General features: G+C 40.8%; 35 protein-coding genes. 16 read left to right on the forward strand and 19 right to left on the reverse strand.

Annotated elements, in window-relative coordinates:
* The coding region (locus E0D70_RS16770; protein ID WP_133013425.1) for a transposase domain-containing protein at positions 1 to 277 on the forward strand (277 nt) is incomplete at its 5' end.
* Positions 278 to 715: 438 nt separating this feature from the next.
* Here the strand turns inward: E0D70_RS16770 and E0D70_RS16775 are convergent.
* A complete protein-coding gene (locus E0D70_RS16775) occupies positions 716 to 1,861 on the reverse strand; it encodes a mandelate racemase/muconate lactonizing enzyme family protein (protein ID WP_133013426.1) in 1,146 nt (381 codons plus the stop codon).
* A gap of 431 nt (positions 1,862 to 2,292) precedes the next feature.
* Positions 2,293 to 3,024 (reverse strand): FadR/GntR family transcriptional regulator, encoded by a 732-nt coding sequence (locus E0D70_RS16780; RefSeq protein WP_133013427.1) that lies wholly within the window; start codon positions 3,022 to 3,024, stop codon positions 2,293 to 2,295.
* A 319-nt stretch (positions 3,025 to 3,343) separates the two neighbouring features.
* Between E0D70_RS16780 and E0D70_RS16785 the strand changes: the two genes are divergently transcribed.
* Positions 3,344 to 5,068 carry a SulP family inorganic anion transporter gene (locus tag E0D70_RS16785; protein WP_133013428.1) on the forward strand — a complete coding sequence of 575 codons (1,725 nt, stop codon included), beginning with the start codon at positions 3,344 to 3,346 and terminating at the stop codon, positions 5,066 to 5,068.
* Between the two features lie 130 nt (positions 5,069 to 5,198).
* Here the strand turns inward: E0D70_RS16785 and E0D70_RS16790 are convergent, their stop codons facing one another.
* The 3 genes from E0D70_RS16790 to E0D70_RS16800 form a co-directional block, all read right to left on the reverse strand.
* A complete protein-coding gene (locus E0D70_RS16790; RefSeq protein WP_133013429.1) occupies positions 5,199 to 6,056 on the reverse strand; it encodes a nuclear transport factor 2 family protein in 858 nt (285 codons plus the stop codon).
* Positions 6,057 to 6,189: 133 nt separating this feature from the next.
* The gene (locus tag E0D70_RS16795) at positions 6,190 to 7,065 is read right to left on the reverse strand and encodes a helix-turn-helix transcriptional regulator (protein ID WP_133013430.1); all 876 of its coding nucleotides are present in this window, start codon (positions 7,063 to 7,065) and stop codon (positions 6,190 to 6,192) included.
* Between the two features lie 55 nt (positions 7,066 to 7,120).
* Entirely contained in the window at positions 7,121 to 8,035 is a 915-nt protein-coding gene (locus tag E0D70_RS16800) for a LysR family transcriptional regulator (RefSeq protein WP_133013431.1), read from the reverse strand.
* 195 nt (positions 8,036 to 8,230) lie between these two features.
* Between E0D70_RS16800 and E0D70_RS16805 the strand changes: the two genes are divergently transcribed.
* Complete coding sequence (locus tag E0D70_RS16805; RefSeq protein WP_133013432.1) at positions 8,231 to 9,244, forward strand: zinc-binding alcohol dehydrogenase family protein; 1,014 nt, start codon at positions 8,231 to 8,233, stop codon at positions 9,242 to 9,244.
* A 61-nt stretch (positions 9,245 to 9,305) separates the two neighbouring features.
* Positions 9,306 to 9,932 (forward strand): putative quinol monooxygenase, encoded by a 627-nt coding sequence (locus E0D70_RS16810; RefSeq protein ID WP_133013433.1) that lies wholly within the window; start codon positions 9,306 to 9,308, stop codon positions 9,930 to 9,932.
* 99 nt (positions 9,933 to 10,031) lie between these two features.
* On the opposite strand, the gene E0D70_RS16815 is transcribed toward E0D70_RS16810, so the two are convergent.
* Positions 10,032 to 11,597 carry a sensor domain-containing diguanylate cyclase gene (locus tag E0D70_RS16815; protein ID WP_133013434.1) on the reverse strand — a complete coding sequence of 522 codons (1,566 nt, stop codon included), beginning with the start codon at positions 11,595 to 11,597 and terminating at the stop codon, positions 10,032 to 10,034.
* A 275-nt stretch (positions 11,598 to 11,872) separates the two neighbouring features.
* Here E0D70_RS16815 and E0D70_RS16820 point away from each other — a divergent pair, with 275 nt between their 5' ends.
* The 3 genes from E0D70_RS16820 to E0D70_RS16830 are packed head-to-tail and all read left to right on the forward strand — an operon-like array spanning position 11,873 to position 14,906.
* Positions 11,873 to 13,048 carry an ABC transporter substrate-binding protein gene (locus tag E0D70_RS16820; protein ID WP_133013435.1) on the forward strand — a complete coding sequence of 392 codons (1,176 nt, stop codon included), beginning with the start codon at positions 11,873 to 11,875 and terminating at the stop codon, positions 13,046 to 13,048.
* Complete coding sequence (locus E0D70_RS16825) at positions 13,048 to 14,160, forward strand: FecCD family ABC transporter permease (RefSeq protein ID WP_133013436.1); 1,113 nt, start codon at positions 13,048 to 13,050, stop codon at positions 14,158 to 14,160. The genes E0D70_RS16820 and E0D70_RS16825 overlap by 1 nt, the downstream gene beginning before the upstream one ends.
* Positions 14,160 to 14,906 (forward strand): ABC transporter ATP-binding protein, encoded by a 747-nt coding sequence (locus tag E0D70_RS16830; protein WP_133013437.1) that lies wholly within the window; start codon positions 14,160 to 14,162, stop codon positions 14,904 to 14,906. Before E0D70_RS16825 ends, E0D70_RS16830 begins: the two co-directional genes overlap by 1 nt.
* A gap of 139 nt (positions 14,907 to 15,045) precedes the next feature.
* On the opposite strand, the gene E0D70_RS16835 is transcribed toward E0D70_RS16830, so the two are convergent.
* The 3 genes from E0D70_RS16835 to E0D70_RS16845 all read right to left on the reverse strand — a co-directional run bounded on the left by E0D70_RS16835 (position 15,046) and on the right by E0D70_RS16845 (position 19,271).
* Entirely contained in the window at positions 15,046 to 16,536 is a 1,491-nt protein-coding gene (locus tag E0D70_RS16835) for a carbon starvation CstA family protein (RefSeq protein ID WP_133013438.1), read from the reverse strand.
* Positions 16,537 to 16,845: 309 nt separating this feature from the next.
* Entirely contained in the window at positions 16,846 to 17,580 is a 735-nt protein-coding gene (gene btsR / locus E0D70_RS16840; protein WP_133013439.1) for a two-component system response regulator BtsR, read from the reverse strand.
* A 20-nt stretch (positions 17,581 to 17,600) separates the two neighbouring features.
* The gene (locus E0D70_RS16845; protein WP_133013440.1) at positions 17,601 to 19,271 is read right to left on the reverse strand and encodes a sensor histidine kinase; all 1,671 of its coding nucleotides are present in this window, start codon (positions 19,269 to 19,271) and stop codon (positions 17,601 to 17,603) included.
* Positions 19,272 to 19,566: 295 nt separating this feature from the next.
* On the opposite strand from E0D70_RS16845, the gene E0D70_RS16850 reads away from it, so the two are divergent.
* From E0D70_RS16850 to E0D70_RS16865, 4 genes are all read left to right on the forward strand, one after another.
* On the forward strand, positions 19,567 to 20,574 hold the full coding sequence (locus tag E0D70_RS16850) for a TRAP transporter substrate-binding protein (RefSeq protein ID WP_133013441.1): 1,008 nt from the start codon (positions 19,567 to 19,569) through the stop codon (positions 20,572 to 20,574).
* Between the two features lie 56 nt (positions 20,575 to 20,630).
* The gene (locus E0D70_RS16855; RefSeq protein ID WP_133013442.1) at positions 20,631 to 21,152 is read left to right on the forward strand and encodes a TRAP transporter small permease; all 522 of its coding nucleotides are present in this window, start codon (positions 20,631 to 20,633) and stop codon (positions 21,150 to 21,152) included.
* A 35-nt stretch (positions 21,153 to 21,187) separates the two neighbouring features.
* Complete coding sequence (locus E0D70_RS16860; protein WP_133013443.1) at positions 21,188 to 22,477, forward strand: TRAP transporter large permease; 1,290 nt, start codon at positions 21,188 to 21,190, stop codon at positions 22,475 to 22,477.
* Between the two features lie 521 nt (positions 22,478 to 22,998).
* Entirely contained in the window at positions 22,999 to 24,573 is a 1,575-nt protein-coding gene (locus tag E0D70_RS16865) for an L-lactate permease (RefSeq protein WP_133013444.1), read from the forward strand.
* 171 nt (positions 24,574 to 24,744) lie between these two features.
* On the opposite strand, the gene E0D70_RS16870 is transcribed toward E0D70_RS16865, so the two are convergent.
* The 5 genes from E0D70_RS16870 to E0D70_RS16890 form a co-directional block, all read right to left on the reverse strand.
* On the reverse strand, positions 24,745 to 25,647 hold the full coding sequence (locus E0D70_RS16870) for a LysR family transcriptional regulator (RefSeq protein WP_133013445.1): 903 nt from the start codon (positions 25,645 to 25,647) through the stop codon (positions 24,745 to 24,747).
* 162 nt (positions 25,648 to 25,809) lie between these two features.
* Entirely contained in the window at positions 25,810 to 26,562 is a 753-nt protein-coding gene (locus tag E0D70_RS16875; RefSeq protein ID WP_133013446.1) for a helix-turn-helix domain-containing protein, read from the reverse strand.
* Between the two features lie 88 nt (positions 26,563 to 26,650).
* Positions 26,651 to 28,360 (reverse strand): SulP family inorganic anion transporter, encoded by a 1,710-nt coding sequence (locus E0D70_RS16880; protein ID WP_133013447.1) that lies wholly within the window; start codon positions 28,358 to 28,360, stop codon positions 26,651 to 26,653.
* A 13-nt stretch (positions 28,361 to 28,373) separates the two neighbouring features.
* Positions 28,374 to 29,951 (reverse strand): bifunctional protein tyrosine phosphatase family protein/NAD(P)/FAD-dependent oxidoreductase, encoded by a 1,578-nt coding sequence (locus tag E0D70_RS16885; protein ID WP_133013448.1) that lies wholly within the window; start codon positions 29,949 to 29,951, stop codon positions 28,374 to 28,376.
* Between the two features lie 59 nt (positions 29,952 to 30,010).
* The gene (locus E0D70_RS16890) at positions 30,011 to 30,889 is read right to left on the reverse strand and encodes an MBL fold metallo-hydrolase (protein ID WP_133013449.1); all 879 of its coding nucleotides are present in this window, start codon (positions 30,887 to 30,889) and stop codon (positions 30,011 to 30,013) included.
* A gap of 208 nt (positions 30,890 to 31,097) precedes the next feature.
* On the opposite strand from E0D70_RS16890, the gene E0D70_RS16895 reads away from it, so the two are divergent.
* Both E0D70_RS16895 and E0D70_RS16900 read left to right on the forward strand, forming a co-directional pair.
* Positions 31,098 to 32,441 carry a sigma-54 interaction domain-containing protein gene (locus E0D70_RS16895; RefSeq protein WP_133013450.1) on the forward strand — a complete coding sequence of 448 codons (1,344 nt, stop codon included), beginning with the start codon at positions 31,098 to 31,100 and terminating at the stop codon, positions 32,439 to 32,441.
* 131 nt (positions 32,442 to 32,572) lie between these two features.
* Positions 32,573 to 33,226 (forward strand): peroxiredoxin, encoded by a 654-nt coding sequence (locus E0D70_RS16900; protein ID WP_133013451.1) that lies wholly within the window; start codon positions 32,573 to 32,575, stop codon positions 33,224 to 33,226.
* A gap of 110 nt (positions 33,227 to 33,336) precedes the next feature.
* Here E0D70_RS16900 and E0D70_RS16905 read toward each other — a convergent pair whose 3' ends face one another.
* The 4 genes from E0D70_RS16905 to E0D70_RS16920 are packed head-to-tail and all read right to left on the reverse strand — an operon-like array spanning position 33,337 to position 35,750.
* Entirely contained in the window at positions 33,337 to 34,236 is a 900-nt protein-coding gene (locus E0D70_RS16905; RefSeq protein WP_133013452.1) for an energy transducer TonB, read from the reverse strand.
* Positions 34,233 to 34,664, reverse strand: coding sequence for an ExbD/TolR family protein (locus E0D70_RS16910; RefSeq protein WP_133013453.1), 432 nt, complete (start codon positions 34,662 to 34,664; stop codon positions 34,233 to 34,235). The genes E0D70_RS16905 and E0D70_RS16910 overlap by 4 nt, the downstream gene beginning before the upstream one ends.
* Complete coding sequence (locus E0D70_RS16915) at positions 34,661 to 35,083, reverse strand: ExbD/TolR family protein (RefSeq protein ID WP_133013454.1); 423 nt, start codon at positions 35,081 to 35,083, stop codon at positions 34,661 to 34,663. The genes E0D70_RS16910 and E0D70_RS16915 overlap by 4 nt, the downstream gene beginning before the upstream one ends.
* The gene (locus tag E0D70_RS16920; protein WP_207923295.1) at positions 35,073 to 35,750 is read right to left on the reverse strand and encodes a MotA/TolQ/ExbB proton channel family protein; all 678 of its coding nucleotides are present in this window, start codon (positions 35,748 to 35,750) and stop codon (positions 35,073 to 35,075) included. The genes E0D70_RS16915 and E0D70_RS16920 overlap by 11 nt, the downstream gene beginning before the upstream one ends.
* A gap of 379 nt (positions 35,751 to 36,129) precedes the next feature.
* Here E0D70_RS16920 and E0D70_RS16925 point away from each other — a divergent pair, with 379 nt between their 5' ends.
* Both E0D70_RS16925 and E0D70_RS16930 read left to right on the forward strand, forming a co-directional pair.
* Complete coding sequence (locus tag E0D70_RS16925) at positions 36,130 to 36,471, forward strand: DUF2946 domain-containing protein (RefSeq protein ID WP_165942923.1); 342 nt, start codon at positions 36,130 to 36,132, stop codon at positions 36,469 to 36,471.
* 50 nt (positions 36,472 to 36,521) lie between these two features.
* Positions 36,522 to 38,591, forward strand: a complete 2,070-nt coding sequence (locus E0D70_RS16930) for a TonB-dependent copper receptor (protein WP_133013456.1) — start codon at positions 36,522 to 36,524, stop codon at positions 38,589 to 38,591.
* A 253-nt stretch (positions 38,592 to 38,844) separates the two neighbouring features.
* On the opposite strand, the gene E0D70_RS16935 is transcribed toward E0D70_RS16930, so the two are convergent.
* Positions 38,845 to 40,299: an aldehyde dehydrogenase family protein gene (locus tag E0D70_RS16935; protein WP_133013457.1), complete on the reverse strand. Its 1,455-nt coding sequence runs from the start codon at positions 40,297 to 40,299 to the stop codon at positions 38,845 to 38,847.
* A 464-nt stretch (positions 40,300 to 40,763) separates the two neighbouring features.
* Here E0D70_RS16935 and E0D70_RS16940 point away from each other — a divergent pair, with 464 nt between their 5' ends.
* A complete protein-coding gene (locus E0D70_RS16940) occupies positions 40,764 to 41,858 on the forward strand; it encodes a GGDEF domain-containing protein (RefSeq protein ID WP_165942924.1) in 1,095 nt (364 codons plus the stop codon).
* Positions 41,859 to 42,126 lie beyond the last annotated feature (268 nt).

Here is a 42,126-nt window from a genome sequence, read left to right on the forward strand (position 1 = left end):
CGCCATGGACACTAATCACCTAGAGCGAGAGATAAGACCTATCCCAATGGGTAAGAAAAACTGGCTCTTCTGTTGGACAGAACTGGGCGCCGAACACGTTGGCATCATCCAAAGCCTAATCTGCACCTGCAAGCTGCACGACATCGACCCTAACGACTACCTGACAGATATCTTGCAACGAGTCAGCCAACATCCAGCAAAAAAAACCGCTGACTTGATCCCAAGACGATGGAAGCAGCTGTTCGCAGACAACCCGTTGAAATCGTCATTGCTCTGAGAGTCAATGACTCCCTAGAATGAACGCTTACAATAAAGCGATGGTTTGGTTTTAGGAAAGTCATCTATCGCGGCTTAGAGAAAAATGATAATAAGCTGGCATGCTGTTTGCTTTAGCCAATGTGTTTAAAATTGATCAGATGATACGCGCCGCAAGGGGTTAATCCGTTCAAAAGCCCCTAAACAAAGCTGAATGAGCTTATTTAGGGGCTAAAAGTACTGAAGTGAGTAACATTTTGTGCTTTTAAACAAATTAGGCATTCTGGTCACAATGCGAATTCTTAATCGCAGTTTCCTTAGCCTTGAAGCAAAGATTGTCCACTGCTAATTAAAAAACAATTAGGCATTCTATTTTAGAAATATGAATTTCATTTATTTCCATAGTAAATACATAAATCAACCTTCCCTAATCAATAATTAGTCAATTAATATCCTTCAGTTAATTTACTTTATATTCGTCAATAATTGATCTATTTACGTCAATGCCAATACCTGGTTTGGTAGGAATCTGGACCTTACCATTCACCATGCTAATGCCATCAAAGATCAAATCCTTACGAAATGGGTGGGAAGACTGATCAAATTCCAACATTGGATGCGTTGGATTCAAGGAGAGAGGTGAAGAAGGGATAGAGGCGATAAACTGCAAAGATGCGGCGATACCAATCCCTGACCCCCACACATGCGGAATCATCATCGTTTGATTCGCTTGGGCCATAGCTGCAATTTTCTTACACTCTGTAATACCACCAGATGAACACAAATCAGGCTGAATAATATCTAAAGCACGAGCCTCCAGCCAAGGTTGAAAACCCATTTTTCCAAATACCTGCTCACCTGCGGTAATATACGCTCCCGAAAGATTTTTAATTTGCTGGTAACCCTTAATATCTTCAGGCGACAATAGCTCTTCAAGAAAATAAAGATTCAAATCTTCCGTAGCCTTGATAAGACGACGAGCCTGAGCGGCATTATAGGCACCATTTGCATCAGCCATAATTTTTACTTTATCGCCAACTGCATTTCTAATTGCTTTAATAATCGCAACGTCTTCTTCGATGCCAAAACCAATCTTAAGCTTGAATGCTTCAAAACCCGCATTGACATATCGATGCGCTTCTTTAATAGAATCTTCAGGATAGATACCGCTTTCTGTGCGGTAAAAACCAGTAGCGTAAGGCGTTACTTCAGTACGAAAAGCACCACCAATTAAAGAGTGAATAGGCTTATTAAGCACCCTCCCCATCACATCCCAAAGAGCAATATCAACACCACTAATAGCATTAACCGCTGAGCCACCCTGGCCATAAGGGCGCGTCGTGTTATACATTTCTTCCCATAGCACCTCAACATCGAATGGGCTACGACCAAGCAGAATAGGTTTAAATACCTGCTCAATAAAAGCCGCAGCGATGTGTGGTGGCTGCAAACCGTGACAAAGAGACTCACCCCAACCTGTGACACCTTCATCGGTGATAATTTCAACAATAAGCGAGCTTCGCTGTTTTACCCAGCCTTGAGAAAAATAAAAAGGTTCATCTAAAGGAACCGAAATAGCATGGGGGATCACATCAATAATTTTCATAAAATCTAACCTTGACCAAGGAGCTAGCTAAAAAAAAACAACTCAAGATTTTGTATCGAGATACAATACAGAAGTAGCGGTATATTTAAATATTAAAACATCATATGTTTATAACATATGATGTTTTAATATGGCAATTTATATGTCTAAAATACAGCGGAATTAAACGATTTGAGAGTTATTTGTAAGCAGAGACTTAGCGGAAAGGTGGCAACAACCTAATTTTATATAAATGAGAATCCATACTGAAAAGGCTATGCACAAGAAAAGAAAATGTGGCTAAGAAAAAATCTAATAAGTTCAACCCTAGAAAAATTCGCCTAAAAAGAAACTATAATCATGCAAGCAGGCATCTCATGAGAAATACAGCTGCTAAACATGACGTTAAGCATAAAGACTTACAGGCTATTCGGAGTGAAACGAAAGACACTTTAAGTAACTTTTTCTGACAATCGATGCTTTGCATCACTTAATAATTCTTGGGTAAGGCTTTCAGCCAAATCCCCATCACGTGAAGCAATGGCATTATAGACAGCTCGATGAAACGGGATAGAGTCTGCATTATTTCTAGGATCTCTATTGGTAATACGAATACTAACCAATAAAGCAGAATAAATAACACCTTCCATCGCCTTTAAAAACTCATTACGAGCAGCAAGTAAGACGGTACGATGAAACAAAGCATCAGCAACAATATAATCCTCTACTGATCCTTTTTCATTTTCCATACGAAAACAAGCTTTGTCGATTTCAACAATGTCTTCGTCTGTCGCTCTCTCGGCTGCCCAACGAGCTGCTTTTGGCTCAAACGCCAAACGAACATCCATTAATTGACGAAGAAAATCTTTATTTGGTGGCGCAGACAGATGCCATGCCAATACATCATCATCCCAGATTACCCAATGATTCCGAGATCGTACTTTCGTGCCTATACCGCGACGCACATCCAACAATCCTTTGCTGACCAAAATTTTGACCGCGTCTCGAATGACAACCTTACTCACCTGGTAACGCTTCGTTAGCGCTGTCTCATCATCAATCAAACTACCAGGAACATAAGTACCAGCAACAATACGGCGACCTAACTCTCGAGCCACCTGAGTAGATAAACTCGGGGCCATGCCTGCTGCTTGCTTTAAATCGTAATATATTAATTCGCTCATAATTCACATTCAAACATATGATGTTTATACCGTCAATAAATAACTTATTTTACCATTAAACGCCATGAATTTTTTATGAAAACACAGCCCTAGAGTCAGTATTTAGTCAAAAAATATGAATTTTAAAGGAGGTAAAAAGAATCCTTTTAACTCTCATAATAGACTAATTAGGTCATCAGTGCTTACGTGGACCTTTACTCACCAAAACAACAATTATATCATTAGGTAATAAGCTTATTACCAATCTAAGCGCAACATCAATACCCTTTCTAACGAAGCAATATTAATTTTAACAAACCAACCTACTAATGAGTTTTTGATGAATAAAATGACAGTTGAACGCATCATCCCCGCATGGAAGTGGCTCAAAACATATTCTTTGGGTGATTTACAAAACGACACTGCAGCCAGCTTAATTTTCACCATTATGGTAATACCACAAAGTCTTGCTTATGCAATGTTAGCCGGCTTACCTGCTATTACTGGCCTATACGCGAGCATCTTGCCTTCAATTTTATATTCTATTTTTGGTACTAGCCGAACACTGGCTGTTGGACCCGTCGCTCTCACGTCCGTTATGACCGCCTCTGCGATATTGCCTTTTGCAGCTTCAGGCTCTGAGCATTACGCAACTATCGCCATCTTACTGGCACTCATGTCTGGCGTGCTTTTATTAGTATTAAGCTTGTTTCGATTAGGCTTTCTCACAAACCTAATGAGCCACCCCGTTATTTCTGGTTTCATTAGTGCCACCGCTTTAATTGTAATAATAGGACAATTTAAATATTTGTTAGGCATTGAATCAGAAGGAGATACCCTTATCCCTCTAGTCACTAGCCTATATAGACACTTAAGTGAGACAAACTCACCAACACTCATACTTAGCATTATCTCTATTGGATCTTTGCTTATCATGCGCAGCCATTTTTCATCATTTTTAATCAAAATTGGTTGTTCAAAACATACGGTTAAACTAATAGGCAAATCAGGCCCTGTCTTTGTTGTCGTCTTTGCAACCCTTGCTGTTGCCATTTTGTCATTAGATAAAATGGGGGTGAGTATTATAGGCGCAGTGCCTACGACACTCCCTAAAATTCAACTGGGCAACGTCACCCTAGCAATGGTAAAAGAATTAATACCGAGTACTATTTTAATCAGCATTGTTGGTTTTGTTGGCTCAGTCTCCGTCGCACAAACCTATGCCGCTAAACATCGACAAGACATTGATCCTAACCAAGAACTAACAGGCCTAGGACTTGCCAATATAGGCTCTGCCTTAAGTGGCGCATTCCCTGTTACTGGAGGATTTTCGCGGACGGTTCTTAATGCTGAATCTGGCGCGACAAGTCCGATGACGGGCATTATTACCGCGGTGCTTATCTTTCTGACGTTGTTATTTTTAACACCATTATTCTTCTATCTACCTAAAGCCATTTTAGCGTCGATTATTTCTATTTCTATGATGAAATTAATCAGCGTCCAAGATTTACGTCATCTTTGGCGTTTTTCTAAAAAAGAAGCGATTCTATTATTGATTACATTTTTTGCTGTGTTAATTGAAGGTATGGAAACTGGCTTAATCGTAGGTGTGTGTTTGTCTTTGCTGTTTTTCCTTTGGCATACCAGTCACCCGCACATTGCCATTGTTGGTCGTGTTCCGGGGACTGAGCACTTTCGTAACGTACAACGCTTTACCGTCGAAACCCATCAAAGCGTGTTGACGGTTCGAATCGATGAGAACTTGTTTTTTGCCAATGCCCGCATTCTTGAAGAGCGTTTACAGCAAGTGGTGTCTGAAAACAAAGAGGTGAAACACTTAATTTTGATGTGCACCGCGGTCAACATGATTGACGCCAGTGCATTACAAAGCTTAGAGAAGATCTTTACCCGTTTGGCGGATGCCGGCGTGCAGTTGCACTTATCTGAGGTAAAAGGGCCGGTAATGGACAAACTAAAAGACACTCAGTTACTTAAAGAGTTAAACGGAGAAGTCTTTTTGACTCAGCATCAGGCGATTAAGGCCTTAGAGGGTTGCCAAGTATAGAAAAGGCCTAACAAAAACACCGCTGAGTCATTACCGCCACAAGACTAACTTTGCGTTAGCTTGCAGCAAATAATAATCAGCGGTGTTCATTAAATCAGCGCGTTATACGTCTATTTAATGAATAATCGGCTTATAGATTACCAAACTTACCATTGGTGTTTTTCCATTCGCTTTTCGGCAAAATCGTTTCCATGACATCCCAATGTTCGGCGATCTTGCCATTTTCTACACGGAATAAATCATAGTAAGAGGTCTCTTTACCCGCAAACTTCCCTTCACTGATGGCCAATACAAAGTTCCCTTCACCCAGTACCTTATGTACTTTTGTAAACGTCATTTTAATGCCATGTTTCGCCATTTGATCCATCGCTTGACCTAGGCCGGACAAACCATCTGCAATCGCGGTATTGTGTTGAATGTAATGGTCGCCGTCAAAAAACTGTGACATTTTTTGGTATTCACCTTTCACCAATACCGTATTCACAAAATCGCTTACTAGGGCTTTATTAGCGGCGGTTTTATCCAGATCCTTAACCCTCAATGCGCCATCTAATTGAGTATGTCCACTCGGATTTGGTTTATCTGCTTTAACGGTTAAATTGTCCCAATGCTCGACAATCAGACCTTTGTCGAAACGAAATACATCAAAACCGACCTTTGGACCAAAAAAATTGTAATCTGTTTGAGTAAACACGTAATTACCGTCTTCAAATGATCGAACCACCTGTACTTTTGCACTGCCTTTTGGCAGAGCTTGCAACACTTCACCAAAACCTGCTAAACCATCGCCAATAGCCAAATTATGCTGTGTGTAATGACGAGCATTGATGTAACCAATCGCTTTCGTATCACCCGTTTCAATGGCATTCAATACGGCTACTGCTTTGTCTTTGTTAGAAACAGTCGCTGGGGTAGAAACACTCGTACTGGTACATGCGCTCAATAATGCACTACTGGCGACAAGTGTGGCTAAAAGTGTTGTTTTCATGTTTTTTTCCTCACAGTTGAATATGCCGCTATTGTAAGGAGAATTGAAAAATCGCAGAGGTCAAAACAAGCCACAAAATGGTAAATATTGAACCGTTTGAAAAACACTTAATACATTACATAAGGAATATGAACTAAGTCTTTTTCTTAAATTGACTTGGTGTCATTAAGGTGTGCTTTTTAAAGTATTTAACGAAATTGGTGACCTCGTCAAAACCGAGACTACTGGCAATTTGTTGAACTTGGGCATTCTCTATCGACAAACGCCGCTTGGCTTCTAACACCACATGAGCGTCAATAAGCTGTTTGGCGGTAAGGTTAGTTGCAATTTTGCAGATTTTATTCAGGGTTTTATAACTGGTACCAATCAAGTGCGCGTATTCATTGGCGTCACGAATGCTTGCATAATCACGCGCCAAGCAAGCCACAAAACGCTCAAAGCACTTAATCTGTGACGCGTTTATTTGGCAATGATAAATGTCTGGCCTTAATTCACTCACCTTGGTCAATACGGCAGCAAAAAGAACTTTGACATATTGTATGTTTACCGGCGTATTGGTAAATTCGGCCGCTATTAACATCAAAATACTCTGTAATGACAGGGCTTGTTTCTCAGCCATCAACAAACTTGGGCGATAAGAGGACAAGAACTGAGTCGGCGCAAAAATTCGAGCGTCGATGGCGGCCGTTACCTCATCCAAATAGCGATCCGTGAATATCACCACGGTGGCGGCGGGTTTGTTCACTAAATCAAAGGCGTGTATTTGCCCCTTATTCACCAACACCAAGGCATTTTTTTCCACCGGGAAAGCGTGAAAATCGACAAAGTGCTCGCCTTCATTCCCCGTATAAATAATAAGGTTATGAAAGTTCACCCGATGCGGCTGGTCAATATACGCCAGCTCACCGCTTTCTGCTCGACGATAAAGTTGATCAATATCAAATACTTGAAAACCAACTTTTAACAAGCTCGATTCTTTAAATTCAATTTGTCGTATTTCATTACTCATAAGGAATTCTTCATATAACGCACTTACATAAAGAGGGGGAGTAAAATCGCCTCGGCTAGAGAAAATCACCGTAACGCTGAAGATTAACCTCTTTGATGCGTTGCTCCATAAAATCCAAAAATACTTTCACACGCACAGGGGTAAGGCGCCCTGGGGGTCTAACCGCCCAAATTTTTCTTTGTGGCCACACGGTAAAATCCGGCAAAACCTGCACTACCCTACCTTCTCTCAAGGCGGGACCCACATGCCACAACGCCGCCAAGCCAATACCAACGCCGGCTTCGACCAATTCGCCAATGGCATCACCCCAATTAATGCTCACTGGGCCGGATACCGCTACATCATGCAAATCACCTTGGCTGTCTTTAAATTGCCACACATTCGATCGCTCAAAAGGAATGCACGCATGCTGCGCTAAGCTCTCGACACTCTCCGGCTGCCCAGCTCGCGCAATGTATTCAGGCGAAGCGACCAATACCATCGGACTGTCATCTATGCTTCGAGCCAACAAACTAGAGGACTCTAGCTGACCGATCCGAAACGCCACATCAAAACCTTGCTCGACAATATCAACGCGCTTATCGCTGAAATCAATGTCTAACTGCAACTTGGGATAAAGGCGTAACAACTCAGGCACAAAAGGCACCACATACAAGCGACCAAACGATGCCGCGACGGCAATTCTTAATGTGCCTTGGACTTTTTCAGCGTCCCCTTTAAAGACATTACGGGTTTCTTCGATGTCATCTAAAATACGTTTTGCGTGCTCAATAAACACCTGACCATCGTGGGTTAAACTCACCGCCCGTGTCGTTCGATGAAACAGCTTAACGCCCAATTCTACCTCCAACGCCTGAATCCGCTGACTGGCATTGGTTGGCGATAAATCAAACTCGACGCCCGCTCGGCCAATGGCGCCTAAGGTGGCGACACGCATAAACAACGCCACACTTTTTAAATCTAAATTCATCACGCCCCCAAGATTTCAACGTTTTATGTAAATCTATACTATCCCAAAATACGGGATAATTATTGTTGTTTTAGCCCGATGATCTATTAAAAAATTAATAATACTATAGATACCATTGAAACAGCAGGCAGAACGCACGCTAGGTTTCCCCCCTTTATCGTAAATTATCAACGCTAAGCGAACAGGAGCATCAAGATGAAAGCCATTGGATACCAAACACCTTCAAGTATTGATCTAGAAACCTCATTAGTCGACATCACACTAGACAAGCCCAGCGCAACAGGAAAAGACTTGCTCGTTAAAATCCATGCCGTGTCCGTTAACCCAGCAGACACAAAAATACGCGCCATGGTTCCGCCACCAGCCGACAGCTGGGGCGTGTTAGGCTTTGACGCTTCTGGTGTTGTAGAAGCGGTTGGGCCTGATGTCAGTCACTTTAGCGTCGGTGATGAAGTATATTATTCTGGCTCAGTAGCTCGCCCTGGCACCAACAGTGAATTCCACCTTGTGGATGAGCGTATTGTGGGTAACAAACCATCTAGCTTGACTCACCCCGAAGCCGCCGCATTGCCACTGACAACCCTCACCGCTTGGGAAGCATTATTTGATCGTTTGGATGTTAACCGCCCAACCGTACAAGGCAGTAAACTTATTCTGATTATTGGTGGCGCAGGTGGTGTTGGTTCTATCGCCATTCAGTTACTTCGTGCTATGACGGATATGACGATTATTGCGACTGCATCGCGACCAGAAACTGAAGCCTGGGTCCGTGAACTTGGCGCTCACCATGTGATCAATCATCGTCAACCTCTTGCGCCACAAATAGAAGCATTAGGATTGGGCGCACCAGGATTTGTTTTTTCAACCAATCAAACTCACAAACACTTGCCTGATATTGCTGAATTAATTGCCCCACAAGGACGCTTTAGTGTTACCGATGAACTGGAACCGTTTGAAAGCCGCCCTTTTGTCATGAAAGCCGTGTCCATCCACTTTGAGTTGATGTTCACCCGTGCCTTATTTGAAACAGCTGACATGGATGAGCAAGGCAAACTATTAAACCAGGTCGCTGCCCTAGTAGATGCGGGCAAAATCCGCACTACTTTGACGGAGATCGCAGGCAAAATAAACGCTCAAAACTTACGCAAGGTACACGCTCAGATTGAAACCGGTCAAGCACGTGGTAAGACGGTGTTAGCGGGCTTCTAAGCCCCTTTCTTCAAATCATATCTCGTTATTATTTCTCTTTATGACAGCAAGGAACAAGATCATGGCTATCACTAAAATCATTAAATTCAACGTTAAACCCGATCATTCTGATGCATTTAAAAATGCCTTATTAGACAACAAAAAAGGCACAGAAAGCGAAGCCGGTTGTCTTGAAATGCGCCTTTATGTGGACAATACAAACCCTAATCTATTCTTTGTTTATGAGCGTTGGTTAGACGATGCGGCGTTCGCCTCTCACGCAACGCAAGTTTATACTCAGCGTATGCTGGCACTCTTTGACAGCGCCCTTGCAGAGCCTGCTGAGTTTATTGATTTAAGCGATACGCAACCTGCGCCTATTGCCCTAAAACCGGCCGATAAAGACGACCCTTTGTTTAACATTATCTTCATCTTTAAAATCAAAGCCGGTATGCAAGATCGTTTTGTTGCACAATTTAAAGAGCACATCACCCACACGCGCCAAGAAGATGGCAACTTGTTATTTGATTTGTATACCATAGATAACGACGATCAAACCTTGGTAGTGTACGAACATTGGCGTAAAGAGTCCGACGTTTGGGACATTCACTTCCATCAGCCTTACGCCAAAATCACCGGCGCATTAATGGAAGAAGGTGTCATCGGTGACATGGAACAGTATATGAACTTCGTCACTCAAATTGCATAACGACGGCGCGGCCGAATGCGCTAAGCTGCCATTCGCTAAGCAAAAAAAGGGTGTGAACCTCTCAGGTCACACCCTTTTTAATCGTCTTTCAATGACTCGTTATTTTCCCATTACGCAACGGTTACGGCCTTGTTTTTTGGCTTCGTAAAGCGCGTCATCTACTGACAACAACACTTTTTTAACCGGTGTAGAATGATCCAACCATGACGCAACCCCAATCGATACAGTGATATGACCAACCACATCAAATACTTCTTCGGCAATCGCTGTTCTTAGGCGTTCTGCCACTAGTAAGGCATCGTCTTGCGAGGTTTCTTTGAGCAGTAAAACAAACTCCTCTCCGCCTGTTCTGGCCACCATATCTTGTTCTCGTGAGAAGCGGTTCATGATTTGGATTTGCTGCTTAAGCACTTCGTCACCCACATTATGGCCGAAGGTGTCATTCACTTTTTTGAAAAAATCAATATCTAAGGATAATAAAGAAAACGTTGTACCCTGTGCCGCCAACTCTTCAAGCCTCATTTGAAAACCACGGCGATTATTCGCGCCAGTAAGAGGGTCGGTATCTGCATCAAGTCTAAGTTGTCCTATTTGATTTTGCAGCAATTTAACCCCGCTTAATATCGCCTTTTTGAGGCTTAAACTCTCAACATACCAAGAGTTAATGTGCTCAATTTCGTCACTTACGGTAGGGCTATCGAGTGATTTGGCCTTGTCCGCAAGCTGTTTAAGAGGACGTGAAATTGCACGAGCAAACCACCATATAAAAAGAAAAACAATAATAGCCAGTGGTAATGTTTTTAAAATGACTTTTTCCATAATGCCTTTAAGAGGGAGCAAAGTAGATTGCAAAGGACTTTGAGTAATAATAATCCAATCGGTGCTAGGAACAATGGCGTACCCGGCTAACATATCGATACCTTTACTATTTCGTAACGATATCCCACCTTCATTATTGGCGATAATTTCATCAATACCGTTATTATTCTGAATAAAGGTACCAATTCTGGATTTATCAGGATGATATAAAATTTCTTTTTGTTTATCTATTACATAAATATAAGAACCGTTTTTGTAATAATGTTCACCTAAAATTTGGCTCAAAATATTCGGCCTTCTAAGGTAAATGGTTCCCCCTAAAAAGCCTCGGTAATTATTCTGATCATCAACAATAGGAGCAGAGATAAAAACCAATAAATTATTGATTGTAGAGAGATAAGGCTTACTAATAAGAGCTTTTCTCTTTTTGAGCGCCTCTAAACTGCCTACTGATTTTAAACGTTTTCCAAGCAAATTAACTGTTTCTGGTGACACAGCTTGAGCCAATCCTGTCGAATCACTAATAACAACGGAGTTAAAACTGTTTGTTTGATATTTCAGTCGATTCGCAGCATGTTTCAGCACAGCGGTATTATCCATTTTATTACGAACTTCATTTGCGGCATAGGTTAACTGCTGACGCGATGCTGCGAGAAATACTTCTGTCGTGTCTGCCAATTTATTTGCATAAGCTCTATTTACTTCTATTGCCTGAGAGATGAGCTGTTCTTTTTGTACTTCATAGTTTGAATAGAAGCTGTTTAAAAAAGTAAGTATTGTGGCGGTGATGGCTAAAAATAAAATCAAACGATTTAATTTCAAAAAATTGCTTTTTAAAGTACTCAATCGCTTTTTCCTATTTTCTCTATGGCGGTGTGTGTTCAAAAATACCGCAAATATTCATCCATATCGCAATAAAATGACTCAATGAACGGCTTTATCGATCAACGCTCACTAAAGGGCGAAATATATCATACCTCTATAGTGCATGTACCTCATAAGTTTTAACCACAATATGAACAAACCCTTCAAAAAACTTACAATTAATTACATTGATAACACAATTGAAAATCATTATCATTAGCGAAACTGACAACAATTCTCAACAAGGTTATTCACTCATGACTACACGAATCCCCTCTCGTTTTTTTCTCAACATAATAGTGTTAAATTTTTTAGCCCTTTTCTCTTACTCGGTACTAGCAGACACCTTCCCCGTTACTGTTAGAGATGTGGCAGGTCGCACTATTACTATTGATAAACAGCCAGAAAAAATCGCATTATCAACAGGGCGTCTACTTCCATTACTTGAAATCATGTACCAAAAAGATGCGGTAAAACACCTAGTCGCTTGGCGAGATGATATGCGTGTCTCTGCACCAAGCATGTATGCTAGCTATATCAAAGACTATCCAGAGCTTAAAAACCTCCTAAAAATAGGTAAAATTAAATCCGGTGAGTTTGACGCTGAACGTTTTATCGACATGCAAAACAAGCCAGATTTATTTGTTGTCGATCTATCGAACATAAAATTAGCGGAAGACAAAGGTCTCATCGCAAAATTAGATAAAGCGGGCATTAAAGTATTGGCCGTAGATTTTCGTGAACATCCTATTAAAAATACACTACAGTCGATAACCAGCTTAGCAACCGCTTTAGGTCGAAAAGAACAAGGTCAGCACTTTGCTGATTATTATCAACAACATATCAAAGCAATCACAAATACTGTTGCATCACTTCCTGAAGCAGAAAAACACAAAAAAGTATTCATTGAACGTGCTGCCGGCTATAACACATCCTGTTGTCGCACTTTCTCTGCAGGCAACATGGGTGCTTATATCCCTTTCTTAGGCGCTATCAATATTGCTGATAAACCTTTAAAAGGGGCTGTTTCTGGCCAAATGTCACCAGAGAGCGTCATTGTCGCGCAACCGAATGTATACATAATGCAGACGACTGGATGGATTGATAAAGAAGGAAATGCCACTGCGGGCATTCCATTGGGTTACGCTCCAATCAATAACGCCGCCATTAAAAAATCGACTCAATCTTTAATGGACCGCCCATGGCTAAAAGCAGTAAATGCTTACCAGCATCATAATGTTTATTCGATTTACATGCCTTTTTATAACTCCCCTTATAATCTAGTCGCCATCGAATACTTTGCTAAATGGATTCATCCTGAAGAATTTAAAAACCTTGATCCAGAACGCACTTTTGAAGAAATGAACTCACGTTTCGGAAATCGCAAAGCAACAGGGATATTTGGTCAAAATAACACTGAGGCCATGAAATAATGAGTGATATGAGTTACGTTCCAAGCGCTTCAGAACATGCAGATGAGTTTATAAAAAAGACACACGATGCTGAGCTTAGTCATGCTTTAACAAGGCATCACTTACGTATTAAGAGGAAAAAACTGGCTCTTTTCGGGTTTTTCCTCTTAAGCATTATGGGTCTTATTGCCGACATTCTTATTGGTTCTCATGGCCTCACGTTAACTCAGGTACTTGGCGCTATTTTTCACCCCGCCTCTAGTGATATCGCCAGTCGAACCATTGTTTGGGACATTCGTATGCCGATGTCCCTTATGGCGCCCTTTGTCGGAGGCGCATTAGCCATTGCTGGCGCCCAGATGCAAACAACGTTAAACAACCCATTGGCTGATCCCTACACTTTTGGCGTCTCTGCAGCGGCAGGATTTGGCGCGTCACTTGTTATTACAAACATCGTTGCCATTCCTTTTATTCCTCAGCAATACCAAGTGGCAGCAATGGCATTTGTAATGTGCTTGTTAACCACTTTTATGATTGCTGGTATTTCTTCAATTAAGCGTATTTCTATTGAAGGTGTAATGTTGTTTGGGGTGGCTATCATGTTTGCTTACAACGGTATGTTGACCATGATGCAATACATTGCGACTGAAACTCAGCTGCAAACGTTAGTCTTTTGGCAAATGGGATCTCTTGACCGAGGAAGCTGGGACAAAATCATCATCCTCGCTATTTTGTTACCCATTGTGTTAGCCATAATGATGAAGGATGCGTGGAAACTTTCGTCGTTAAAAGTCGGTCTTGAGCGTGCTGAATCTATGGGAATAAACGTTAAACGCCTGCGTATTAAAACGCTGTTACTCGTGTCATTAATCACCTCGCTGTCCGTCGCTTTTGTTGGGGCCATCGGCTTTGTCGGTTTAGTCGCTCCGCATATTGCTCGCATGGTTTTAGGGGAAGATCAGCGCTTTTTCTTACCCGCTTCTTTTTTACTAGGCGCCGTATTACTTGAATTCGCTTCCATCGCCAGTAAATCGATTATGCCGGGTATCATATTGCCATTAACCGTTATGATGTCGATGGTGGGTATTCCATTCTTTATCTTCTTGATCATCAAAAAGGGCGGAAAATTCTGATGACACTAAAAATAAACAAACTTTGTGTCTCCTTTGGAAAAAACCTAATTTTAGACAATATGAGTATTCCAGACATTCACCCTGGGGAAATGGTGTCGCTCATCGGTAAAAATGGTGCAGGTAAATCGACCGTACTCAAGCAAATCACTAAACGTATACGCTTAGACCATAAATCGGTTCTACTAGCAGGTAAACCACTGGTACTTGATGACATCGGTTATCTGCCACAAGATCACCGTATATCCGCTAACATCACCGTACTTGAACTGCTGATTACCACCATGCATATCGGTTCAAATTCACTGTTCACTAAAGCCAATAGCGCCGAGAAGGCACTCACTTTATTGAAAAGTATTGGGATTATGGCTCTAGCAAATAAAGTCTGTACTGAATTATCCGGTGGTGAAAGCCAGATGGTTGGGCTGGCGCAAGCCGTGATAAACACGCCAAAAGTGCTCGTATTAGACGAACCCACCGCCGCCCTCGACATGCACAACCAGTTCAAGCTGCTAGAGTTCGTTAAATTCTACACAAAACACAATAACGCCTGCGCCATCATGGTCATGCACGACCTAAACTTAGCCATTCAGTATTCTCACAAGGTGGCGGCCTTACACAACGGAAAACTGTTTGCCTACGGGGAACCAAGAAAAATCATTGATGAGCAGCTCATACAGGACATATTCAACGTCAACTCACAAATTATCCAATTGGATGACTACCCCATGATCGCCGCTCGCTTATAAAGAATTAATGCATTTACGCGTGATTTAGACTAATCGATAAAGCCTGCTCTACGACACAATGTATTATTGAAAAATACAAAAAAGCCAATTAAGAACCACCTTAATTGGCTTTTTTGATTTTCTTTATTAAAACTCTTTTTTACAAGGTTTTAGGTTTCAAATTAAGTTTCTCTTCCTCAACCTGATCAAGTAATGGATCACCTTTACCTTTGGATATTTTAATCACATAACCGGTAATAAAGAGCATTGCGACCACACCGATAATGGTCGATAACTGCATAGGTAAACCGAAACCTAACGTACTGTTGTTTAAGATGAAAGTAATGCATACCGTCGTCATAAACATCGCAGGGATCGTCGTAATCCAATGCAACTTATTAAAGCGAAGCAAGTACGCTGAAGCCGTCCACAACATCATTACGGCCGTCACTTGATTTGCAAAACCAAAATAGCGCCAAATAATACCAAAATTCACTTGCGTTAATATTGCCCCTACGATGAACAAAGGCATCGCCATAAATAGACGGCTTTTAAGCGTTTTTTGTTCCATATTGAAGTATTCAGCTAAGATTAAGCGACTTGAACGGAACGCGGTATCACCAGAAGTAATCGGTAAAATGACAACGCCTAAAAAGGCGAGAACACCACCAAAGGTACCAAGTAAGCCAAACGATGAAGTATAAACCACATTGCCTGGACCACCATTTGATACGGCATCACCTAATGATCCCATAGTGCCAAAGAAGGACAAGGCAATGGCACACCATATTAACGCGATAACACCCTCACCTATCATGGCGCCAAAAAACACAAAGCGTCCATTTTTTTCATTTTCCAAACAGCGAGCCATCAATGGTGATTGAGTCGCATGAAAACCAGAAATAGCACCACAAGCAATGGTGATGAATAGCGCTGGCCATAAAGGTAAATGATGTGGGTTCATATTAGTAAACATGTCACTAAATGAATAATTTGCTAACAGCGTATGATCACTAGAAAAACCAATAGCACCAATTAAACCAACAGACATGAAAATTAATAAGGCCCCAAAGAATGGGTATAGACGGCCAATAATTTTATCGATTGGGACAATTGTTGCTAGCACATAGTAAGCAAAAATAATGGCAACCATGGTGCCCATGGAGAGATTTACACTTGTTTTTTCATTGACTAAATGCGTGATCATACTAGCAGGAGCCGATACAAATACCACGCCAACAAGCAGTAGCAATACGATGGCGAACACATTCATAAAGTGTTTAGCGCCCTTACCTAAGTAGCGGCCAGTGATGGTTGGCACCGATGCGCCACCATTGCGTATTGAGAGCATACCTGAAAAATAATCGTGTACGGCCCCAGCAAAGATAGAACCCAGTACAATCCATAGCATGGCAGCCGGTCCGTAGAGCGCCCCCATGATAGGACCAAAAATGGGACCGACTCCAGCAATATTCAAAAGCTGCACTAGGTAAACTTTCTTATTCGACATTGGTACGTAATCAACCCCATCTTGCTTAGAATAAGCTGGAGTGGTTCGATTTTCTTTAATACCAAAAACCTTCTCTACAAAGGCACCATAGATAAAATAGCCCGCCACTAGCGCGACGACACAAAACAGAAACATCATCATAATTATTTTTATCCTATTCAAGATAGTTTCATAAATTCCAGCGTTACAATAAATCCACGCAAGACAATAATCATGTAACCTTTTCTTAAGTGGTAAAATATTGAATTTAACGGCGACACAAAGCAGTAAGTGGATTCTGACGAGCTTTCAAAACCGATTTATTAGATTAGATTTCACCCATAATCAGGATCAAAAAAAGGCTAACAAAATCTTGTCAGCCTCCGTGGCAGGAATTGAAGATGAAAACATTAAGAGTATTTAATTCAATTTCTTAGATGTGATACAAAGTTGCAAACAAAAATGCCCTTTTTAAACGAAACCTAGCACCGCTTTAAGTGACTTTAAATAGCGCCGACTTACTGGTGCGATATTCCCGCTATTGGTTGTCACCTCGGCTAAACCGTTATCTAACAATCGAATCTCTTTGATGGCTTTGGTATTAATCAAATATTGACGATGACAACGTAGTAAATCAGTTTTTTCTTCTAGCGTTTTTAATGTCAACTGACTACTTGCGGTTTGTTGCGCCGTTTGCACATGAACACCAGAAAGGTCACTAAATGCCATTTCAATATCTTGCAGAGGTATGATCATTATTCGTTGATGCCCGACACATGGAACCTGCTGTAGCTGTTTCGAAGCAAATGAATCAATTTGAGCTTGAGTATGCTGCGTTTCTTGACTCCGATTTGTTTTTAATAAACGCTGAATACTTTTATTTAATCGTTTGGGGTCAACCGGCTTGAGTAAATAATCAAAGGCATTGTCTTCGAACGCCTGAATCGCATATTGATCAAAAGCGGTAATAAAAATCACATATGGCATGGTGTCAGGATCAAGCATCCCAAGTAGCTCAACACCGCTAACTTGTGGCATTTGTATGTCTAAGAACACGACATCGGGTTTTAAAGCATAAATTAACTTAAGCCCTTCGATAGCGTTACTTGCTTGTGCAACGACCTCTATTTCTTGTGTTTCTTGCAGTAGTTCAGTTAATTCTTCTCGAGCAAATTGCTCATCATCAATGACGATTGCTGTTAGCATAACGACCCTTACCTTTATGTCTATTTATTATTAGGTATTAGAAAGCTCATTCGAGTGAACTCCCCTTTTCGGCAATCAATTTGCAACTCGGCTATATCGCCAAAATAGTTAATCAAACGCTTCGTTACAATCTCCATACCCAGACCTTCATAGTCTGCGGCTGGCGGTGAAAAATTCCCTGCATTGTCTTCCACTACTACTTTATAGCCAAGTGAATGTTGCTCACTATAAATACGTACTTTCCCCCCTTCTAACCTATTTGCCACTCCATGCTTTATCGCATTTTCAACGAGTGGCTGCAGCGTGAAACTCGGCAATAATTTCTCGAGCAATCCATCATCAATATTAATCTCAACATCAAGCCTATCGGTGAATCGTGCTTTCTCGATGGTCAAATAAGCATTCACGTGAGCAAGTTCGTCCTTGAGAGCGACGGTATCTATATTTTGTTTAAGATTACTTCTAAAAAAATGGGACAGATGTTGAATCAACTCTCGAGCTTTATCTGGATCACGACGAATCACTGCGCTAATGGTATTCAATGCATTGAATAAAAAATGTGGATTCACCTGGGCATGTAACAGTTTAATTTCAGCTTGGGTCAATAATGCCTGTTGCTGCTGAAAATCACCGTATAGAATTTGACTAGACAATAATTGTGCTATCCCCTCACCCATAGAACGGTTGATATTAGACAATAGCTTGCGCTTAGGCTCATATAATTTAATACTACCAACCACCTTCTTTCCAGCTCGTAGTGGAATAATAAGCGCCGATCCTAGCTTACAAGTGTTAGAAATAGAGCAATGATAGGGAGTTTCCCGCCCACCTAAATAGATTATTCTATTCTGCTCCATCGCTTGAATCGTACTGCCAGAAGAAATTGGAGTGTTAGGTTTATGGTGGTCATCTCCAATCCCGATAAAGGCCAAAATCTTTTCATTATCGGTAATCGCTACGGCACCTACATTTGTTTCCTCATAGATGATCCTTGCCACTTTTTCAGAATTAGTCGCGTCAAAACCTGTGTTCCATATTCCCACACTGCGCTCTGCGATAGTAAGGGCACGCCGTGAAAACGTTGCAGAATACCTTTCATATATCGTTTTTTTGTCATGTAAAATACTAATAAATAAAGCCGCGCCAATACAGTTAGCAATAATCATTGGTGCTGCAATTTCCGATACTAAGGTATAAGCATGACCGAATGGCTTGGCAACACTGACAATAATGAGCATCTGACTGACTTCTGCGACAAAAGTAACGGCAAGAACCACCATAGGATTGAAAAGTAGCGCCGACTTATCTTTTTTGACTAAATACAAATGTAATAAGCCACCAATTAAGCCTTCTGCCGTGGTGGAAATCGCACAAGCAACATCAGTAAAACCACCAAGACTATAGCGATGAATCCCTCCCGTTAAACCAACCGCAAACCCAACAATAGGCCCTCCAAGCAATCCACCCATCACAGCACCAATCGCACGAGTATTGGCAATCGCATCGTTAATACTCAATCCAAAGTAAGTCCCCATAACGCAAAACAATGAAAACAATACGTAACAACTGAACTTGTGAGATACCTGTGACGATATATTCAACAAAGGCAAGAATATAGGCGTCTTACTGAGCATGTAAGCCAACACCAAGTACACACTCATTTGTTGTAATAAAGATAGAATTAAGTACATAAGCTTGAATTTCTTAAGAAGTTAAGAAGTAACATGAATCAATCACCGCAATATTTGATATGTCCCTGACACTATGAAAAGACACTATTTCTATTAGAAAATATTAAAGCACTCAATGAAGCAAAATAATCCACTTTCAATGACACATACTGACAAAGTGCTCATAAGATTTACTATTTACATGCTTTTTATATGTGTTTTTTTGTAACTTTTATGATGTATATTGTATCTTTACTGATTCTTGATACAAAGAAAGAATGGTTAATTATAAAAATAATTTTACCGGAGATATAATATGAGAAAAACGACCTCTTTGAGCCTTGTATCGGCACTTACAGTAACGGCCGCCTTAGCTTTTACCACTTCAAGCGCTCAAGCTTCTGATTTAACAGTTAGATTTGCTTGGTATATGCCCCCCCACACAGCGACAGCTGATCAAGCTCAATTAATATCTGAAAATATTAAAAAAATGAGCCATGGTAGTATTAACGTACTTACTTACCCTTCAGGCTCTTTGCTTAAAGCATCCAATATTGCTAATGGCTTAGTCAACAATACTGCCAATATGGGAGTCAATGCCATGCACTGGTGGTCTAAATATGACCCTGCATTAGAATGGGACACAATTCCTTTTCTTGTTCCTGATGCAAATACACTGTTAACGGACTTACACGGAAAGCTGGGGAGTGACGTAAATAACATTTTAGAAAAACATGGAGTCCATGTCATCGCGTGGGGATTTTATGGGTATGCCAAATCCTATTTAAATAATAAACACCCCATCATTAAACCTAACGATCTAACTAATTTAAGAATGCGCTCTGAAGGAAAGTTATCCGCTCTTTTCTTACAAAGTGAAGGTGCTACTCCTGTCGCTATGGACTCTAGTGAAGTTTATACATCTATGCAGCGCGGCGCATTAGACGGTGCTACTTCTGGATTGTCTTCTATTGTTTCTAGGAAATGGTATGAAGTGGGTAAGTATGCTACCGCTATACATTACGTACCGTTAGTTTACCCAGTACAAGTTAACTACCAATGGTGGAAAGGCCTGACACAAAATCAGCGAGATATCATTAGCAAAGCAGCACAAGCATCAGAAAAATCAGCGGTTACTGACATTGAAACGGAGTATAAACATGATATTCAGTTACTGAAAAAAGCGGGTAATCAAGTCACTACACTAACTAATGATCAATTGATTCCATGGAAAGAATCAGCTGGGGCACTCGCTCGTAAAAACTATTTAAAAGAAACAGGGGCTACCGGAAAAATGCTTTTAGACGACATTAAGTCATCATAAATAACGCCCTCTCTGTCAAAGATCTGCCTTGATTTCATTAATTCATAAGGAATGAAATGTCACAAATTCACCTTTCTACACCCCGCGATCATTTGATCACGGGGTGTCAGTACCTTACCGGCTTCATAACCAAAGCAATAGGTATTATTGCTGCGTTTTCACTAGTAACACTTACTGTATCCATTATTTTAGGTATTGGTCTACGTCTCTGCAAAATTGATAATGCTTGGACCTACGATCTCGATATGTTTTGTCTAATTTGGCTCGCCTTTACTGGAGCAGTAACAGCCGCAGTTAATCGGCAACATGTCACAGCTGGCGTGTCATTAGAAAACCTAGTAGGCAAAGCACGCCTGTTAATCTTTTTACGATTTGTCGTTATTTTTAGCTTTTTAGTTTTTATGACTGTATCGGCATTTTCCGAGGCTATGGGGAGTTTTCAAATGCAAGAAGTTACACTTGATGTTGTTCAATGGCCTGTGTGGATTGCAAAGATATCTATTCCTATCGGAACTGGTGCTTGGGCAATTGCAGAATTACATGCATTTTTAAGTGATATATCCCAACCATCTAATTGATATCTTCTTTTTAACAACACATTTCCGGATAATTTATGGTCTTTATATTAACGATTGCCACGTTGGCAATTTTGCTCGTGCTGGGAATACCCATTGCCATTTCACTTCTTATCAGTGGCATGCTTGGGTATATGATAACCATTGGTATTGGGCCAGGAATAAATGCCCTTACCCAAACAGCTTATAGCGATTTGAATTCATTCGTCATCATTGCTATCCCCCTCTATATTTTCATGGGTCAATTAATGTTAAGAGGTGGATCAGGTAAAGACCTTTTTAACTTTGCTCAACGTATTGTAGGAAAGCTCCCTGGAGGACTTGCCATTGCCGCGACTATTGCTAGTGCTATCTTTGCTGCTATTTCTGGGTCATCTACGGCAACTGCGGCAACTATTGGCTCTATAAGCATTCCTGAAATGCGTGAACGCGGCTACCCTAAACGTTTAAGCGCTGGATGTGTTGCCGTATCAGGCACCTTAGGAATTTTAATCCCTCCAAGTATCTCTTTTATTCTTTATTCACTCGTAACGAATACTTCCGTAAATAAACTATTTTTGGCCGGTGTGATACCTGGATTGATGTTAATGATGCTTTTCATTATTTACTCAATATACGCCATGCGTAACCATAATACAGATACAAACGAGAAAGAAAAACCTCAAGAAATCGTACCAATTACTGTAAACATGATTGGTAGCTTAATGATGATTCCAGTCGTGTTAGGTGGAATTTATGCAGGTTGGTTTACACCAACAGAAGCTGCTGGTGTAGGTGTTGTATATGCATTTATTCTTACTGTTTTTTTCAAACGCACCATGACGTGGAGTCACTTTAAACAAGCAACAATGTCAAGTGTTGGAACCAGTGCGATGATTCTAATGCTCATCGCTGGTGCGTCGGTTTTTGGTAATACCTTATCCCTATTACAAGTGCCACAGGATGTAGCCCAATGGATGGACAGCCTTCATATGTCGGCTTGGCAATTCCTTATTTTGGTCAATATTCTTTATTTAGTACTCGGTATGTTTATGGATGCCGCGGCCGCTATTTTGGTAACCGTGCCTATTTTATTACCTGCTCTACAAGCGCTTAATATCGACTTAATTTGGTTTGGGGTTATCTTAGTTATCAACATGGAAATTGGTGCTGTCACGCCTCCAGTGGGTATGAACCTATTTGTAGTGAAAGCAATATGTGAAGATTTTACTATTAAAGATGTTCTCGTAGGTGCCTTCCCATACGCATTAATGGGGATCCTTGGACTCGTATTGATCATGGTCTTCCCTGAAATATCATTATGGCTACCCAACATGATATCCCAATAGTTTAGGCTGTATTGCTCGAATAAAACCTGACACAATTCGCGAGTTAAAACAACAATGAAAGTGTCTCTGTAAATACAAATACATCGTATTTATAGAGACTTTTGGCAGCGTACAAAAGCACTAAGTAGAAAAACATCTCCACCATTAGCCAATATTTACAACCATGACCTATAAATACCATGCTATCTTTGAATTAATGTATTGAGATAGAGCCTGTTTTTAAGTCTATCGAGGTTAATTTTTCACATCATTGTATCGAAAATACAAACTCATCGTTTCCAAAAGTTAGTCAATGACGAAACACTGACAGTTAAAAATAAACACAAACCATTGATTTTTAATGAAAAAATATCATGTCGATGAATAAATTAAAAAATGTCAGTTTTTAAAAATAGATCCTCTCAAAGTACTAGATAGTCTTTACTTTCTCTCTCCCTATAATTGGCGGCTGCCCATTGCCGCTATATGCAGCAAACAATAATAAGATAATGCCCTTAAGGGTGTTCAGTGGAGAATTTTCAATGGATTTATTGGTATCCATATTACCTATTGTTTTATTAATCTACGCAATGACAAAAAAGCGCCCCATTCCCTCTTACATCGCTTTGCCGGCCACCGCCCTTTTAATCGGTATCTTCCAAGTATTTTATTTCCATGCGGATAATGTGCTTCTTTTAGCCAATACCATGTCAGGGATTTTATCAACATTAACGCCAATTTCTATCATCGCTGGCGCCATACTCTTAAATCGAGTAATGGTGCTTTCCGGTGCTGAAAAAACCGTTCGCCATTGGTTAGAAAGCATAAGTACCAATGCTGTCGCGCAACTCATGATTATCGGTTGGGCTTTTGTTTTTATGATTGAAGGTGCTTCAGGGTTTGGCACACCTGCGGCCATTGCGGCGCCTATTTTGGTCGGTTTAGGGTTCAATCCAATAAAAGTGATCTTGCTCACCTTGGTAATGGACTCAATTCCCGTTTCTTTTGGGGCCGTTGGTACACCAACTTGGTTTGGTTTTGCGCCTTTAAATTTAGACAATACTGATATATTGAGCATTTCCCAATGCACAGCACTTATTCAGACCATTGTGGCTCTTTTTATTCCTGTTCTGGCTTTGCGATTTGTCGTCAGTTGGCAAGACATACGTCGTAATATTGTATTTATCATGCTGAGTATTTTGTCGTGTACTCTACCTTATTTACTGATTGCTCAATGGAACTATGAATTTCCTGCTTTACTCGGTGGTGTCATCGGTTTGGCCATCAGCGTATTTCTTGCTCGGCATCACATTGGCTTGTCTAAAGAAACTCGCCACACAGAGAAACATAAAGGTGTAAGTGGTAAAGCCTTAGCCATTGCGATCAGTCCTATGATTTTATTGGTCGGTATTTTAATCATTACTCGAATCAAACAATTAGGTCTAAAGCAAATAATCACGGATATGACACCTTGGGTACATGGCAGTATTGGCAACACTCAAGTTAGTGTGAGTGATTCCTTAGCCATTTCTCTTACTCATATTTTTGGCACGGACGTTTCATGGGCGTATAAAACCCTTTATGTTCCCGCGTTGATCCCTTTTCTTATCGTGGTACTCATTTCGATCCCTGTTCTTCGCATGTCAAAAGAACACGTTTTTGAAGCCTTTTCTGATTGCCGTCGCCGTATCATGTTGCCTACTGTTTCGCTAATGGGCGCCCTAGTGATGGTGAAATTTATGATGCTAGGAACAACTGATTCTCCAGTGCTCGTCATTGGGAATTCATTTGCAGCCATCACAGGTGATAAATGGACTTATTTTGCTTCCTTCCTTGGCGCGTTGGGCGCTTTCTTCTCAGGCTCAGCCACGGTCTCCAATTTAACCTTTGGTGGTATTCAGCAAAGTATTGCGACGAGCGTCGGTTTGTCGCAAACCCTGATTCTATCGTTGCAATCCGTAGGCGGCGCAATGGGCAACATGGTTTGTTTGAATAATATCATTGCGGTATCGACCATACTGGGCATCAGCCATAAAGAAGGCTACATCATGAAAAAGACGGTAATACCTATGGTAATTTATGGGTTAATTGCCGCTGTGGTCAGTGTCTTTCTATAAGGTGACATACTGGTCATAGTCACACAGGCTCAATCAAGAAAGCCTTTGCTCACTAGCAAAGGCTTTCTTCGTTTCAGGCGCTACACAATTTAAAGCTTGTATGGTTTTTATAAGGTTTTTTAACTGCATCGTTCTAACGACATAGCGCTAACGCCAGAATTAGCGTAATGCCTAAAACATGTCCTTCATCTGTACGTACCCTTCTCTAATATGTTCAATCAGAGCATGTATACGCTTCGAGGGTGTTCGGGTATACGGATACACCGCATAGATTCCAACAACTTTACCAACATGATCCGCTAATATTTCAGTCAGTTCGTTTTTATGAAATTCATCGTAAACAAAACAAGATGGAAGATAGGCAATGCCATTACCAGCAAGCGCTGCTTTTTTTAAAGCACCGGCATTGTCCGATGCAAAATTACCAGAGACTTTGTGAGTATAGACTTGATTATCACGAGTGAATTGCCAATCGAATGTCCCAGTACTTTGGTATGTATATCCCAAACAGTTATGACGGGCTAAGGCCGTAGGTGTCTGCGGAATACCGTTGCGTTCCAAGTAAGCAGGTGAAGCACAAATAACCCAACGAGAATTGGTAAGATGCCTTGCTATGAGACTAGAATCTTCTAAGTAACCCGTCCGAATAACTAAATCATAATTGTCAGCAACAAGATCGACAAAATCGTTTTCCATCGACATATCAACAGTCAATCCTGGGTGACGGTTACAAAAATCCGAAATAACCTCTGCTAACACTAATTCACCTGAAATCGTCGGTACAGAAATACGAATATGACCCGACATCGATTCACTATAACCCGCAATAGCATTAAAGGCAGACTGTGCTACCTGATTTAAGTTTTTTGCACGACGGTATAGCACTTCTCCCGCTTCTGTCAGAGACAATTTGCGAGTAGTTCGATAGAGCAGCTGAACACCAAGTTCCTTTTCTAATTTACTGATGCGCTTACTCACTACGGATTTTGTGATGCTATTTAGGTCAGCCACTTTACTAAATGAACTGTGCTCAATGACTTGAGTGAATAGAATTAAATCGTCTATAGCAGGCATGCTGAGTCTCAGGTTTGGGTCGGTTATTTGGATATTACAGAGGGATTATTGAATGATTTACGGTCTAGAATAACATAATCAGCGCATACAGAAATACGAACTGGCACTAGTATGACCTGGGTCTTGAATGTGACCACTCATCATATCAAGACAAGACAGTAATCACGCCTTAACCAAAGAAGTGGATTTTATACCATCGATTAGACTATTCATTGCAGGAAAATCTATGATCGAAATATCTTTTCCTTTTATTTTGATGATATTTTCTTTCTGAAACTTAGTGAATGCTCGGCTGACCGTTTCTACGGTCATCCCCAGATAACCACCAATATCATTACGAGACATGGTTAGCCTAAAAAAATCAGACGGTGAATCTTCTCTATTAAATCGAGCAGACAAGCTAAGTAAAAATGAAGCCACTTTTATATCAGATCCACTTCCAAGTAATGCTAGCATTCTTTGATTATTAACTATTTGTTGGCTCATTATTTTGAAAATCTGATGTTTTAAATAGGGTATTTCTGTCGATAACTTTTCCAGTTTATGAAATGAAACTTTACAGATAGTCGTTGTTTCCAACGTTTTGGCAGAAATAGGGTAATAACCAGAATCAATACCACTAAAGCCCACGATATCATTCGCGTGGTAAAATCCCGTGATATGCTCTTTCCCAAGGTCATTCATATTGAATGTTTTAACACTACCCGTTTGCAGCACATATACAGAGTCAAACGCTTGACCTTGTCGACAAACAAATTCACCCTTGCCAAGAACCAACGTTTTTTCTATTACATCTCCTAAACAAATAGAATGCTCATTGGCCAATGAAACTGAAGAGCAAAACAGGCTCATTTGACAGCTCTGGCACTGAAAAGAGGACTCTTTATCACTAACCTGACGAATAGAATTTGACATATAAGTATCTATAATTTAAACCTTTCAACGCTAACTAAGGTCGAGATAAACAACCTATTATGTATAAAATCTAAACAGAAAATAACGATTACATCTCAGACAATATCTTAAATGCCTTATATTGAGATAGATACACTTTCCCACTCAAGTGTTGCAAAAAGCCGCTTAGCTCTAATCGATCCATGACCGGCCCCTTAACTTCAGACAATGAAAGTGTAATATGCAATGCGCTTAATTGATTATTCAGCGATTCAAGCATTTCTAAAGCACTGAAATCAATTTCATTGACAGCACTACACTGAATAACCACATTGGTAATGTCTTGGCGTTTATTAATACAGTCGAGTATAAAGTCTTCCAGAAAAGCAGCATTAACAAAAAACAAACTTTCATCAGGACGTAAACAAAGCAAATTTGGGGATATTTTAACATTATAACGTTTTACATTACGAAAATGCTCTGTTCCTTCAATCAAACCAACTTCAGCAACATGAGGTTTAGAGGTGCGCGACAAGTGCAATAAGATAGACAAGCCTACGCCAGAGGCAACGCCTACTTCTACCCCTAATAATAGTGTGATGATAATAGTCGCTAATACCGCATAAAAATCACTGCGCGAAAAAATCCAAGTTTTTTTCAAAATTGAAAAATCAATCAGTGTAGTCACCGCCACAATAATAGTGGCTGCCAGCGTTGCTTTAGGTAAGAAAAAAAGTACGGGAGTCAAAACAACAGAGGCTATCATAATACCGAGAGCCGTCATTATACCGGCTAGCTGAGTAACCGCCCCCGCATCAAAATTCACAACTGAACGAGAAAAGCCACCAGTTACTGGAAAACCGCCAGAAATGCCGGAAGCGATATTCGCAGCCCCTAAACCAATTAATTCTTGGTTTGGTTGCACTTTTTCGCCGCGTTTTGCGCCTAAAGTTTTACCCACTGAAATGGATTCTACATAACCTATCACTGAAATCATTAATGCCGGCAATGCCAATGTCTTAACTAATTCAAGTGAAGGAAAAGTCAAACTCAAATGCGGCAATCCAGCCGGTATATTGCCGGTAATATTGACACCATAAGCTTGTAAATCAAAGGCATACACAAGACCTAAACTGGATAAAACACCCAGAATAGGCGCTGTTTTTGCTAAGGAAGACGCATAGGTTTCAGGCACTTTTAACATGATAAAAAAGCGTTTTGCATAACGGCGAGCTAACAATAAAAATAAGACAACCGAAGCGCCCACTACAAACGTCATCAGATTAAATTGCCCGATATTCTTAATCATACTAAGCAATTGTGTAACGACATTATCACCATGTGATTGAATGCCAAAAATATGCTTAAGCTGGCTCAAGGCGATAATAATACCGGATGCTGATATAAAGCCTGAAATAACAGAGTGAGAAAGAAGATTAGTAATCATACCAAGCTTCATAACCCCCATAACCACCAGCATAGCCCCTGATAATAAAGCGAGTGTGATGGCTCCAGTTAAATAACTTGCCGTGCCCTGTTCTGCAATTGCCGCTAATGCGGTTGCCGTCATTAAAGAAGCAACCGCTACAGGGCCTACCGACAAAGAGGTACTCGTACCAAATATGGCATAAAGAACTAACGGCAAAATACTTGAATACAAACCCACTTCTGGCGGCACTCCAGCCAACATTGCATACGCTAAGGACTGTGGTATCAGTAACATAGTAACAATAAATGCAGCCGTGGCATCTTGGCCAAATTGCACCTTGTTATAGTTTTTTAACCAAGATAATGCTGGGAATACGCGTTCAAATATCATGCTTAAGTTCTCACTATTTACGCATTTTTGGTTTAACGAACCACTCATGACCCTTTAACATGCCATGCCAATAAAATGGAGGTAAGATATCTTTTTTTAAGATCCAGGCTAAGCGCGTGGCCTTAGAACCATCATTAATCCACTTTGGAAACGTCGGCATAACGACCCCACCGTAAGCAAATTCAGCCAATACAATCTTCCCAACTTCTACCGTTAATGGGCATGAGCCGTAACCATCGTAAATCGCATTAATTTGACGTTTTTCAAGACTGTCTGAAATATTTTGCGCAACCACTGGGGCCTGTTTACGAACAGCTGCCATCGTTTTCGCATTAGGACTATTGGCAACATCACCTAACGACCAAATATTGGAAAAAGAGGTGTGCTGTAACGTTTCTTTATCCACATCAACCCAGCCAGCAGCATCCACTAAAGGACTATTACGAATGAAATCTGGAGCGGTTTGTGACGGACAAACGTGCAGCATATCAAACTCAGCTTCTACTATGACAGCTTGATCATTTCCATCTTTCGTTTCGAAATACGCGCGTTTATTTGGACCATCGACTTTGACTAAATTATGGCTAAAATGTGTGCCAATTTGATATTTTTTAATGTAGCTTTCAAGTGCTGGAACATACTCAGAAACACCAAACAACACACCACCTGCATTGTAAAATGAGACGTCAATATTACTAAGTGTCTCTTGTTTGAACCAATGATCACACGATAAATACATCGCTTTTTGTGGTGCACCAGCACACTTAATAGGCATAGGAGGTTGTGTGAATATTGCTTTCCCAGTGTTAAGTTTCTGGGCTAGCTCCCACGTATAAGGGGCTAAATCATAGCGATAATTCGACGTAACACCATTTCGGCCTAATGTTTCAGACAAGCCTTCTACTGCATCCCAATTTAATTTAATGCCCGCAGCAACCACCAAAAATTGATACGTTACTTCTTGTCCGTTTCCAAGCGTCACTTTATTGTCACTTGGCTGAAAAGTATCCACCGCCTCTTTTATCCACTTAACTCCTTTAGGGATAACATCTGCCATGTTTCTTCGCGTTTTCTCAGCACTAAACACACCACCACCGACTAACGTCCATCCCGGCTGATAAAAGTGATCCGACGCTGGGTCGATTAAGCAAATAGTCACATTCGGTTTACGCTTCAATAGACTCGCTGCGGTTGATATCCCTGCCGTACCAGCACCCACAATAACAACGTCGAAGTGAACACTATTCACTTTTGCTTTTTGAGAAGACTCATTAGCCGCTTCCCAAATTAAAGAGGCTCGCTTGCCTGTACGGCAGAAAGCATGAATATTCTCATTACCTTTCGTGGCTTCTTTAAACGCTTCAACATCAGACGATTCCATCTGTCCAGCAGAAAAAGGTATATACACTGCCTTAATATTCTTTTCTTTTGCCGCTGCCGCAATGTCAGCAAAAGCCAACTGCCCTTCTTCTTCATTATCTGGTCGATTCGATATAATCAATGTAATGCCAGACTCTGCCAAGGTATTCACATCGTCTAAGCTAATCTGCTCAGAAACCGAGTATTTGTCTGTGATTTGTTTACGTAGCATGGTTATTCTCCCGATATTTTTATTTGATTGCTGAGGCATTTACGAACAATACCGTTATCTTATTTAAACGCATTCAAAGGGATTTTTAAGTAGGCTAAGCCATTGTCCTCTGGCTCAGGCATGTGACCTGCTCGCATATTTACCTGTAAAGAAGGTAAGATTAAACGTGGCATATCGAGTGTCTTGTCTCGCGTTTCACGTAAATCAACAAATACCGATTTACTGATGTCTTTTTTCACATGAATGTTTTCTTCACGCTGCGCTTTAACCGTTGTTTGATACTCTAACTCTCGACCATTAGGGCAATAGTCATGGCACATAAAAATACGATAATCCTCCGGCAACGCTAATATTTTTTGAATAGAATCGAACAAGGTTCCAGCATCACCACCCGGAAAATCAGCGCGAGCCGTACCGGCATCAGGCATGAATAAAGTGTCACCAACAAATACCGCATCACCTAGAGTGTGGGTGAAACAAGCTGGCGTATGTCCTGGTGTATGCATTGCAGTACATGACATTGAACCAACTTTATAGTGTTCGCCATCATGAAATAAATAATCAAACTGAGACCCATCGTGTTTAAAATTCGCCCCTTCATTGAAAACCCTACTAAAAGTGTCTTGCACGATAGTAATCTGTTCACCAATACCAATTTTCCCACCTAACTTTTCTTGAAGGTACGGAGCGGCTGAAAGATGGTCAGCATGTACATGGGTTTCAATTAGCCATTCAACGGTTAACTGATGAGAAAGAACGTATTCTACGATCTCGTCTGCCCCTTTATAGCCAGTACTACCTGAGGGATAATCAAAATCTAAAACACTGTCTACAATTGCACAACTTGATGAACTCGGATCCTTAACAACATAAGAAAACGTATTCGTGGGTTTATCAAAAAAAACAGCCACATTAGGCGTCATCACAGCATCAATCATAACTTGTACCTCTATTTCAATCTGTTGATCAGTCGAAACCGCTTAGCGGCTTTATACTTTAGATATAGCAGAAAGCGTGCCAATCCAAAAAATACTCATAAGGCACTGATTTATATAGATTTAAAATAATAGCTTTCAAATTAGATTTGACTGAAATGGTTTTAATTGTCATATTTGACTTTATATTTTGACAAATATGGCAATCACTATGAACATCATTTCTTCTGACGCGCCGACTTATGAAACGCTCGCCAATATGCTTGAAGGGTACGACTGCCCTGCTATTTTAGTGTCTGTTGATTATCACATTCTCGCCATCAACCAACATTATCGACAAGAATTTGGCGAGGTGCCATTACAGAAGCAATCTCGATGTTTTGAGGTCTCTCATGGCTATAGCGTTCCCTGCGATAAAGCAGGCGAAGACTGTCCTTTATCCGCTGTATTGCAAACGGGACATAGAGAGCGTGTGCTTCATATTCATCAGACACCAAGAGGCAAAGAGCATGTGGATGTAGAAATGCTGCCGATTCATGACAATCACGGAGAGCTTCTTTTCTTTGTCGAATTGTTGCGCACAGTCTCAGTGGCAAGCGCTGAGAACATGAGTAGTACACTAGTGGGCTCGAGTAAAAAGTTTAATCAAATGCTCGAAAAAATCACTCGTGTCAGCCAAAGTAATGCTTCTATTCTCTTACTCGGTGAGTCAGGCAGCGGTAAGGAACTCGTGGCCAATGCTGCTCACCAAGGAAGCCAAAGAGTCAACCACGCATTAGTGACACTAGAATGTTCAGGCCTTACTGATTCGCTGTTTGAAAGCGAATTGTTTGGTCATGTCAAAGGGGCTTTTACAGGAGCAAACTTTAATCGTACAGGATTAGTAGAGTTGGCGAATGGCGGTACTTTATTTCTAGATGAAATAGGTGATGTCCCCCTTTCTATGCAAGTAAAACTATTGCGCCTTATCGAGACAGGCTCCTTTCGTCCAGTTGGATCATCGACCGTCAAGCACACTAATTTTCGCTTAATATGCGCGACCAACAAAAACCTAATGAACATGGTTAACAAAGGAGATTTTCGTCAGGATCTTTATTATCGAATTAACGTCTTCCCTATCTATGTGCCTTCATTACGCGAACGCCGAGATGATCTATCCTTGTTAATCACTACCTTACTGAAGCGCATCAGCGAACGAAAAGAGTACCATCTTACTGACTCTGCGTTACAAACCTTAAAGCGATATGACTTCCCGGGCAATATCCGTGAACTTAGAAACATCCTTAATCGTGCCATTATCCTGACCGACACTAATGTGATCGAACGCAGTACAATTGAAGAATGTTTAGAGATCGATAAGGAATCTGACCAACAAGAAACTATTTTTCTAGCGCCTCAATCAGAGTCAAACACTGCCCGTGAATGGGTCGACTTAAAAACAGCAGAGAAACGCTATTTATCAGACCTCATGTCATTTCATAATAATGATAAAGAAAAAGTAGCGAGCATCGCCAACATCAGCCTACGCTCGTTATATCGAAAGTTAGAATTATAATAGTAATTACTAATGAGACAAATAGTAAAACAGTGATTGAAATTAACATTAGATAGCTCTAATGTTTATACATCAAGCAGAAACGCTTGCCGTTAACTACCTAAGTAAATATCACTCGAAGGAGTACCGTTATGTCGTTACGCATTAATGATATCGTTCCAAATTTAGAACTTGAAACAGATCAAGGAACATTCAAATTACACGATTGGATTGGCGATAGTTGGGCTATTTTATTTAGCCACCCTAAAGACTTCACTCCAGTTTGCACGACTGAATTTGGTGCCGTTTCTCGACTTTCTGCAGAATGGGAAAAACGAGGAACAAAAGTTATTGGCCTATCTGTTGATGGCGTTGCAGAGCACAAACAATGGAAAAAAGACATTGAATCGTTCTCAGGCGCTAAAGCTGGATTCCCTATTATTGCCGATGAATCTCTAGAAGTATCGAAAGCTCTGGATATGTTACCTGCCGATGCTTATTTACCTGATGGCCGTACCGCAGCCAACTCTGCGAGTGTTCGCGTTGTGTTCATTATCAGTCCAGATAAAAAATTACAGTTATCAATGACCTATCCAATGTCTGTCGGCCGAAACTTTGCCGAAGTATTGCGCGCGCTCGACGCCTTGCAAGCCAGCTATGGTGTACCAATTGCAACACCAGCAAACTGGGTCGTTGGTGAAGACGTCATTGTCGCTTTGTCCTTAAACGACGAACAAGCGAAAGAAAAATTTGGTGAGATTAACACTGTTTTACCTTACCTACGTATGGCTAAAATGCCTTCTTAACTTAGTCATAATAGATCTCTACCAAAAAGCCAGATCAGTATGTTGATCTGGCTTTTTTGTTTACTCTACTAACAAAGCGTCACCACAATGTTTTCTATCGTGATGATGTTTTAGTCACTCAACTGGAATGATACTGGTAAGGTGATTTTCAAAGACTTCTCAGTCATGTCATCAGAAAATCTAGGCAAAGGGACTGCTCGTTTCAGCATATCCAAAACAGCCTTATCTAAACGCTGATGCCCCGAACTTTTAATAATTTTCGCATCAGACACCTCACCATTCGCATAAGCCATAAACGATAAAGTAACAACACCCTCTTCGTTTCGACGACGAGAGGCCCGTGGGTATCGTTTACTTTGTGCCAGCGCAGAAGTCAGCAAGGTAAAGTACTTAGCTTTTGCGCCCGCATGACCACCAGTCGTAGCCGCATGGGCCTGACCCGTCGTAGCCTTTTGATTTGCTTTGGAAACTGGTCCCTTATTTATTGGCTTAGCATCCGCTATTTGTGTGTCTTTTTGCGTTATTTTCACGTCAGTAGACTTGAGGGGCGCATCCTGCTTCTTCTTTGGCTTTGGCTTCACTTTAGGTTCTGGTTTTGGCTCTACTTTTGGCATCACAATGGGTGAAGTTTGTTTTACAACCACTGGTGGCTTAGGTTTAATCACAAGCTCTGGCTTTTCTACAATGTCTGGCTTCGGTTCTTTTATTGCCTCCGTTTTTTCTTCTATTTCTTCAGACGCCTGTTCTTCTACAATATCTGGAACTTCTTGTTCTGGCACCGACTTTGGCTCTTCTATCGGCTCTACGTTAGTTTTGGGTGCCTCTTGCTGAGCTACCGTTGTTTGCGCAGCGGCCCCCATATCTCCAATCATGCCAAGATCAAATTGAATGCCCTGATCGCCCGGCGCCTTACTGCCTTCCAAAGGTTTGTAAAAGACCGTATAAAAAACAATACCATGTATAAAAATAGCCACGCTACCTGCGATCAACCAATGGCGCTTAGACATCATTTCGGCTCTCTTTGTAACTGAGTGGCTAAGCTAACTTTGGTTAATCCTGATGCACGAATTTCGCTAAATATTGGGCGCAATATCTCTACCGGAACAAGGCCATCTGCTTTAATTTGAACCCAAAATTTTTCTTTGTCTTGTGTCTGTTTAAACTGACTTTCTAAGGCAGGCTTTATCGCCTCAAGTGTGACCAATTTATCGTTTAAATAAATCTGTTTATTTCCTCCTACAACAATCAAGACGTTCGGATCTGTCACCGCCTTGTGGTCGTTAATGGAGCTGGGTGGAATTACTGGAATAGGATCAGCTTTACGAATTTGCCCTGCTACCATAAAAAAGACCAACATTAAAAACACAACATTGATCAGTGGCACCATAGCATCGTCATCGGTTTTATTTTTGACCGCGAATTTATCCGCTATTTTCATTTGTCGTCCTTACTCGAAAACGCGTTTGCAATAGACACGGTTTTCGCACCACTTTCCTTGAGACGATCCGCTAAATTCATCAAAGTTTGTAGATTCACGCCATTTTCTGCATTCACAGAAAAGGCACTATTTTCATGATCTATAACCAATTTTTTAAACCAACTAGTATCTGACAAAGAATAGCTGACGCCATCTACCCATACCATTTGGTCGTTCTGTTTTAACGTTAACACAACAAGATCATTCTCCTTAAGGGGTGCGGTTTTATCAGAAGGAACCGCTAAAGGAGCATCCACCGTACGCCAAGGTACAAAACTAGACGTCAGCATAAAAAACAACAGCAAAATAAAAACAACATCAATTAGGGGTGTCAGACTAATCGCGGTCTTGCGCTTCGGCTGGCTTAAATTAAGCGGCATGTAAAACCTCTTTCGCCGCCTTAGTGACCAAACGTTCCGCCTCTTCGCAGGTAAATACCTGAGTGACAGCATCATTGATCAGATTAGAAATACGCTCAACCTTACGCTCTAACCAGCTGTGCATCGTTACGACAGGGATCGCCACCGCCAAACCAACTGCAGTGGTTAACAAAGCCTGCCAAATGCCCCCAGACAAGACCGATGGATCAACCTGATTACCTGCGCCTTCCATTTGTTGAAACGCCGTAATCATACCCAATACGGTTCCTAACAAACCAAGCAAGGGACTAAGAGAGGCGATAATTTCCAATGGACGAAGATAAGAACGCAATTGATTCAGCTTGTTCATTGCAAGCCGCTCAACCTCCTCGCGGATAAGAGCGACATCCATATTAGCGGCTTGCAAAGAGCGAATAGAAAAGCCTACTAGAAAATCAACTGGGCGTTTTTCATCAAGCAGCTCAAGCGCTTCAACGGCCTTATTGTTACGCCAAGCAATCAAAGCGATATCGACTGTATTGCGACTTTCGGCCCGAATTGAAGCAAATTGCCAAAGCTTCATCAGAACAATAGTTAAGGCGACAACAGAAAAGCCCATTAATATCCAAACTACGGGTCCACCGACCTGAAGGAAACCAATAATCTGTTGCTGTGCTGAATTATCCACGCTGAACTCCAAATAAAGGGACGATTAATCTTGCAAATGATATTCATTATCAATTATATCTGCGATACATTTCTACTGCAATAACCAAAACTTGTATAAAGCTGACTCAGAATAAACACCTTATTTATGCTTTGCCTCAAGGTTAGATACTTAATAATACAACTTGGTGAGTCACTTACCCAGATATCTGGGTGTCTCACTAATTTGATAGCGGAATATTCAAAATACGTCGCGCTTATAGGAATATTGTTTAAATTTAGGATTTAACGTCAGTTTTTCGCTAGAATTGCGCGGTTTTTACATTTTAATAATAACTGAGCAAATAATAATGATGTCGTGTCGACTAAATAACAGATCTGTTAGACAGGCTAGGATCGGTTTGATTGCGATGCTTCTGCTAACATTTGGTCCGTTAATTGGTCAATTGACTGCGCCTAAAATGTCATCTGGCATAATGATGTCTGAAATGCCAATGAGCCAGATGATGTCGAGCATGGATCATGATCATGACCATGCCAAAATGAATCATGCTTGGTTTGATCAGTGTGGTTATTGCTCACTTGCTCTTAACTTTCCCTTCTTATCTAGTTCTATTCCTGACGTTATTCGTGAGACTTTTCAGGTAACACCCGTCCTTGTCGAGTTTGTTCGCTCGGCCTTTAGAGCGAATACTCTCTTTCTTTTAGCACTACAACGCGCGCCCCCTAATCTACATGGTTAATGCCTAGTTTTTTTTAAATTTTTCAGCATATTTATGTAGGTAAACTTACAATGTCTAAAGTACAACATTGCGGTGTTTTGTGTCCGCAGAATAACACACAGCTTATGGTTGCAACGTCTTCGAAAATTGCCAAACTGCCTTTGGCATTAACCATGATAGGAGCGGCGCTTTATACCTGTAACTCGTTTGCAGATAATGACACTACGGGTAATAAAAAAACATTCAGTAATGCGATCGTGGTGACCGCCCCATCACTGGCATCCCCAATTACGACAAGTATCAACTTAAATGAAACACCTGCCCTACAGTCTGCTTCTGATGGCGCTTCTGTACTAACTCAAATTCCAGGCTTTTCAGCAATTGGGAACGGCGGCACTAATGGCGACCCAACGTTTAGAGGTATGTTTGGCTCGCGATTAGCCATTTTGACCGATGGAGCACAAATGCTCGGCGCCTGCCCTAATCGTATGGATAACCCAAGTTCGTATATAAACCCAGCCGCTTATGACGAAGTTAGTATTATTAAGGGGCCAGAAACCGTTCTTTGGGGGCCTGGTAATTCGGCAGCCACCGTACTTTTTGATCGAAAACGAGAAGACTTTTCAGAAAAAAACAGCCGCTTTGAGGCCAGCGTAATGGCTGGCACTTATGGTCGCTTTGATCGACGACTAGAAGGAGCTGTTGGTAATGAGAAAGGCTATGTCCGGCTCGCTGCAAATGAATCTGAAGCCAACGATTATAAAGATGGAGATAGTAAATCCGTTGCTTCCGCTTGGGACAAATGGAACAGTAGTGTCGCATTTGGTTGGACGCCAGATAAAGATACTTGGCTTGAACTAGAACTAGGCCGTGGTGATGGCGAAGCTAAGTACGCTGGTCGTGGTATGGATGGCACTAAGTTCTTGCATGAGACTGCTGCATTACGCTTCGAAAAGAAAAACATGTCCGAACACTGGAGTAAGCTAGAGGCGCAATTCAACTATGCCTATGCCGACCATGTAATGGACAATTATACTCTTCGTCCTCTCTACAGTAAGAAGGCTATGCGAAAAGAGCTAGATCGTCGAACTCAAAGCGGTCGCGTTGCCTCCACTTGGGACTGGGACACATTAAGCTTAATCACAGGCATTGATGCTAAACAGGAAGTTCATCGCTCAGGTATAACCGCCAACAGCGCGGGCAATGAAGATTACTCTCAGCAACAATCGGGTATTTTCTCTGAATTAACTTGGTTCCTTGATGATAGCCAGCGCCTTGTCAGTGGATTACGTTTTGATAATTACCACGCAACCGATGAAAGCAATACTACAGCGACGGCTGGTGAATCGAGAAATAAAACACTAACGAGTGGGTTCACCCGTTTAGAACGCGACCTTAGTCACATGCCGGCCACCGTTTACATAGGATTAGGTCACTCTGAGCGTTTTCCAGATTATTGGGAAATAAAACCTACTAACAGTAGTTTATCCGGTGCAGCCAATGCGTTTGCTGGTGTGCAACCAGAAAAAACCACTCAAATTGATGTGGGCTTAAATTATAAAATCAAAAATCTGAGCTGGTGGGTCTCTGCTTATACGGGGATCATTAAAGATTATATTATTTTTGATTATTCAAACTCATCAATAACCAAGGTAGATAAGGTAGGTAATGTTGATGCGATTATAGCAGGCGCAGAAGTCGGTGCACGCTATCAACTGACTCCGCATTGGAGTACCAATGCTTCTGTCGCCTATGCTTGGGGGCAAGACACAGACAACAATGACCCTTTGCCACAAATCGCACCTCTTGAAAGCAAACTAGGGCTAACCTATAAACGCGACCAGTGGACGACAAATACCATATTGCGCTTAGTTGCACCACAAAACCGCATTAATGAAGATCGTGGTAATGTTGTTGGCTACGATTTTGATCAATCTACTGGCTTTGCTACCCTTGGTTTTAATGCAGAATACCACGCAAATCAGTATCTAACATTGGCGACAGGGATAGATAACTTAACAAATACGAGCTACAGCGAGCATTTGAATAAAGCAGGGAGTGCAGCATTCGGCTATGCAGGTACTGAGGCATATAACCAACCCGGTAGAATGATTTGGGCAAGTCTCAGCGTGAAGTTCTAATATCCACAACTAAAGCATATTAACCTTTGAACTTAGTTAAAAAGCCAATGCCATCTGGATTCAGGTCGCATTGGCTTTTCATAATCTGGAAAAGATTAGATAGCCTCTTTCCCCAAAGACTCTATCTAAAGAGTAATCCGTAATATCCTATCCAATGATCTCCCTAGGCGAGTAATGCACTAAAAATAATCAGATTATATTATCTCTGTTTAGATTGCATCTAGTCCCTTTGCTTAATACCTTAGCGTTAAGGTTATGATTTGAGTTTTACAATGAAATTCAGTATTCGAGTGGCTAATTTCCCATAGGGTGGCATTAAAAGTTTGGCACTTGAGATATTCGCTTGATAGAAAACAGGCCGCATTTTTGAAAACGTAACAAAGCCTTCATAGCCATGATAATGCCCCATGCCACTGCCTCCGATGCCCCCAAAAGGTAGGTCATGCTGACCCACATGAAACAAGGCATCATTTACCGATACACCACCAGAAAGAATCTTGTCTATATAGTGACTTACTGTTGTTTTATTATGACTAAATGGATAGAAAGCTAAGGGGCGATCACGCTGTACAATGTAACGAATTACCTCATCGGCCTGCTGATAGGTTTTTACCATTAAAATAGGCCCAAACGTCTCCCGCTGGCTGATGATCATGTCGTCTGTCGCATCTAAAATTAACATCAATGGGAATTTTCGAGTCTTCGCATCAGACTCTTGCCCACTTAAATTAATAACACTCGCACCTTGTTTTTGAGCATCGTCAACGGTTTCGAGCAAACGAGCAAAGGCGGCATTATCTATAATCGAAGTGTAGTCTTTATGATGAATATCTGAGCAGTGCTTCTTAACCCATTTTTTACAGGCCGCTATAAAAGGCGCTAATTGTGTTTGATGCACAAACGTATAATCGACCGTAGTACAGATCTGCCCCGCATTAAATTGCTTAACGAACATGATCCTCTCAACTGCTTTTACTAACGGAAATTCTGGATCAATCACCGCTGGGGATTTACCCCCCAACTCTAACGTAACTGGCGTTAAGTTAGACGCACAAGCGGCCATCACTTTTCTGCCAGTCGCACCTGATCCAGTGAACATTAAGTGATCAAATGGTAACGCTGAAAAAGCAATACCCACCGCACCCGTTTCCGTGAAAAATTGCAGTTTGTCTGAGCTAAAATACTTCGGGCTCAATACTTTAAATAACTCAGACAAAGACACCGAATTTTCCGACATTTTAACCATGGCTCTATTTCCTGCGGCAAAGGCAGCAGACAACCCTGAAAAACTTAAGTTAAGTGGAAAATTCCAAGGAATAATAAATCCAACAACCCCAATACCTTGGGGAATAACTCGATTTTTAGCGCCCAAATACAAGCTGTGATCCACGCTGCGCTTTTGAACACGCATCCATTTTTTTAGATGCTTAACCGTACTGGTAATATCACTGATCACGGTGATCACTTCAGCCAACAACGTTTCATGGTATGAGCGATTGCCATAGTCTTGATTGATCGCCTCAATGATTGCTTCACGATTTTCGGTCAGTAATAGCTTCAGATTAAGCAGATGCTGTTTGCGCTCTTCATAACTTTCTTGTCCATGCACAACAAAAGACTCACGCTGCTGAGCAAGGCATTGGGCCAGTCCGTCTGTTGTGTTTTTTTCACACAATTCGGGGGTGTTAAGCACAGTCGTGTTGTTCATGAATAATGACTCTCAGCAATAAAAAATGTTATGACACCTTAAGATAGGGCTATGATAGCCCTCGGTGCAAGGCAATAAACAGCTTAACCATTATTTATCATTTATTGATTCTTAACAAAAGAGAAAAGACAATTAAACACAAGCCCAACAAAATCGACATTATCAGGCATTGTAAAGATCATGCTATTACTGCAGCTTATAGTTACTCTCTTCTGCATAGTAAATTTTAGTTCCTTAAACGAATTAATCTGGTACTGTTTAATTAACCGATTGTTTTCTAAAGGATCTTAGGTTTCCTAAGCTAAAATACGGCCATTTACTCCAAATTTTTGGATTATTACTAAAATCAAGGATTGATAAACCATGAGAAAGAACAGCCAACTGATCACCTGTTTAATCAAAGATTCTATAAAGCAAAGATAATATCGCCCCTTATTCTGTATGAGAGTGTCACAGGAGTTATGATGTCTACCACTCATCCAAAACTTATAAGAATTCTGATCGATCAAACGCCTAGAGCAATGGTTGCAATGCTGATCGTTACTGCAACGTATTTTTTGATATTTATCAAATATATACCAGCAATAGATTTAGTTGCCTGGTCTTTCCTTCAGATAATCTTAGCTGCATTACGCATGCATAATATAAAAAGCTTTGAGAAAAACTTATTATTAGAAGATGAAAAGAATATAGGAAAAGATGAATGTTTTTTTATAACTTTAAACCTATTTCAGGCTTCAACATGGACGATATCATCGATATTAGTAACAATCTACGCACCTGAGCCTTATGAATTAGTCAGCTTGTTAATGATCATAGGTATTATCACTGCGGCTACCTTATCTATGTCTTCGTTGCATAAAGCGTACTTGACTTTCTTCTTTGCTATGATAATTCCACAAATAATCATTTTGCTCTATCATGGGAAACATCAGCACCTTGCTTTAATTGCACTCATCTTGATTTATATACCGGCCACTATTTTATTATCAAAATCTATATTATACAGCCGCATATCAAGTATTAAAGCTCATGATGAATTAGAGAAAAATACTGAGAAATTTAGAAGATTATCAACCATCGACAACCTTACAGATATATATAATCGTCGATATTTTTTTGAAATATCTCAGGATATAATTCTATCCTCTTATATGGAGCGTAAGAAAGCATCACTTTTAATGATCGATGTCGATCACTTTAAAAAAGTAAATGATAACTACGGCCATCATGCTGGCGATTTTATATTAATGAGTTTAGTGAAAGAAATTGAAGCGATCATACGTAAAGAAGATATCTTTGCTCGTATTGGGGGTGAAGAGTTCGCTATCTTACTTAACCATACGTCGCTTTATGATGCGAAGTCTATCGCAGAAAAAATACGCATATCGATAGAAAATGAAATTTTTTATTATAATACCACTCAGATAAAAATAACGCTTAGTATTGGCCTATCTGACTTAAATGAAGAAAATACATTGATAGAACACTTATATAAAAAAGCAGACCAACAGCTCTATATCGCTAAAAAGAAAGGCCGGAACCGTGTATGTTACTGATAGTCTAAATAATAAATCAACATCAGTTGATTATAGAAGTAGTTCACCCTTCCAGCGACCAGATTTCCATTCTGATTTCGTCACCTCCAGTATTAAGTGTATAACCGCCTTAAGTATGGCCGTTTGAGGACGCTCCGTTGAGATCGATACACCTGAATTCAAGTCCGAAGTGCGACACTTTTCATTTCAAGCAACCAAGCATAATTCCTTGAAAATCATAGCTGGTTGCTTGAACCCTAGACACTTTCTTGGGCGATTGTTTATTCGT

Origin of the sequence: Marinomonas flavescens (assembly GCF_004352835.1) — a bacterium.
GTDB classification, from domain to species: Bacteria; Pseudomonadota; Gammaproteobacteria; order Pseudomonadales; family Marinomonadaceae; genus Marinomonas; species Marinomonas flavescens.

Excerpts from the sequence above, each read along its gene's own strand:
- E0D70_RS16775 (WP_133013426.1), bottom strand. The coding sequence starts at position 1,861 with ATGAAAATTATTGATGTGATCCCCCATGCTATTTCGGTTCCTTTAGAT.
- E0D70_RS16780 (WP_133013427.1), bottom strand. The coding sequence starts at position 3,024 with ATGAGCGAATTAATATATTACGATTTAAAGCAAGCAGCAGGCATGGCC.
- E0D70_RS16785 (WP_133013428.1), top strand. The coding sequence starts at position 3,344 with ATGAATAAAATGACAGTTGAACGCATCATCCCCGCATGGAAGTGGCTC.
- E0D70_RS16790 (WP_133013429.1), bottom strand. The coding sequence starts at position 6,056 with ATGAAAACAACACTTTTAGCCACACTTGTCGCCAGTAGTGCATTATTG.
- E0D70_RS16795 (WP_133013430.1), bottom strand. The coding sequence starts at position 7,065 with ATGAGTAATGAAATACGACAAATTGAATTTAAAGAATCGAGCTTGTTA.
- E0D70_RS16800 (WP_133013431.1), bottom strand. The coding sequence starts at position 8,035 with ATGAATTTAGATTTAAAAAGTGTGGCGTTGTTTATGCGTGTCGCCACC.
- E0D70_RS16805 (WP_133013432.1), top strand. The coding sequence starts at position 8,231 with ATGAAAGCCATTGGATACCAAACACCTTCAAGTATTGATCTAGAAACC.
- E0D70_RS16810 (WP_133013433.1), top strand. The coding sequence starts at position 9,306 with ATGGCTATCACTAAAATCATTAAATTCAACGTTAAACCCGATCATTCT.
- E0D70_RS16820 (WP_133013435.1), top strand. The coding sequence starts at position 11,873 with ATGACTACACGAATCCCCTCTCGTTTTTTTCTCAACATAATAGTGTTA.
- E0D70_RS16825 (WP_133013436.1), top strand. The coding sequence starts at position 13,048 with ATGAGTGATATGAGTTACGTTCCAAGCGCTTCAGAACATGCAGATGAG.
- E0D70_RS16830 (WP_133013437.1), top strand. The coding sequence starts at position 14,160 with ATGACACTAAAAATAAACAAACTTTGTGTCTCCTTTGGAAAAAACCTA.
- E0D70_RS16835 (WP_133013438.1), bottom strand. The coding sequence starts at position 16,536 with ATGATGATGTTTCTGTTTTGTGTCGTCGCGCTAGTGGCGGGCTATTTT.
- btsR (WP_133013439.1), bottom strand. The coding sequence starts at position 17,580 with ATGCTAACAGCAATCGTCATTGATGATGAGCAATTTGCTCGAGAAGAA.
- E0D70_RS16845 (WP_133013440.1), bottom strand. The coding sequence starts at position 19,271 with ATGTACTTAATTCTATCTTTATTACAACAAATGAGTGTGTACTTGGTG.
- E0D70_RS16850 (WP_133013441.1), top strand. The coding sequence starts at position 19,567 with ATGAGAAAAACGACCTCTTTGAGCCTTGTATCGGCACTTACAGTAACG.
- E0D70_RS16855 (WP_133013442.1), top strand. The coding sequence starts at position 20,631 with ATGTCACAAATTCACCTTTCTACACCCCGCGATCATTTGATCACGGGG.
- E0D70_RS16860 (WP_133013443.1), top strand. The coding sequence starts at position 21,188 with ATGGTCTTTATATTAACGATTGCCACGTTGGCAATTTTGCTCGTGCTG.
- E0D70_RS16865 (WP_133013444.1), top strand. The coding sequence starts at position 22,999 with ATGGATTTATTGGTATCCATATTACCTATTGTTTTATTAATCTACGCA.
- E0D70_RS16870 (WP_133013445.1), bottom strand. The coding sequence starts at position 25,647 with ATGCCTGCTATAGACGATTTAATTCTATTCACTCAAGTCATTGAGCAC.
- E0D70_RS16875 (WP_133013446.1), bottom strand. The coding sequence starts at position 26,562 with ATGTCAAATTCTATTCGTCAGGTTAGTGATAAAGAGTCCTCTTTTCAG.
- E0D70_RS16880 (WP_133013447.1), bottom strand. The coding sequence starts at position 28,360 with ATGATATTTGAACGCGTATTCCCAGCATTATCTTGGTTAAAAAACTAT.
- E0D70_RS16885 (WP_133013448.1), bottom strand. The coding sequence starts at position 29,951 with ATGCTACGTAAACAAATCACAGACAAATACTCGGTTTCTGAGCAGATT.
- E0D70_RS16890 (WP_133013449.1), bottom strand. The coding sequence starts at position 30,889 with ATGATTGATGCTGTGATGACGCCTAATGTGGCTGTTTTTTTTGATAAA.
- E0D70_RS16895 (WP_133013450.1), top strand. The coding sequence starts at position 31,098 with ATGAACATCATTTCTTCTGACGCGCCGACTTATGAAACGCTCGCCAAT.
- E0D70_RS16900 (WP_133013451.1), top strand. The coding sequence starts at position 32,573 with ATGTCGTTACGCATTAATGATATCGTTCCAAATTTAGAACTTGAAACA.
- E0D70_RS16905 (WP_133013452.1), bottom strand. The coding sequence starts at position 34,236 with ATGATGTCTAAGCGCCATTGGTTGATCGCAGGTAGCGTGGCTATTTTT.
- E0D70_RS16910 (WP_133013453.1), bottom strand. The coding sequence starts at position 34,664 with ATGAAAATAGCGGATAAATTCGCGGTCAAAAATAAAACCGATGACGAT.
- E0D70_RS16915 (WP_133013454.1), bottom strand. The coding sequence starts at position 35,083 with ATGCCGCTTAATTTAAGCCAGCCGAAGCGCAAGACCGCGATTAGTCTG.
- E0D70_RS16930 (WP_133013456.1), top strand. The coding sequence starts at position 36,522 with ATGTCTAAAGTACAACATTGCGGTGTTTTGTGTCCGCAGAATAACACA.
- E0D70_RS16935 (WP_133013457.1), bottom strand. The coding sequence starts at position 40,299 with ATGAACAACACGACTGTGCTTAACACCCCCGAATTGTGTGAAAAAAAC.
- E0D70_RS16940 (WP_165942924.1), top strand. The coding sequence starts at position 40,764 with ATGTCTACCACTCATCCAAAACTTATAAGAATTCTGATCGATCAAACG.